The organism is Kitasatospora sp. NPDC004723 (assembly GCF_040609255.1).
Lineage (GTDB): Bacteria > Actinomycetota > Actinomycetes > Streptomycetales > Streptomycetaceae > Kitasatospora.
On the sequence record NZ_JBEXJT010000063.1, the window covers coordinates 1 to 40,756 of the forward strand.

Sequence of the window (40,756 nt, forward strand, 5' to 3'; positions counted from 1 at the left end):
GGGCTTGTTGTGGGGGGTGGGGGGGGGGGGTTCGTGGTGGGGGGGGGGGTGGGGGTGGGGGGGGGGGGGGGGGGCCCGCGGCGGGCCCCCCCCCCCCCCCCCCCCCCCCCGCCGGGTCCTGTGCGCCCGCTGCGGGTTCGGGGGCCGCTCTGATGTCGTGACTGTTGGGGGTTGGCCCGGGGGTGGGAGGTCGGCGGGGTGGGTCGACCTTTCGTTTCGGTGGCCGGAGGGTGAAACCTTTCTGCGGGTGGCTGCTTGACGGTGTGCTTGGTGTTCAGGACCTGGGAGTGGGAAGTCGGCGTGGCCGGCTTCCTGCTCCGGGGGGAGGGGTGGGTGGAACGCCGACCCGGCCTGGATCGGGTGTGGCGGGATCTCGTAGGGTGGCGCACACGGGTGTGGTGACCGGCACCACGCGGGGTACGAGGCAGCAGAACGCCGCTGGGCGGCGGGGCGGGGCGGTGACCTGGAGATGGCGGAGACGAAGGCGGTCCCCGGAGGTCCGGAGCCCGTACCGGACGCGGGTCCCCGGGACGCCGTACCGCCGCCGTCCGCGCGCAACGCCTACGAGGAGCACCCGCCCGGACCGGCCGCCCTGTACGAACCCCCCGCCCCGCTGCCCGCGCCCGGCCCGGTGCCCGGACCGCCCGCGCCGTCCACCGGATGGACCGTCACCGGCATGCCCGCCATGGGTGGTGCCCCCGGCGGAACGGCCACCCCGCCGCCGTACACGGCTCCCGGCACCACCCCCGCGCACGGCCTGCCTGGTCCGGGCGGCCTGGGCGGCGGGCCGCGCGGCCGGATCCTGGTCGTCGAGGGCGGCTACGGCACCTCCGGCCGCCGCACCTGGGGGCGCGGCGGACCGGCCCAGGCGCCGGTGCTGTCCGCGATGCTCGCCGCCGTCTCCCCGCAGGTGCTGCTCGCCGCCGACGCCGTCGACGCCGTCCACCTGCCCGGCGCCAGCGACCCGCACACCGTCCTCGCCCACCTGCGCGCCGCCGCCCGCCACCCCGGACCGCTGCTCGTCCACCTCGGCGGCCACCTGCTCGCCGACAAGCGCGGCGGCCAGCTCCACCTCACCCTGCGGGACTCCAAGCCCGGCAGCATCCGTCAGGACGGCCTCGCCTGGCAGGCGGTCGCCGGTGAGCTGCGGCACCGCCCGGCGGAGTGGCAGACCCTGGTCATCGCCGACCTGAGCGCCGACCAGAACGCCTGGCCGCTGCTCCAGGGCACCGTCTCCTCGCTCGGCGACGGCCTGCCGCTGTGGGCGGTGGTCAGCCCCGACCCGGAGCAGATCGGCACGTTCACCCGCGCGCTGATCGAGGCCCTGCACGGCGGCCGTCCGGGCGCCGAGGCCGTTCTGGCACCCGAACAGCTGCGCCAGCAGGTGTACTCGGTGCTGCGCCCGGACGTGGTCGTGTTCAGCACGCACGCGCCGGACCTCCCGTTCTTCCGCAACACCGCCCGGCGCGGCGAGGGACCGTTCGCCGACGCCGTCCCGTACGAGGGGCCGAGCCCGGCCGCCGTGCTGCCCCGCCCGGCCGCCGCCCACGAGGAGGCGGCGTGGACGGACGAGCGGCCGTGGGGCGAAGCGCCGCGCGACGCGGTGCCGCGTCCGGCCGTCGTCCTGGACAAGCCGGCCGCCGTCGTCGCCGCCCCGGTGCCCGATCGACCGCTGCCCGAGGGGCCGGTGAACCTGCTCAAGCCCGGCGTGCCGCCCACACCGCCGCTCCCGCCGCAGCCGGTCGACCTCGTGAAGCCCGGCGCCTGGCAGCCGCCGGCCCCTGAGCCCGAACCCGAGGCCGAGCCGGTGCCGGTGCCGGTCGACGAGCCCGCTCCCGCGCCCGCCGACGAGCGCGCCGACGAGCCCGAGGTCGAGGCTGCGCCCGAGCCCGAGCCCGAGCCCGAGCCGGTGGCGGTGGCGGTGGCGACCGAGGAGTCCGCCCCCGAGGCGGACCTCTCCCAGCCCCGCGCCGACTACCGCGAGGTGATCGGCCGGATCGTCCGCAGCGCCGACGCCGGCGACCACGGGGCCGCCACCGACCTGGCCTTCGCCCTCGAACTGGAGGCGATGGCCGAGCACGGTCCGGACTCCGCTCCGGTGCTGCAGGTCCGTCAGGTCCGCGCGCACGTCTCCCGCCTCGCGGGGCGGCCCGCCGAGGCAGCCGACATCTACCGCGAGGTCGCCCTCTCCATGCTCCGCAGCCACGGGGTCGAGCACCCGGAGACCCAGCACGCCGCGACCAACGCCGAGGCCTGCTGGCGGGCGATCCCGGACCGCACGGAGGCGCTCCGGATCGCCCCGGAGATCATCGAACTGCGCGCCCACCTCCCGGGCCCCGACGGCCGCAAGCTCCGTGCCGCCGAACGCCACCTCGCGACCCTCGCCGCCGCCCATCCCGGCTCCGCCTGATCCGGGATGGGCGCCCTGTCGGCGATCACGAACGCCTTGGCCCGGTGGCAGGAGAACCGCCGCCACGCCGAACGCTCCCTGCGGACCGGCGAGCCCTGGCCGTCGGTGGACGTGGCGGAGTTCGTCGCGGAGGTCGAGGCGTCGGGCCTCTTCGAGGAGGTGGAGGTGGTGCCGGTCGCGCCGCCGCGATCCTTCGACCTCCGTCTGGGGGCCTCGGAGGACCACTTCTTCATCGTCATGCTGGTGGACGGCAGCGACTCCTGCCGGATCGTGTTCGACGACTACGTCTTCGACTGGGTGCCGACGTGCCTCGCGCTCGACTTCCTTCGGGCCGTCATCGCCGGTGAGGTCGAGGTGACCCAGTCGGGCCGCCACCTGTTGGTGGGCGTCCCGCTGGCCGGGGAGGGGACCTGGCGGGATTCCCGGGTTTTCCGGGGCGGGCTCGAACCCTGGGAGGCCCGGGCGATGGCCCGGGACCGGGCACCGGAAGACTGAGCGACCGGGAAACCCGGGCGACCGCACCCCGGCGGCCGCCTATGCTCACCGCCGTGGACGATGCGCTGTCGAAGATCCTGACGAAGCCGCTGACCAGCCGGAACGCTCGGAAAATGGAGAGGCTGGCGGGCCGTGGCCTCAAGTACGGCGAGGCGGCCTTCGTGGCGGACCTCGGCATCGGGCTGGCGCGGCACCATCGCTCGGCGGCGGAGTTCGACGGGCTCTTCGACCGGCTGGTGCGGCTGCTCGCGGTGACGCCCGGCGCCGGGCACGTCGGGCAGCTGCTGCGGATGCTCGCCGCGGCCGGGCCGGACGATCCGGAGCGTGACCGCTACCTGGCGTCGGTGCTGGCCGCGTGCCGGCGGCCGGCCGATCTGGCCGTGGTGTTCGACGACGGGGACACGGCCGCGGTGGTCTCGGAGGAGCTGCGGGTCTGTCTGCTGCACGAACTCGTGCTCAGGGGCGTCCCGGTGGAGGAGATACCGGGCATCGCCGGGTGGGTGACCTCGCCGCACTGGAACGGTCACCCCCTGGGCGGCCTGCCGCTGACGCTGATGGTGGCGGAGTCCGAGCCCGATCTCCCGTACTACTCGGTCGACGGCAGCAGCTGCGGGCTGCCGTACGGCGATCCGGAGGACCGCCACCCGGCGCCCCGGCAGGCCGACAGGGTGCCGGCGGCGGTGGAGACGACAACCGCCGCGATCGCCGAGGCCCTGGCGGCACCGGTGGCCAACTGGGTGGACGAGGGTGAGCAGTCGGAGGCCCGCGTCGAGGCGCGGACCTTCGCGTTCGCGGAGCCCTTGGAGCCGGGAGCGGTGCCGTACGCCTTCGTCGGGCTGAGTCCGGACTGCCTGGCCGACCTGGGGGAACTGCCACCGCCGGGAAGGGCGACCGCGTTCGGTGTGGTCGCCGTCGAGCCCGCCGAGGTCTGGCGGGTACTGTTCGCCGCGGCGTCCACCGGCGGCCCGTACGAGTCAGGCTGTTACGGCGCGTACGGCCGGCTTCACGCCTGGCGCGCGCTGGCCGCGCTCGCCGGGGCACGGGCGGACGCGTCGCCGGGCGAGGTCGAGGAGCACGTCCGCCGCTGTGCCTGGTACCGGTTCGGTGCGGACACCCCGTGGTTCCACCGGGTGGTGTGGGACCTGGGGGTGCTGGCCGTCGGCCCGGACCGCCGCAGGCTGGCCTTTCTCGCCGCGACGGCGACCGACTGACGGAGTGGGACGTCGGCCGGTCCGACTTCCCACTCCGGCATGTCCGCCAACGGTCGCGAGCAGGTGCGGAGCGCGGTGGTGCACGCCCGGCGCGTGGAGGTGAGCGCGAGGTGCGACGCGCACCCGCGCCCCGGTGTGTGCCGTTGGCGGCCGGCTCCGCGAGTGTGACCCAGTGCGGGTGGAAGCGCCTCCGGTGCAGGGGAGTTGAGCATCGGGACGGTCGCCTGTGGTCCGGCGGGACGACTCTCGGAGGTGGAGGGCGGCCCCGGGGGTGCCGAGGGGGACTGCGGATCCTGGGGGAACGGGCTTTCTCCCGGACTACGCTGACGATGCATTCGGTGGGCACGGTGCGTGCTTGCACGTGTGCGGACAGTGCGGCGTGGTGGAGATCAGGGGAGGCCGAGATGGCTGAGGTTCGGGGCGGCGGCGAGAGCGGCGATGCGCGGCCGCAGTTGGACGAGGACCTGTCGGAGGTGTCGGACTTCCTCAGGGCGGTCGGGCGGCAGATCAAGATCCTGCGTGAGCTGGCGGGAATGACGCAGAAGGAGTTCGCCAAGGAGGTCGGCTACACCGAGAGCCTGATCGGCGCGGTGGAGCAGGGGAAGCGGACCCCGCAGCGGGAACTCCTGGAGGCGTCCGAGCGGGTGTTGGACGCGAGAGGGCTGCTGATCGCCATGGCGGGTGACATCGAGCGGGCGAAGGCCAAGGCGCGAGTGCGGCATCCCGAGTGGTTCCGGAACTATGCCGGTCTGGAGGCCGAAGCCCTCGAACTTCACGACTGGAGCGCCTATCTGGCGCCGGGGCTCCTCCAGACGGAGGACTACGCCCGGGCGCTGTTCCGGATGCGACAGCCGGTACTGGCGGAGGAGATGGTCGAGATCCGGGTGGCGGCTCGGATGGCGAGGCAGGAGATCCTCGCCCGGTGGCCCCGCGCGGTCTTCAGCTGGGTGATCGACGAGGGCGTCCTGCACCGGCGGCTCGGCGGGCCGGAGGTGCACAGGGGGCAGCTCGAACGATTCCTGGAGATCGGCAACACCCGCGGCATGACGCTTCAGATCATGCCGATGGACCGCTCCGAGAACGCGAGCGTCGCAGGTTCGTTCAAGCTGTTCACTCCCAAGGGGCGTCCGCAGACCGGCTACATCGAGGTCCAGACGAGCGGTAGGCTCATCACGGATGCGGAGGAGGTCCGCCTCCTGAATGCGCGATACGGCACCCTCAGGGCACAGGCGCACTCTCCGCAGGATTCCCTGTCGTTGATCGAGAAGATGCTGGGAGAGCGATGAGCGGCGATCTGGTGTGGTTCAAGAGCAGCTACAGCAGCAATGAGGGCGGCGACTGCGTCGAGGTTGCCGAGACCACCGAGTCCATGTTGGTGCGTGATTCCAAGGACAAGTCGGGTCCGCAGCTCGCCTTTTCTCCGGCGGCTTGGCAGTCCTTCGTCGAGTTCGCACGGTCGGTTTGATGAGCGGCGATCTGGTGTGGTTCAAGAGCAGCTACAGCGGTGGCGAGGGCGGAGACTGCGTCGAGGTCGCCGAGACGGCGGGGTCGGTGCTGGTGCGTGATTCCAAGGACAAGTCCGGTCCTCGGCTCGGCTTTTCCCCGGCTGCTTGGAAGTCCTTCGTCGAGTTCGCGCAGGCGATCTGACGAACAGCGCCGAAAGCGGCCGTCTCCCGGTGGGGACGGCCGCTTCCTGCTCTACCGTCCGGCGAGGGCGTGGACGAAGCGGGCGGCGTCGATGGTGCCGAGGCCGCTGGCGAGGTCGTAGCCCTTGGTGGCCTGGTAGCCGGTGACGCTGTCCCAGGAGTTGTCGCCGGTGGTCACGTCGACCAGGCCGCTGCGCTGCCCGGGGAGCAGATCGAGGCCGTAGAGGCGCCAGTTGAGCTGGCCGAGGCGGCGGCCGGCGAGCTGGTCGGCGAGGGCGACCACGCCGGAGAAGATCGGTGCCGCCTCGCTGGTGCCGCCGGTGAGGTGCCAGCCGGTCCGGGTGGGGTCGTAGGACTCGTACGTCCACGCGCCGCCGTCGACGGCCGCGCTCATGCTGATGTCCGGGGTGCCGCGGTGGTCGCCGGTGACCTTGGCGACGCCCGCCTGGTACAGCGGTCGCCCGAACACACCGGAGACCCCGCCGCCGCCCGCGCCGTAGGCGTCGTGCCAGACCTTGTCGGGTGCGGTGCGCCTGCCGGCGTCGTCGAGGGTGAGCTGGGTGCCGCCGATCGAGGTGACCAGCGGGTCGGAGGAGGGCCAGGAGTTGACCCGGTAGGGGTAGAGGTCGGTGCCGTTCTCCTTGGCGTCGGTGGCACCGTTGTCGCCGGAGGAGGCGAGCACGGTGACGTCGTGGGCGGCGGCCTCCTTGAAGGCGTAGCGCAGGTCGGTCAGCGAGCGGAAGTCGCCCTTGTCGAAGCCGGGGAAGGTGTTCTCGGTGGCGCCGAAGCTCTGCGAGATGACGTCGGCCCGGCCGGAGCGGATCAGGGCCTGCTCGGCGTCCATCATCTCGGGCAGGCCGGTGGTGCCCTCGGTCTCGGCGACCCCGGTCTCGACCAGGATGATGTGGGCGTCCGGGGCGACGGCGTGCGCGTACTCGACGTCGAGGGTGGCCTCGCCGGCCCAGCCGGTGTGGTCGGGGTTGGTGGGGTCGAACGGCGGGACGTTGCCCCACTTGACCACCTCGACCTGGGTGTCCGGCAGGCCCCACTGCTTGTCGAAGACCTCCAGGTCGTGCTGGATGGTGGGCGAGCCGAAGGAGTCGACGATGACGATGGTGCGGCCCTTGCCGGTGACGCCCTCCCGGTAGAGGGCGTTCAGGTTGTAGGCCTCGCGGTACTGGAGCGGGGAGTAGCAGTGGATGCCGAGTTCGCTGACGCACTGCGAGGTGGTCAGCGGCTCCGTGCGGCCGGCGGCGTTCACATGGCCGGCCGAGGCGGGGCGGACGTGGACGCCCGCGGCGCGGTGGGTGACCGGTGCGCTCGCGTCGGCGGATGTGGTGGTGCCGGCGGAGACGGTGCCGGCCGCCAGGGCGGTGGCCCCGACGGCGAGCAGGGCCAGGGCGCGGCGGAGGGAGTGGGAGCTGCCCATGGGACTCCTCGGGACGCTGGGCCCGACCGGGATCGGTCGGGGTGGTCCGGCCATCCCATCGAGAGCCTCATGATCATGCCATAGTCATTTCATGCTGTCGGCATGGTCGCCTTCGGCCACCGGAAAAGGTCAAGGCCGTCCCAGGCGAAGGTAACCCAACACCGGGGACGGCCTGCTGACTGACCGTCAGACGTTTTCACCGTGTCAGTGCCCGGGTCAGCGGGCTCCGCCGTTGACGTACAGGGTCTGGCCGCTGACGTACGAGGCGTCCTCGCTCGCCAGGAAGACGACCACCGAGGCGATCTCCTCCGGCTGCCCGACCCGCCGCAGCGGTGTGCGGGCGGCCACCTCGGACTGGTGGTCCTCGGCCGTGGCGCCGACCCGGGCGGCGGTCGCGGCGGTCATCGGGGTGGCGATGTAGCCGGGGGCCACCGCGTTCACGTTGATGTTGAACGGGCCCAGCTCGATGGCGAGGGTCGCGGTCAGGCCCTGGATGCCGGCCTTGGCGGCGGCGTAGTTCGCCTGGCCGCGGTTGCCGAGCGCCGAGCGCGAGCTGAGCGAGACGATCTTGCCCCACTTCTGCGCCACCATGTACTTCTGCGCCACGTGGCTGCAGTTGTAGGCGCTGGTCAGGTTGACCGTCAGCACCGCGTCCCAGTCGGCCTTGGGCATCTTGAAGAACAGGTTGTCCCGGGTGATCCCGGCGTTGTTGACCAGGATGTGGAGGCCGCCGAGGTCCTCGGCGATCCGGGCGAACACCTCCTCCACGGCGTCGTAGTCGGCCACGTCGCAGCCGTACGCCCGGGCCGTGCCGCCCTTGGCGACGATCTCCTCGGCCGTCCCGGCGGCCCGCTCGGCCGAGAGGTCGACGACGGCCACCGTCGCGCCCTCCTCGGCCAGCCGGCGCGCGGTGGCCGCGCCGATGCCCTGCGCCCCGCCGGTGACGACGGCGACCTTGCCTGCGAAACGAGTCATGCTGCGTGCTCCTCGGGGGATGGAGGTCCGGCTGACAGCTGACAGAATCTGTTATCTGAAATCTGTCATCTGTTCGCTGTCATCTGTCAGCTGAAATCTGTCAGTTGTCAGTTGTCAGTCGTCGAAAGCCGGTCGCCCGCCGTCAGGCGGACTCCACCAGCACCGCCGTGCCCTGCCCGACGCCCACGCACATGGTGGCCAGGCCCCGGCGCCCGCCGGTGCGGCGCATCCGGTGCAGCAGGGTGGTGAGGATCCGGGCGCCGGAGCCGCCGAGCGGGTGGCCGAGGGCGATCGCGCCGCCGGTCGGGTTGACCAGCTCCGGGTCGATCCCCAACTGGTCGACGGAGGCCAGCACCTGGGCCGCGAAGGCCTCGTTCAGCTCGGCCTCCTCGACCTCGTCCAGCGCCCAGTCGGCCCGGGCGAGCGCCTTGCGGGTGGCCGGCACCGGCCCGATGCCCATCACGTCCGGGTGCACGCCCGCCGAGGCGCCGGCCACGTACCGGCCGAGCGGCTCCAGGCCGAACTCGTGCAACGCCTCCTCGCTGACCAGGACGAGCCCGGCTGCGCCGTCGTTCATCGGCGAGGCGTTGCCCGCCGTCACCGTGCCGCCGGGGCGGAAGGCGGGCTTGAGGCGGGCCAGCTTCTCCGGGCTGGTGTCCTCGCGGATCGACTCGTCCTCGGTGACGCTCACCCCGTCGGCCCGCTCGACCGCGATCAGCTCGGCGTCGAAGCGGCCGTCCTTGCGGGCGGCGGCGGCCCGCTGGTGGCTGCGCAGCGCGAAGGCGTCCTGGCGCTCCCGGGTGATGCCGTACCGGCCGGCCACCTCCTCGGCGGTCTCGCCCATCGAGAGCACGCCGTGCAGCTCGGCCATCCGCGGGTTGGTGAGCCGCCAGCCGAGCCGGGTGTCGTGGGTCTCGATCCGGTGCGGCAGCGCCTCGTCGGGCCGGGGCAGGACAAAGGGGGCGCGGGTCATCGACTCGCAGCCGCCGGCGAGCACGACGTCCGCCTCGCCCGAGCCGATCGCCCGGGCGGCCATGGTGACCGCCTCCAGGCCGGAGGCGCAGAGCCGGTTGACGGTGGCGCCGGGGACGCTGTCGGGCAGGCCGGCGAGCAGGACGGCCATCCGGGCGGCGTTGCGGTTGTCCTCGCCGGCCTGGTTCGCGGCGCCCCAGTAGACGTCGTCGATCCGGGCCGGGTCGAGGGCGGGCAGGTCGGCGAGCAGGGCGCGCAGCACGGTGGCCGAGAGGTCGTCCGGGCGGACCGTGGCGAGCGCTCCGCGCAGCCGGCCGATGGGTGTGCGGCGGGCGGCGGCGAAGTAGACAGGACGCACGACGTCGGGCTCCTTGTCGGGAAGGGGGACGGTGGGTCGGAAGCCGGTGGGTCAGAAGGCGTTGACGCCGGTGAGCGCGCGCCCGATGAGCAGCTGGTGGATCTGGCTGGTGCCCTCGTAGAGGGTCATCACCCGGGCGTCGCGCAGGTACTTGCCGACGGGGTACTCGTCGATGAAGCCGTAGCCGCCGAACACCTGGAGGGCGTTGTTGGCGGCCCGCACCGCGGCTTCGGAGGCGAACAGCTTGGCCACCGAGGACTCGGTGGCGAAGGGCAGGCCGCGTTCGATGTGGTCGGCGACCTTCCAGGTGAGCAGCCGGGCGGCCTCGACGTCCACCGCGATCCCGGCGAGCAGCTGCTGCACCAGCTGGCGCGAGGCGATCGGCGCGCCGAACTGCTCGCGCTCGCCCGCGTACCGGACGGCGGCGTCCAGGCAGGCCCGGGCGATGCCGACGCAGCCGGCGGCGACCGACATCCGGCCCTTGGCGAGCGCCGCCATGGCGACGGTGAAGCCCTTGCCGAGCTCGCCGAGCCGGGCGTCGTCGGGGACGCGGACGGCGTCGAGGGCGAGCTCGGCGGTCGCCTGGCCGCGCAGGCCGAGCTTGCCGTGGATCTCGGTGCGGGTGAAGCCGGGCAGGTCGGTGGGGACCAGGAAGGCGGTGATGCCGCGGTGGCCGGGTCCGCCGGTGCGGGCGAAGACGAGGGCGACGTCGGCCCAGGTGCCGTTGGTGATGAAGGTCTTGCCGCCGCTGAGCAGCCAGTCGTCGCCGTCGCGCACGGCCCGGGTGGTGAGGTTGGCGGCGTCGGAGCCGGTGCCGGGTTCGGTGAGGGCGAAGCAGCCGAGCGCCTCGCCGGAGGTGAGCCGGGGCAGCCAGTGCCGCTTCTGCTCCTCGGTGCCGAAGGCGTTGACGGACTTGGCGACCAGGCCGAGGGAGACCGAGACGATGCCGCGCACGGCGGAGTCGCCCCGGCCCAGTTCCTCCAGGACCAGGCAGTAGGCGAGGTGGTCGCCGCCGCTGCCGCCGTACTCCTCGGGGATGGTCAGGCCGAGGAAGCCGACCTCGCCCAGCCTGCCGACGATCGCGCGGTCGACCGACTCGGCGCGGTCCCAGGCGGCGGCGTGCGGCACGATCTCCCGGTCGGTGAAGGAGGCCGCGAGTGCGCGGACGGCGGCCTGTTCCTCGGAGAGTTCCAGGTCCATCGGGGCGCCCCCAGTTAAACTAGCGCTGCAAGTTTTATGAGGGGACTGTAGTCCCGACCGGCCGCGCTGGGAAGGGGCACCTGCCAGAATCGGTCCACCCCCACCCGACCGGAGGAACCGAGCCGATGCCCCGCCCGCGCACCCCCCTGCTCAGCCGCGAGCGCATCGTCGCCGCCGCCCTGCGGCTGGTCGACGAGGAGGGGCTGGCCGCGCTCTCCACCCGCCGCCTCGCCGGTGAGCTCTCGGTGAGCGGGCCCTCGCTCTACAACCACTTCGCGACCAAGGACGAGCTGCTGGACGCGGTGGTGGACGGCGTGATGGGCGAGGTCGACCTGTCGATGTTCGCCCCCGGCGCGCCCTGGCCGCGGGCGCTGCGCGACTGGGCCCGCTCCTACCGCGCCGCGCTCGCCGCCCATCCCCACATCGTCCCGGTGCTCGCCCAGGGCCCCGGGCGCCGGCCGAACGCGCTGCGGCTGGCCGACGCCGTCTTCGGCCACCTGGTCGAGGCCGGCTGGCCGCGCGGGCAGGCGACCAGGATCGGCGCGCTGATGCGCTACTTCGTCACCGGCTCGGCGCTGGCCTCCTTCGCGGCCGGCTTCCCGGAGGACGCCGGGGTGTACGACGCGGCCGACTACCCGCACCTCGGCGAGGCGCACCGGCTGGCCGAGCACCGGGCGGCCGTCGACGAGGGCGCCTTCGAGACGGGGCTGGAGGCGCTGCTCGACGGGCTGGAGCTGCGCTTCGAACGGCTGCGGCGGCCGACGGAGCAGGATCACCAGGGCTCGCGGGCCACGAACGCCGGGCGCAGCGCGGGGTCCACCGGGTCGTAGTACCGGTGGTAGACGGGGGTCAGCCCGCCGGAGACCGGTGGCACGATCCAGCTCCAGTCGGCGGGCGTCGGACGCCCGGCCCGCTTCTCCCGCGCGATGTGCCGCAGGAACCGCTCGGACTCGCCGTGGTGGTCGGCCATGGTCACCCCGGCCCGCTGGAAGGAGTGCAGCACCGCGACGTTCAGCTCCACCAGCGCGCGGTCCCGCCAGAGCGTGCGGTCGCTGGAGGTGTCCAGGCCGAGCCGTCCGGCGACGGTGGCCAGCATGTCGTAGCGGTCGGCGTCGGCCAGGTTGCGGGCGCCGATCTCGGTGCCCATGTACCAGCCGTTGAACGGTGCGGTGGGGTAGCGCACGCCGCCGATCTCCAGCGTCAGGTCGCTGATCGCCGGGACCGCGTACCAGCGCAGGCCCAGCTCGGCGAACCACGGGTGCTCGGGGTGGGAGAGCCGGACCTCCAGCGTGGTGTCCTCGGGCAGCTCGTACCACGCGGGCCGCTCGCCGGGCCGTTCCTGGACGAGCAGCGGCAGCACCTCGAACCGCTCCTCGCCGCCCTTCCAGCCGAGGTCCCGGGCCCGGGCGGTGAGCTGGCCGCCGGCCGGGTCGCCGGTCCACCGGCCGTCCGGACCGAGGTGGCCGGCGTAGCGGACGAGCTGCTGGTTGAGGATCCGGGCGGCCGGACGGCCGGGCCGGTCGGGGGCGAACACCGAGACCACCGGGCGGATCCGGCCGCCGTTGGTGGCGGCGCGCAGGTGGGCGAAGCACTCGGTGGCGATGTCGTCGGCGGCGGACAGGTGGCGCAGGTCGCGCACCACCAGGCTGCGCCAGTAGAGCCGGCCGATGCAGCGGGCGGCGTTGCGCCAGGCGAGCCTGGCGCCGTGGGCGAGCTCGTCGGGGGTGTGCTCGTAGGTGCCGGTGCGGTCGATCTCGTCGAGGACGGCGCGTATCCGTGCCTCCGGGTCGCCGGCGGCGGGCTGCTCGGTGTGGAACTGCCGGACGAAGTCGGCGGCCTGCCGGGGGTCGGTGAACGACCGGTCGGGTTCCGCCGTCGGAGCGGGCGCTCCGGGGGGCTCCTCCGGTACCAGGTGGCCGTGGACGTGGGCGTGCGAGTAGGGGCAGGCGCCGCCGGGCGCGGTGGCGGCGGATCGGCGCGTGCTGCGGGTGCGAAGCCGGTCGAAGATCAAGGACATCCCTCCTGCCGGACAGGGATACCGGAGGTGTCCGGGGCACCGCAGGGAGTGAACGATTCGGCCCCCGCCCCCGGCGTCTTCGCGCTAGGGTGCGGGGGCCGACGGGTACGCCCGGCCTATCCCATGTCCTCCAGGCGCACGCCCTTGGTCTCCTTGAGGAAGCGCGCCACGAAGGCGATGGACAGCGCCGCGAACACCGCGTAGGCGAGGTAGGTGGCGGCGAGGTTCCAGCGCGAGAGGGCCGGGAACGACACGGTGATCGCCCAGTTGGCGAGCCACTGCGCGGAGGCGGCCAGCGAGAGCGCGGCGGCGCGGATCCGGTTGGGGAACATCTCGCCGAGCATCACCCAGACCACCACGCCCCAGGAGAGCGCGAAGAACAGCACGAAGGCGTTGGCGGCGATCAGCGCCACGGTGCCCTGGAGGTCGGGCAGCACGACGTCGTCGCCGCTGCCGGTGGCGGAGGAGAACGCCCAGGCGCAGGCGCCGAGGGCGACGGCCATGCCGGCCGAGCCGATCAGGGCGAGCGGCTTGCGGCCGATCCGGTCGACCAGCAGGATCGCGATCACGGTGCCGAGGATGTTGATGACCGAGCCGACGAAGCTGATCAGCAGCGAGTTCGACTGGTCGATGCCCACCGACTGCCAGAGGATCGACGAGTAGTAGAAGATCACATTGATGCCGACCAGCTGCTGGAAGACCGACAGGCCGATGCCGGCCCAGACGATCGGCAGCAGCCCGAAGCGCCCGCCGAGCAGGTCGCGCAGGCGCGGGCGGTGGTCGGAGTCGATCAGGCCGCGGATCTCCTCGATCCGGGCGTCGGCGTCGGTGTGCGCGCCCTCGACGTCGGCGAGGACGGCGCGGGCCTCGTCCAGGCGGCCGGCCGCGACGAGGAAGCGCGGCGACTCGGGGATGGTCGAGGCGAGCACGAAGTAGACGGCGGCCGGCACCACGCAGATGCCGAGCATCCACTGCCAGGCCTCCAGGCCGAGCAGGTGGCCGCGGGTCTCGCCGCCGGCGGCGTTCGCCAGCAGCCAGTTGACCAGCTGCGAGATCGCGATGCCGAGCACGATGGCGGCCTGCTGGAAGGAGGCCAGCCGGCCGCGGTACTGGGCCGGTGCCACCTCGGCGATGTAGGTCGGGGCGATCACCGAGGCGATGCCGATGGCCGCTCCGCCGAGCACCCGCCACAGGGCGAGGTCCCAGGCGGCGAAGGGCAGCATCGAGCCGACCGCGCTCACGGCGAAGAGCAGCGCGCCGGCCTTCATCACGGTGGTCCGGCCGTAGCGGTCGGCGAACCGGCCGGCCAGCGCCGCGCCGACCGCCGAGCCCAGCAGCGCGGAGGAGACGATCAGACCGGTCACGCCGTCGCCGACACCGAACTTGTCCTGGATGCCGGAGACCGCGCCGTTGATGACGGAGCTGTCGTAGCCGAACAGGAAACCGCCGAGGGCCGCGGCGGCGGTGATGAAGACGACGAAGCCGAGCCGGCCGGACGGGGCCGGCCCGGTCTCCGCCTCCGAAGGCTCCGCGGGGCCCGAGGGCCCCGCGGACTGCTGGGTGACGCTCACGATCTTGACTCCTGGTACTCAACGCTGAGTGCGGTAGCCGAGAGATCGTAACCCGTCAATGTTCAAGTCTTGTACATCAGATGACGATCAAGCCCCTTTTGCTATTAGTAAAGTGAACGATCAAATAGCCGGCCGGGCCAGCGACAGCCCGAACCGTCCCGGCTCGTCCGTCCACCAGGCGGCGAGCTCCAGCCCGGCCGCCGACAGCTCCTCGGCGACCCGCTCCCGGCGGAACTTCGCCGACACCTCGGTGCGCACCTCCTCGCCCTCGGCGAAGTGCACCGGCAGGTCCAGCGCCGGGATCTTCACGGTCTGCGAGACCAGCGACCGCAGCCGCATCTCGATCCACTCCTGCTCGGCGTCCCAGCGCGCCACGTGCGCGAAGGCCTCCGGCTCGAAGTCGGCGCCCAGCTCCCGGTTCAGCACGGCGAGCACATTGCGGTTGAACTCCGCGGTCACCCCGGCCGCGTCGTCGTAGGCGGCGACCAGCACCGCCGGGTCCTTCACCAGGTCGGTGCCGAGCAGCAGGAAGTCGCCGGGGTCGAGCGCGGCGCGCAGCCCGCGCAGGAAGACGGCCCGCTCGGGCGGCAGCAGGTTGCCGAGGGTGCCGCCGAGGAAGGCGACCAGCCGGGGACCGCCGACCGGCGGCAGGCCGAGCCGGGCGGTGAAGTCGGCCAGCACGCCGTGCACCGCGAGGTCCGGGTACTCGGTGGCCAGCGCCTCGCCGGCGGCGGTCAGCGCGCTCTCGCTGACGTCCACCGGCACGTACGCCTCCAGCGTGCCGAGGTCGCGCAGCGCGTCCAGCAGCAGCCGGGTCTTCTCGGAGGAGCCGGAGCCCAGCTCCACCAGGGTGCGGGCCCGGGTGGCGGCGGCGATCTCGCCGGCCCGGGCGGTGAGGATGGCCCGCTCGGCCCGGGTCGGGTAGTACTCGGGCAGCCGGGTGATCTCCTCGAACAGCTCGCTGCCGCGCGCGTCGTAGAACCACTTGGGCGGCAGCGTCTTGGGCTCGGCGGTGAGGCCGGTCCGGACGTCGTGCCGCAGGGCCGTGCTGAAGTGGTCGGCGGGCAGCAGCCGGGTGAGATCGAAGGTGCTCATGACAGGTTGATCCTCTGTTCAGGAAGTGAAGAATTGAAGACGTGACGACGTGAAGACGTGACGTCGGGCGAACCGGGCGCCGGCTCCGGGCCGCCGCGCTCAGAGCGGCTTGACGGTCACCCCGTCCGGCCCGGCCAGCAGCAGCGACCGGTCCGGCACGGTCGTCCAGTCGGGGTGGTCGTCGGAGGGCTCGGAGGCGACCAGCACGCCGAGCCCGGGCACCGTCCGGTGGTGCAGGGTGTCGCCCCAGGCGGTGGCGGCGATCTCCCGGCCGTCGGTGAGCAGCAGGTTGATCCGCCCGGCGGTGTGCGCGACGGTCCGGGCGACGGTGTCGGCCAACGCGTCGCCGAGCCCGGCGCCCGCGCGCAGCCGGTGCAGCGCGAGTGCCCACAGCAGCGCCGAGTCGGTGCGGGCCACCAGGCCGAGCAGTTCCTGCGGCGGCAGCAGCGCGGCCAGCGCGCCGGTCCGCTCCGGCCAGCCGGCCAGCGCCCCGTTGTGGCTGAACAGCCAGCGCCCGGCGGCGAACGGCGCCGCCGCCTCCTCGCCCGCCGCGCAGCCCTCGGTGGCCGAGCGGACCGCCGCCAGCAGCGCCCGGGTGCGCAGCACCCGGGCGAGGTCGGCGAACGACTCGTCCGCCCAGACCGGCCCGGCCCGGCGGTAGCGGGCCGGCACCTCGTCGCCGTCCGCGTACCAGCCCAGGCCGAAGCCGTCCGCGTTGACCGTGCCGTACTGCTGCAGGCGCGGCGCCCAGGACTGCCGGTAGAGCCCGGACGGCGGCTCCACCAGCAGGGTCCGGGGCGCCACCGGCTCGCCCAGGTAGGCGAGGTGGCGGCACATCAGCCGGCCCCCGCGCCGGACCGGCCGCGGCCGGAGCCGCCCGTGCCACCCGCACCGGGCCGCCCGCCGTCGCCGGCGTCGACATCGGCGGCGGTGCGGAACCCGGCGAAGATCTGCCGGCGCACCGGGTAGTCCCAGTTGCGGAAGGTGCCCCGGCAGGCGACCGGCGCCACCGCGAAGCAGCCGCCGCGCAGCACCTTGTACTCCGGCCCGAAGAAGACCTCCGAGTACTCCCGGTACGGCCAGGCCCGGAAGCCCGGGTAGGGCCGCAGGTCGCTGGCCGTCCACTCCCACACGTCGCCCATCAACTGCCGCACCCCGTACGGCGACCGGCCGTCGGGGTAGCTGCCGGCCGGGGCCGGGCGCAGGTGCCGCTGCCCCAGGTTGGCGTGCTCGGGGCCGGGGGCGCCGTCGCCCCACGGGTAGCGCCGGGAGCGGCCGGTGGCCGGGTCGTGCCGGGCGGCCTTCTCCCACTCGGCCTCGGTCGGCAGCCGGCGCCCGGCCCAGCGGGCGTAGGCGTCCGCCTCGTACCAGCTGACGTGCAGCACCGGCTCGTCGAGCGGTACGGGCTCCAGCACGCCGAAGCGGCGGCGCAGCCACTGGCCGTCCTCGTGCTGCCAGAACAGCGGTGCGCTCAGCCGGGCGCTCTGCCGGTGCGCCCACCCCTCGGGCGTCCACCAGTGCGGTTCGTCGTAGCCGCCGTCGGCGAGGAACCGCAGATAGGCGGCGTTGGTGACCGGGGTGGTGTCCAGCCGGTAGGCGGGCAGGTCGACGCGGTGGGCGGGGCGTTCGTTGTCCAGGGCCCACGGCTCGGTGTCGGTGCCCATGGTGAACGGGCCGGCCGGGATCAGCACCTCGGCGGGCAGCGTGGCGGCGTCCGCCGGGGCGGGCGGCGGCGGGGGAGCGGCCAGCGCGGGCTCGCCCCTGCGCAGCTGGTGGGTGATCAGCATGGTCTCGTCGTGCTGCTGCTCGTGCTGGGCGATCATGCCGAAGGCGAAGCCGGCATCCAGCAGCGGGGCGCCCTCCAGCGGGCTGGCGGCGAGCAGGTCGAGCACCCGGCCGCGGACCTCGCCCGCGTACGCCCGGGCCTCGGCGGGCGGCAGCAGCGGGAGGGCCGGCCGTTCGGCGCGCGGGTGCTGGAAGGCGTCGTAGAGCGGGTCGATCTCCGGGTGCATCGGGTCCCGGCCGCCGACGTTGCGCAGCAGCCAGAGCTCCTCCTGGTTGCCGATGTGCGCGAGGTCCCAGACCAGCGGGGACATCAGCGGGGAGTGCTGGGCGGTGAGGTCGTGGTCCTCGACGCAGTCGGTGAGCGCGGCGGTGCGGGCGCGGGCGGCCAGCAGCTCGACGGCGATGGTCTCGCGCAGGACCTCGGGCGACACGCTGTCCGGTGACACGCTGTCCGGCGACACGGTCTCCGGAGGGGGCGCGCCCCCGGCGTCGTGGGCGGTCCCGGCCTCGCGGGCGTCGTCGATCATGGTGCGGCCTCCTCCGGGGGAGTGCGTCGGGTGCCGGAGCGCAGGGCGTCCAGCTGGTCGTCGGCCGGGCAGCGGCCGCGCGCGGGGTAGCGCTCGGCGAAGGCGGCGACGGTGGCGCGCAGCCGTTCGGCACCGGGCAGCCGGCCCAGCGCGGCGTCGGCGGCGGCGAAGCAGGCGAGGGCGGCCCGGCGCAGCGCGGGGTCGGCGGTGGCCAGCACGGCGGCCCGGCACCACAGGTCGCTGCGCGGCGGGCGCGGGTCGTCCGCGCCGTGCGGCGGCTGCAGCGGTTCCAGGGCGGCGAGCGCGGCGTCCGCGGCGAGCGGGTCGTCCAGCAGCGCGGTGACCAGGGCGGTCGGCACGATCCAGCCGTCGCCGGGCTGGGCGTCGATCATCCGCAGCTCCAGGTGGCCGCGGGGGCGCACCGGGGGGAAGAGCGTGGTGCGGTGGTAGTCGAGGTCGTCCAGGGTGGGCGGGTGCTCGCCGGCGCCGCGCAGCCAGTCGCGGAAGGTCATTCCGGCGGGCGCGGTCCACGGCCGGTCGTCCTGGCGGCGTACGCAGAGCACCTCGGCGTCCAGCACGTACCCCGCCCAGGACTCGCGCGGGTCGCCGTGGTCGGGCGCCGGGGCGAGGGTGCGGGTGGGGTCCATCCGGGACCAGACGGTCTGCCGGGTGGACCGGTGCCCGGTGGGGCGGCCGTCCAGCAGCGGCGAGTTGGCGAAGGCGGCGACCAGGACCGGACCGAGCCGGTGGGCGAGCAGCCAGCGGCGCCGGTAGCCGTGCGGGCCGTCCTCCGTCCCGGAGTCCAGGCAGACCTGGAGGGAGGCGGTGCCCGTCATCATGATCCGGCCCCAGGGGCCCGCCGCGTCGAAGTGGCGCTCCATCGCGAGGTAGCGCGGATGGTCCAGCACCATCGTGCGGGGGCGGTCGAGCGGGTCGGTGCCGGTGCCGGTGAGGCGAAGGCCCTGGGCGGCGAAGGCGGCCCGCAGGGCTCCGAGATCGCGCCGGGTGTCGGCGACGCAGGTGGTGAGGCTGTCGGCGGGCGGGGAGCTGAGCTCGACCTGACCGCCCGGTTCGAGGGTGAGGCGGGATCCGGAGGGGAGCGAGGTCCCGTCGGGGCCGCCTAAGGGCAGTGCTTCCAGTGCTGCGTGCAGCCGTTCCGGGGGGACCGGCCGGTCGGGACATCGGTCGTCGTGGACGAACCACTCGGCCTCGACGCCGACCAGCCGGGGCGGGCCGATCTTGAAGCAGACGCCCGACATGTGGCTGCGGGCGGCCGACTCGGTGAGCGGGGTCACCGCGTCGGCGCGCGGTGCGGTGCTCTGCCGGTCGGTGGGGTTGGGCGGTCGAAGGGGTATCACCGGACTCACCATCCTTCTGGACACGGGTGCGGCCCGGTCTACCCTGCCCAGTCTGCCCCGGACCATGCGGGGTCGCCGCGCAAACATCGGGCGAAGGCGCATCGCCGCAGGCCGGGGCGATGCGAAAGGGTGAACAGTGGGTGAACCCGGGTGGGTCGGGGTGCGCGAAGGCCTGTGCGGGTGCGCGGAGGTGTGCGGGGAGGCGCGCGCGGGCGTGCGCCTCAGCCGCCCGGCGCGCGGCGGGCGGCCAGGTGCGCCGCCAGGCCGCGCCGGCCGCGTCGCATCATCACCGCGTGGTTGGCGCGGAAGAGCGGCCGGGCGGGCAGCGCGAGCCGGCGCAGCAGCGGCCTGGCCGGGCGGGTGTCCTCCTGGAACAGGGCCAGGGTGCCGCCCGCGCCGTCCTCGGTGACCGTCCAGCGCGACCAGCCGGTGAGGTCCCCGTGCATGGCCGCCTCCAGCACCCCGGCGCCGGGGTCCCGCCGCACGGCGGTGAGCCCGATGACCAGCCGGTAGGGGAGCAGCGCGCGCACCAGTACCTCGCCGCGCTCCGGCCCGGTCTCCCGGACGGCCCGGATCTCCGGCCACCAGCGCGGGTACCCGGCGACGTCGGCGAGCGCCTCGAACACGTCCCGCGGCGGCGCGGCCAGCCGCCACACTCCGTGGAACCGGTAGTGGTTGGGGTCCACGGGACGCACTGTAGCGGCGCGGGCCGGGTGGAGTGGGTCACTCCGCTTGCATGCGTTCGGCGTGCAGAGGAGGATCTTTTGTGCTTGTAGTCTCATCAGTCACAGCTGCCACATTCGGCGGCTGGTCCACCAGATCCACCGGATCCGGAGCGAAGGAGTCCCGAGGATGCGGCGACCGAACTGGGTACCGGAAGGCACGGACCTGGACAAACCGAACGCCGCACGCGTCTACGACTACTACCTCGGGGGCTCGCACAACTTCGAGGTCGACCGGGAGATGGCCCGCAAGGCCATCGCGCTGTGGCCGGAACTGCCGCAGATCATGCGCTCCAACCGGGCCTTCCTGCGCCGCGCCGTCCAGTTCGCCGCCGAGCGCGGCATCGGCCGCTTCCTGGACATCGGCTCCGGCATCCCCACCTTCAACTCCGTGCACGAGATCGCCCGCGCCATCCGCCCGGAGGCGCAGGTCGTCTACGTGGACCGCGACCCGGTCGCCGTCGCGCACAGCCGCCTGCTGCTGGAGGACGACCCGGGCAGCTCCGTCGTCCAGGCCGACCTGCGGGACGTCGAGGACCTGATGTCCCGCCCCGAGGTGACCGCCCTGCTCGCCGCCGGCGAGCCGGTGGCCGTCCTGCTGGTCGCCGTCATGCACTTCGTCGAGGACGCCGAGGACCCGTGGAAGCTGGTCGCGGTGATCCGCGACGCCCTCCCGCCGGGCAGCGCCCTCGTGCTCTCCCACGCCTCCCTGGAGAGCCGCCCCGACCAGGCCGAGGACCACCAGCGGCTGTACCGGATGACGCCCACCCCGCTGACCATGCGCACCCGCGAGCAGATCGCCGCGATGTTCGAGGGCTTCGAGCTGGTCGAGCCCGGCATCGTCCACCTGCCGCAGTGGCGGCCGGAGCAGCCCGGGACGGTCGGCGAGCACCCCGAGCGGATCGCCGGCGTGGCGGGCGTGGGGCTCCGTCCGTGACGGAGGCACCGGACCCGGGCAGCAGCGCCGAACGGTTCCACGAGGACTGGGCGCGGCTGCTCTCCGGTGACCACGGCACGGCGGTCCACCCCGGCCTGCTCGGCCGGCTCGTCTCGCGGACCGCGGGCCTGCTCCACCGCGCCCAGCTCGACCACCCCTTCGAACCCCACCTGGCCTCCACGGCCGGGGCCGAACTGGTCGACGCCCACTTCACCGACCCGGTGGTGCTCGCCCGGGCGGTCGAGCTGCTCCAGCGCCAACCCGCCGCCGACGGCCGCGGCCCCGCCCTGAGCGGCGCCTTCGCGGCCGGCTGGGCGGCCGCGCTGCGTGAGCGCACCCTGCGCGAGCAGGAGGCCATCCGCACCGCCGCCGACCTCGCCCGCAAGGAGGCCGAGCGGGCGCTGCGCGCCTCCGAGGCCCGCTTCCGCGCGCTGTTCGAGAGCGCCGCCATCGGCATCGGCATCGGGGACACCGGCGGCAACATCCTGGCCGCCAACAAGGCCCTCCAGGACCTCTTCGGCGCCGGCCCCGAGGACATGATCGGCCGCCGGGTCGGCGACCTCGTGCACCCCGAGGACACCGACGGTGTCTGGGAGGCCTACGAGGAGCTGATCAGCGGCAAGCGCGACTACTTCCAGTTCGACAAGCCGTACTACCGCCAGGACGGCGAGATCATCTGGACCCATCTGACGGTCTCGCTGATCCGCGACGACGACGGCGTGCCGCAGTACCAGGTCGCCATGCTGGAGGACGTCACCGACCGCTACCGGCTCCAGGACCGGCTGCGCCACCAGGCCACCCACGACCCGCTGACCGGCCTGCCCAACCGGGCCGCGTTCTTCGAACGGCTGGAGAAGCTCTTCGAGGACCCGGACCCGGGCGCCCGGTTCGGCCTCTGCTACGTCGACCTCGACGGCTTCAAGGTGGTCAACGACAGCCTCGGCCACGACACCGGCGACGAGCTGCTGTGCGCCGTCGCCGCCCGGCTGAAGGCCGCGCTCGGCCCGCTCGGACACCTGGTCGCCCGGCTCGGCGGCGACGAGTTCGTCGTCCTGCTGGAGAACAGCCGCGGCGAGCAGGAGGCGGTCGCCGCCGCCAAGACCGTGCTGAAGGCGCTCTCCGGCCCGGTGCTGATCGGCGACCACAAGCTGGCCGTCGGCGCCAGCGTCGGCGTCCTGGAGCGCCGGGTCTCCACCACCAGCCCCGGCGCCGCCGTCCGCGCCGCCGACCTGACGCTCTACCGCGCCAAGGAGGCCGGCCGGGGCCGCTGGATCCTCTTCGACCCCAAGGAGAACGCCCGCGCGGTCTCCCGCTACGCGGTCTCGGTGCGGATGCCCGCCGCCCTCGACCGCGGCGAGTTCTTCATCGACTACCAGCCGCTCTACGCGCTCGCCGACGGCCGGCTCACCGCCGTCGAGGCGCTGGTGCGCTGGCGCCACCCGCAGCTCGGCGTGCTCGGCCCGGACGAGTTCGTCACCACCGCCGAGGAGACCGGGCTGATCATGCCGCTCGGCCGCTGGGTGCTGGAGCAGGCCTGCGGCCAGGCCGCCGAGTGGATCAAGCGGTTCGGGGACGCCGCGCCCCAGCTCAACGTCAACCTGGCGGTCCGGCAGGCCCGCAGCGCCGCCCTGGTCGGCGACCTGGGCCGGATCCTGGACACCACCGGCCTCGACCCGGCCCGGCTCCAGCTGGAGATCACCGAGTCCACCGTGGTCGGCCCGGAGGACGAGGCGCTGCGCACCCTGCACGGCCTGGTCGGCCTCGGCGTCTCGCTCGCCGTGGACGACTTCGGCACCGGCTGGTCCAACCTCGCCTACCTGCGCGACCTGCCGGTCTCCGGTCTGAAGATCGCCGGCTCCTTCGTCGGCGACCTGCACGACCCGGCCAAGGACGAGGAGACCGGCTGGCGGATCGTCAGCGGGCTGGTGTCGATGGCGCACGCCCTCGGACTGACCGTCACCGCGGAGGGCGTGGAGACCGGCCGGGACGCCGAGCGGCTGCGCGTCATCGGCTGCGACTGGGCGCAGGGCTGGCACTTCGGCCGCCCGGTGCGCCCGGCCGAGATCGCCCGCCGGATCACCGAGGAGCCGTCCGGCCGCCCGGTCGGCGGCTGAGCGCCCGCCCGCCCGGCCGGGATCGCCCGCGGGGCCGAGGGGCCGCTCAGCCCACCAGCCGGGACAGCTCGATCGAGTGCCCGGTCCGCTCCGCCTTGGCGCGCAGGTAGTGGACGTTGCTCTCCGACACGTGCACGCCGGTCGGCACCCGGAGTTCGACGGTGACGCCGAGGGCGGCCAGCTGGGCGGCCTTGTCGGGGTTGTTGCTCAGCAGCTCGACCCCGCCGACGCCGAGCGCGCCGAGCATCTGGGCGGCGGCGGTGTAGTCGCGCCCGTCCTCCGGCAGGCCGAGCGCGGTGTTGGCGTCGTAGGTGTCGAGGCCGGAGTCCTGCAGGGCGTAGGCGTCCAGCTTGTTGTACAGGCCGATGCCGCGCCCCTCCTGACGCAGGTACAGCAGGTACCCGCCGGCGGTGGCGATCCGCTCGACGGCCTCGCGCAGCTGCGGGCCGCAGTCGCACCGGGCGGAGCCGAAGACGTCGCCGGTCAGGCACTCCGAGTGCAGCCGCACCAGCGGCGTCGCGCCCTCGGGCACCGTGCCGAGCGCCAGCGCCAGGTGCTCGGCCCCGTCGGCCAGCCCGTGGAAGGTGAAGACCTCCGCCTCCGTGCGGTACCCGTCCGGGAAGGCGAGCGGTATCCGCACCCGGGCCCGCACCCGTACGGCGCCGGCGGCCTGGGAGGAGTCGTTCTGCTGCAGCTGCGGCATGGCCGGGCCTTTCGTGACGGACGGTTCGGGTGGGGCTCGACTGTCGACGGTACTAGGTAGTTCCAATTTGAACAACATCCGGAAGGGGGTCCACGCGGGGTCGGCGCAGCTCACGAACGGGTTGCGGGCGGAGGTCCGCAGGGGCAGGGGCGGACAAACAGGGGGTTGCAATGAGAGACTGTGCCCGCGCGAGCGGTCCAGGAGTTGCCGCGCTGGTGTTTTTTGCGCCGTGACGCCCTCAATGGCGAGGGGACCGCCGGTGCCTTTTCCCCCGGGACTACGGGGGAGGCGCCCTGTCTGTCGATTCAGACCATGGAAGGTCCTCAGAGATGTCGGCTACCCCCGTGCCCGTTGCGTCCCACGACGCCGGGAACCCCGCCATTGAGTCGCTGTACGCCGAGGTGCTCCGCCGCAACCCCGGTGAGCCCGAGTTCCACCAGGCCGTGCACGAGGTCGTGGAGACCCTCGGCCCCGTCCTGGAGCGCCGCCCCGAGCTGGCGGACGCCCGGATCGTCGAGCGGATCGTCGAGCCCGAGCGCCAGGTGATCTTCCGCGTGCCGTGGACCGACGACCAGGGCCGGATCCACGTCAACCGCGGCTTCCGGGTGGAGTTCAACAGCGCACTCGGCCCCTACAAGGGCGGCCTGCGCTTCCACCCCTCGGTGAACCTCGGAATCGTGAAGTTCCTGGGCTTCGAGCAGATCTTCAAGAACGCCCTGACCGGCCTCGCCATCGGCGGCGGCAAGGGCGGCTCCGACTTCGACCCCAAGGGCCGCTCGGACGCCGAGGTCATGCGCTTCTGTCAGTCCTTCATGACCGAGCTGTACCGCCACCTGGGCGAGCACACCGACGTCCCGGCCGGGGACATCGGCGTCGGCGGCCGGGAGATCGGCTACCTGTTCGGCCAGTACAAGCGGATCACCAACCGCTACGAGTCGGGCGTGCTGACCGGCAAGGGCATCGGCTGGGGCGGCTCGCAGGCCCGCACCGAGGCCACCGGCTACGGCTGCGTGATCTTCACCCAGGAGATGCTGCGCGCCCGCGGCGAGGAGCTGGACGGCCTGCGGGTCTCCGTCTCCGGCTCCGGCAACGTCGCCCTGTACGCGATCGAGAAGGCCCAGCAGCTCGGCGCGACCGTGGTGACGGCCTCCGACTCCACCGGCTTCGTGGTGGACGAGAAGGGCATCGACCTCGACCTGCTGAAGGAGATCAAGGAGGTCCGGCGCGGCCGGCTCACCGAGTACGCCCGGCTGCGCGGCGGCCACGTCCGCTACCAGGAGGGCACCGGCGTCTGGAGCGTCCCGGTGGACGTGGCGCTGCCCTGCGCGACCCAGAACGAGCTGGACGAGGCGGACGCGCTGGCGCTGGTCCGCGGCGGCGTGCGCGCCGTCGCCGAGGGCGCCAACATGCCGACCACGCCGGAGGCGGTCCGGGTGTTCCTGGAGGCCGGCGTGGCCTTCGGGCCGGGCAAGGCGGCCAACGCGGGCGGCGTCGCCACCAGCGCGCTGGAGATGCAGCAGAACGCCTCGCGCGACGAGTGGTCCTTCGAGCGGACCGAGGAGCGGCTGGCCGAGATCATGCGGAACATCCACACCGCCTGCTACACCACGGCGGAGAAGTACGGCCGCCCCGGTGACTACGTGCTGGGCGCCAACATCGCCGGCTTCGAGCTGGTGGCGGACGCCATGCTGGCGCAGGGCCTGATCTGACCCCCCGGCCGCGAGGCCGCCGCACCACCGCACGACCACCCGCCTCCCCGACCGGCCCCCGCGGCGCCGGCCGGGGAGGCGGCGCGCTTCCCGGTGGACGGGCCGGGCCACCCGACCGCGGCGGGCACCGGATGTCGGGTCCGGGCGGGTGGCCGCCGCCTACGGTGAGGAGCGTCAGAGGGAAGGACGGGGGCGGGGAACGGTGCTGGACCGGCTCAACGAGGCCATGGAGTACATCGAGGCGCATCTCGACCAGGAGGTCGACACGGCCGAACTCGCCCGGATCGCGGTGACGTCGGAGTACCACTTCCGGCGGCTGTTCTCGGCGCTCGCCGGGATGCCGCTCTCCGAGTACCTGCGCCGGCGCCGGCTCACCCTGGCCGGCGCCGAGGTGCTGGCAGGCGAGCACACGCTGCTCGACGTCGCGGTCCGCCACGGCTACGGCTCGGGCGAGGCGTTCGCCCGGGCGTTCCGGGCGATGCACGGGGTCGGCCCCGGCGAGGCCCGGCGCTCCGGCGCGGTGCTGGTCTCCCAGCCCCGGATGTCCTTCCGCCTCGTCGTCGAAGGGAGTAGCAGCATGGAGTACCGGGTCATCGAGCGGCCGGCCCTGCGGATCGTGGGCCGGCGGGCCCGGGTCCCCCTGGTCCACGAGGGGGTGAACCCGGCGATCGCCGCGTTCGTCCAGGGCCTCGGGCGGGCGGAGATCGACCGGATCACGGCCCTGTCGGAACAGGAGCCGGAGGGCATCGTCGCGGTCACCGAGTTCTTCTCGGACAGCCGGGAGGAGGGCGTACCGCTGGACTACTACCACGCGGTGGTGACCGGGGCGGAGAGCGAGGCGCCGGCGGACCTCGACGTGCGCGAGCTCCCGGCCGGCACCTGGGCGGTGTTCGCGAACAGCGGGCCGTACCCGCGCGCGCTGCAGGAGCTGTGGCGGGACGTCTTCACCCAGTGGTTCCCGTCCAACCCCTACGAGTTCCGGCACGGCCCCGAGATCCTGCGGGTGCGGCCGGACGGCGACCGGGCCGAGGCCGAGCTCTGGATCCCCGTCGTCCGGGTGGCCCAGTAGAACCGCCTCCGGGCGGCCCCCGCCCGCATGCTGGGGCGGGGGCCGTCGAGCGGAGAGTGGGAGCGGGGATGGCCAAGGCGTTCGGGTTCGTCGACTACGGCGGGCCGGAGAAGCAGGAGTTCCTGGACCGGCCGGTGCTGGAGCCCGGGCTGGGCCAGCTGGCGATCACCGTCCGGGCGGCCGGGGTGAACCCGGTCGACTGGAAGGTCCGCCGGGGCTGGCTCGGCCAGGTGCGCGAACTGCCCGCCGTGATGGGCACCGAGGCGGCCGGCGTGGTCGAGCGCGTCGGCCCCGGCGTCACCGGGTTCACCCCGGGCGACGAGGTGTTCGGGATCGCGGCGGCCGGCGCGTTCGCCGAACAGACGCTGCTGGCCGCCGCGTCCAGCGCGGTGAAGCCGGCCAAGGTCGGCTTCGACCAGGCCGCCACCCTGCCGGTGGCGGCGGCGACCGCCGACGACGCGGTCCGCGACGTCGGCGTGGGCGCCGGGCGGACCCTGCTGATCCTCGGCATCGCCGGCGGCGTCGGCAGCATGGCCGCCCAGATCGCCCGCAGCCGCGGCGTGCGCGTCATCGGCACCGCGGGCGACGCCAACCGGGAGTACGTCGCCTCACTGGGCGCGGTGCAGCTGCGCTACGGCGACGGCGTCGCCGACCGGATCCGGGCAGCCGCGCCGGACGGCGTGGACGGCATCCTCGACCTGGTCGGCGGGGACGACGCCCGGGCGGCCGCCGTCACCCTGGACGACCGCTCCCGGCTGGTGTCCACCTCCGACCCGACCACCGCGCAGGAGCTCGGCGGCCGCTACATCACCCGGTCCACCAGCCCGCAGACGCTGGCCGCGCTGGCCGAACTCGTGGCCGCGGGCGAACTGGACCCGCACATCGCCGGCCGCTACCCGCTGTCCCGCGCCGCCGAAGCGGTGGCGCTCGTCGAGTCGGGGCACGCGCGCGGCAAGGTCGTCCTGGACATCGGCTGAGACAGGGCCGCGGGACAGGGGCAGAGGAAGGTCACGATGAAGCAGCAGACGGTGACGACCGGCGGCCCGTGCTGGGTCGAGCACGGCAGTGCCGATCCGGTGGCCGCCCGGCGGTTCTACGGCGAGCTGTTCGGCTGGCAGCCGGAGCCCGACGAGCGCCCCGAGGCCGGTGGCTACACGTTCATGCGGCTGGACGGCGCGGTGGCCGCGTCCGTGGCCCCGCTGTACGGCGAGGGCCAGCCGACCGCCTGGAGCGTCTCCTTCCTGGTCGAGGAGGCCGACGCCACCGCCCGCCGCGTGGTCGCGGCGGGCGGCAGCGTGGTCGTCGAGCCGATGGACGCGCTGGACTACGGCCGGTTCGCGATCGTGGCCGACCCGTCCGGCGCGGTGTTCGGGCTCTGGCAGGCGGGCCGGCTGCGCGGCGCCGAGGTGCTCAACGCGCCCGGCGCGCTCGGCTGGGTGGAACTGCTCACCCGGGATCCGGACGCCGCCCGCGCCTTCTACCCGGCGGTGTTCGGCTGGAAAGCCGGCCCGTCCGCGCAGTACACCCAGTGGGGCCTGGCCGACGGGGACTTCGGCGGCATGCTGACCATGGGCGAGGACTTCCCGCCGCAGGTGCCGCCGCACTGGCTGCCGTACTTCTCGGTCGCCGACGTGGACGTCTCGGCCGCCCGGGCCGGCGGCCTGGGCGCGCGCGTGCTGATGGCGCCGGTCGACGTACCGGGCGGCGGCCTGCGGATCGCCGTGCTGCGCGACCCGCTGGGCGCGGCGTTCGGCCTCTACTACCGCTCGGAGACCAGGGGCGCGGCCGGGGGCGCGACCGGGGGCTGACGCCGGCGCAGCGCGACCGCCGCCGCGCCGGCCGTCACCAGGACGGCCGCCAGCGGCACCGCGTCCCCCACCCGCAGGTACCAGGTGGACGTGGCCGGCGCGGTCAGCGGCACCCGCACGACCAGGGCGCCGGTGTCGTCCGTGCCCAGCCTCGCCAGCTCCCGCCCCTGCGCGTCGAAGGCCGCCGACACCCCGGTGAGCGAGGCCTGCACGGCCGGCCGGCCGGTCTCGGCGGCCCGGATCGCGGCCAGCGAGACGTGCTGCTCGGGCGCCCAGCTCCGCTGGAAGGTCGAGGTCGACGACTGGTAGACCAGCACCCGGGCGCCCTCGCGCGCCGCCGTCCGCGCCATGTCGGGGAACGCCGACTCGAAGCAGACCAGCGCCCCGACCGGCAGCGCCCGCCCCTCCCGGTCCACCGCCGGCAGCAGGTGCTGGTCGCTGCCGGGCGCCCGGTTCTCGCCCGCCGCCCGGCTGACCCCGGCGACCCAGCCGAGCACCGGCCGCAGCGGGATGTACTCGCCGAACGGCACCAGCCGGATCTTGCGGTACCGGTCGACCACGCCCTGCGGCGACACCAGCACGGCGTCCTTGGAGATCCGCCCGTCCGGCTTGCGCGCGTCCTCGCCCGCCAGCAGCTCGGCCCCGGTCGCGGCGGAGAGCGCGCGCAGCCGCCCGAGCGCCGCCGGATCGCGGTCGAGGTCGGCGGTGGTGCTGGACTCGCCCCACACCACCAGGTCCACCGGGTGCTGCCCGACCAGTGCGGCGGTGGCCCGGGCACCGGCCTCGAAACGGGCCTGCGGATCCTCGACGATCCCGGGCTGGACCAGCGCGATCCGCACCTCCTCGGCCCCCTCCGGGGCGGCCGGTGGCGCCGGCCGCAGCGCGAACAGCAGCGGCCCGGCCACCAGCGTCCCGACGGCGAGCAGCGCCGCGGCGGCCCGCGGGCGCGGGTCGACGGCCGTGAGCACCACCAGCACGGCGGTGTTGACCGCCACCACGGCGGCGCTGACCAGCCAGATCCCGCCGGCCGAGGCCAGCGCCAGGACGGCCGGGTGCTGCCACTGGGTGGCGCCGAGCAGCGCCCACGGCCCGCCCAGCGCCGGCAGGGAGCGCGCGTACTCGGTGGTCAGCCAGACCGCCGCGACCACCGGCGGCGCGAGCAGCGCCCGGCGCACCGTCAGCGGCGGGCGCAGCAGCCGCCAGACCGCGAGGCCCACCCCGGCCTGCAGCGACCCGAACACCACGGCGATCAGCGGCAGGGCCGGCCCGACCGAGGACAGCAGCCAGGACATCCCGGTCAGGATGAACCCGGCGCCGAACCACCAGCCCCGCACCGCCGCCTCGCGCGGCCCCGGGGCCCGCTGCATCAGCAGCAGGCCGGGGACCAGCGCGACCCAGGCGAGCGCCGCCACCCCGGGCGCGGGGAAGGCGAGCACCGGCACCGCCCCGGCGGCGAGCGCCGCCAGCCGGGGCCGGTAGCGGGCGGCGGCGGCCCGGCCGGGGCGGGCGGCGCGCCGGGCGCCGGCCGCCGTCGGGGTGACGGGACCGGAGGGGCCGTCGGGGCCGGTGAGCAGGGGAGGGCGCGGCATGATCCGTATTGTCCGCTTGGCGCGGCCCCGTCACCAGCCCCGTGATCACTCGAACGGCCTACGCCTTCGGCACGGGCTACTCGCCGTCGCCCTCCAGGTCGCCCTCGGTCTCCAGGAACGCGGCCTGCAGCTGCTCGATCAGCTCCGGGTCCGGCCGCTCCCACAGCCCCCGGCTCGCCGCCTCCAGCAGCCGCTCGCTGATCCCGTGCAGCGCCCACGGGTTGGCGCCCGCCAGGAACTCCCGGTTCACCGGGTCCAGCACGTACTCCTGGGTGAGCTTCTCGTACATCCAGTCCGCGACCACGCCGGTGGTGGCGTCGTACCCGAAGAGGTAGTCGACGGTCGCGGCCATCTCGAACGCGCCCTTGTAGCCGTGCCGCCGCATCGCCTCGATCCAGCGCGGGTTGACCACCCGGGCGCGGAAGACCCGGGCCGCCTCCTCGGTCAGGGTGCGGGTGCGGACCGTCTCCGGGCGGGTGGAGTCGCCGATGTACGCGGTCGGCGCCTTGCCGGTGAGCGCGCGCACGGTGGCCACCATGCCGCCGTGGTACTGGAAGTAGTCGTCCGAGTCGGCGATGTCGTGCTCGCGGGTGTCGGTGTTCTTCGCGGCGACGGTGATCCGCTTGTACGCGGTCTCCATCTCCTCGCGGGCCGGTCGCCCGTCCAGCCCGCGTCCGTACGCGTAGCCGCCCCAGACCGTGTACACCTCGGCGAGGTCGGCGTCGGTGCGCCAGTCGCGGCTGTCGATCAGCTGCAGCAGGCCCGCGCCGTAGGTGCCGGGGCGGGAGCCGAAGACGCGCACGGTGGCCTTGCGCTCGTCGCCGTGCACGGCGAGGTCGGCCTGGACGTGGGCGCGCACGTAGTTGTCCGCCTCGGGCTCCTCCTGGGCGGCCGCCAGCCGGACGGCGTCGTCCAGCAGCGCCACCACGTGCGGGAAGGCGTCCCGGAAGAAGCCGGAGATGCGCAGCGTGACGTCGATCCGCGGGCGGCCCAGCTCGTCGAGCCCGATCGCCTCCAGGCCGGTGACCCGGCGCGAGGCGTCGTCCCAGACCGGTCGGACGCCGAGCAGCGCGAACGCCTCGGCGATGTCGTCGCCGGCGGTGCGCATCGCGCTGGTGCCCCACAGCGACAGGCCGACCGACGGCGGGTAGGCGCCGTCGTTGTCGGCCCGGTAGCGCTCGACCAGCGAGGCGGCGAGCGCCTGCCCGGTCTCCCAGGCGAGCTTGCTGGGCACCGCCTTGGGGTCGACGGAGTAGAAGTTGCGGCCGGTCGGCAGCACGTTGACCAGCCCGCGCAGCGGCGAGCCGGACGGGCCGGCCGGGACGAAGCCGCCGCGCAGCGCGTGCAGCACGGCGTCCAGCTCGCCGGTGGTCGCGGCCAGTCGCGGCACGACCTGGCCGGCGGCGAAGTCCAGCACCTCGCGGACGGCCTCCGGAAGTCCGGCGGCGACCTTCTCGACCGCCTCCGGCGCCCAGTCGGCGGCCTCCATCGCCTCGACCAGCTCGCGGGCCTTCGCCTCGGCCGCGTCGGTGGCGCCGAGGGTGAGCGCGGCCTCGTCCAGCCCGAGCGCCTCGCGCAGGCCGGGCAGCGCGCTGACGCCGCCCCAGATCTGCCGGGCGCGCAGGATGGCGAGCACGATGTTGACCCGGTCGGTGCCCACCGGGGCCTGGCCGAGGACGTGCAGGCCGTCGCGGATCTGGGCGTCCTTGATCTCGCAGAGCCAGCCGTCGACGTGCAGCAGGAAGTCGTCGAAGCCGTCGTCCTCGGGGCGCTCCTCCAGGCCGAGGTCGTGGTCGAGCCTGGCGGCCTGGATCAGCGTCCAGATCTGGGCGCGGATCGCCGGCAGCTTCGCCGGGTCCATCGCGGCGATGTTGGAGTGCTCGTCGAGCAGCTGCTCCAGGCGGGCGATGTCGCCGTAGGAGTCGGCGCGGGCCATCGGCGGCACCAGGTGGTCGACCAGGGTGGCGTGGGCGCGGCGCTTGGCCTGGGTGCCCTCGCCCGGGTCGTTGACCAGGAACGGGTAGACCAGCGGCAGGTCGCCGAGCACCGCGTCCGGGCCGCACTCGGCGGACAGCGCGGCCGTCTTGCCGGGCAGCCACTCCAGGTTGCCGTGCTTGCCGAGGTGGACCACGGCGTCGGCGCCGAAGCCGCCGTCGGACTGCGCGGCGGCGATCCAGCGGTAGGCGGCCAGGTAGTGGTGGGACGGCGGGAGGTCCGGGTCGTGGTAGATCGCGACCGGGTTCTCGCCGAAGCCGCGCGGCGGCTGGATGAGCACCAGCAGGTTCCCGGAGCGGATCGCGGCGAGCACGATGTCGCCGTCCGGGTTCTGCGAGCGGTCGACGTACAGCTCGCCGGGGGCCGGGCCCCAGTGCTCCTCGACCCGGGTGCGCAGGCCCTCGGGCAGACCGGCGTACCAGCGGCGGTAGTCGGCGGCCGGGATGCGCACCGGGTTGCGGGCGAGCTGGTCCTCGGTGAGCCAGTCCTGGTCGTAGCCGCCGGCCGCGATCAGCGCGTGGATGAGGGCGTCGCCCTCGTGGCCGTCGTCGGTGTCGGTGTCCAGGCCCGGCAGGTCGTCGCCGAGGTCCATGCCCTGCGCGCGCAGCGCGGTCAGCAGCCGGATCGCGCTGGCCGGGGTGTCCAGGCCGACGGCGTTGCCGACCCGGGCGTGCTTGGTCGGGTACGCGGACAGCACCAGCGCGAGGCGGCGCTCGGCGGCCGGGACGTGCCGCAGCCGGGCGTGCGCGACCGCGGTCCCGGCGACCCGGGCGGCGCGCTCCTCGTCGGCGGCGTAGACGGTCAGGCCGTCCTCGTCCAGCTCCTTGAAGGAGAACGGGACGGTGATCAGCCGGCCGTCGAACTCCGGCACCGCGATCTGGGTGGCGGTGTCCAGCGGGGACAGGCCGTCGTCGCTGGCCTCCCACTGGGCGCGCGACCAGGTCAGGCAGAGCGCCTGGAGGATCGGCCGGTCCAGCGCGGCCAGCGCGCCGGCGTCCCAGGCCTCCTCGTCGCCGCCGGCCTGCGCGTCGGCGGGGCGGGTGCCGCCGGCCGCGAGCACGGTGGTGACCAGGGCGTCGGCCTCGCCGAGGGCGGCCAGCAGCTCCGGCTCGGCGCCGCGCAGCGAGGCGCAGTAGTACGCCCGGGCCTGCGCGCCGCGGTCCTCGATCGCCCGGCAGAGGGTCTCCACGAAGGCGGTGTTGCCGCTCATGTGGTGGGCGCGGTAGTAGAGCACCGCGACGGTCGGGCCCCCGGTGGTGCGGGCCTCGCGCTCCAGCGGGCCCCAGGCCGGGGCGGAGGCGGGCGGGGCGAAGCCGTGGCCGGTGAGCAGCACGGTGTCGGAGAGGAAGGCGGCGAGCTCGGCGAGGTTGGTCGCGCCGCCGTGCGCCAGGTAGGCGTGCGCCTCGGCGGCGATGCCGGCCGGGACGGTGGACAGCTCCATCAGCTGGGCGTCGGGGGCCTGTTCGCCGGTCAGCACGACCACCGGGCGGGGGCCGGCGAGCAGCGCGTCCAGGCCCTCCTGCCAGGCGCGCCGGCCGCCGAGCAGCCGGACCACGACCAGGTCGGTGCCCTCCAGCAGGGCGGGCAGGTCCTCGGGCGTCAGCCGCGCCGGGTTGCCGAGCCGGTAGCGGACCGGTCCGTCGGAGGCCCGGGCGCTCAGCAGGTCGGTGTCGGACGTCGACAGCAGCAGGATCATGCGAGGGCCCTCCCGGCCTCTCCGGCGGACATGGGGGCCGGCACGGGGGCGGGTGCGAGGGCAGGCATGGGCATGGGCGACCGCGGGATCGCGGGCATGCGGCGGCGCATGGCATCAAGCCTTCCTCGGGGTCCGCGCCCCGGGCCGGTGGAGGACGGCAGGAGTTCCTGGCTCCCGCGACTCCCCGGACTCCCGGTGAACCGCGGTCACAGTGGCGGGACCGCACCGGGTTCGCACCGGTTTCCTCCCCTGCGCCGTCGCTGGCGTGCGGACGGTCCGCGGGACCGTCCGCGAGCATCGTACGGGGTGCGGCGGGCCTGGGGGAGTGCAGGTCACGGGGCGCCGGGCGGGGCCGGACGTGTGATCGACGGTACGGCGTCAACCCGACGGAGCATCTGTATGCTCGCCGCCATGCCTCCCGAACCCGACGCCGCCGCGCCGGGCGCCGCCGTGCCCGACCGGGCGCTGGCGGACGCCTGCCCCGGGGCCCTTCGTCTGCACCCGGCCGACGACGGCGCCCTGGCCCGGGTGCGGCTGCCCGGCGGCGTGCTGACGGTCCGTCAGGCGCTCGCGCTGGCCGACGCGGCGCGGGAGCTCGGCGACGGCCGGCTGGAGGTCACCTCGCGCGGCAACGTCCAGCTGCGCGGCCTGGCTTCGGACTGCGGCGGCGAACTCGGCGGGCGGCTGCGCGCCGCCGGCCTGCTGCCCTCCGACACCCACGAACGCGTCCGCAACATCGTCGCCTCGCCCGGCCCCGCCCCCGGCCTCGCCGATGTGCACGCCTGGGCGCGCGAGCTCGACCTGGCGCTGTGCGCGGCCCCCTGGGCGACCGGCCTGTCCGGCAAGTTCCTGTTCGCCCTGGACGACGGCAGCGGCGACGTCGCCGCGCTGGACGCCGATGTGACATTGATCGCAGGCCCGGACGGCGCCGCCCTGCTGCGCCTGGGCCGGGCCGCCACCGTGCGGCCGGTGCCCGCCGGGCAGGCGGTCGGCGCGGCGCTGGAGGCGGCCCGCGGGTTCCTGGACGCCCAGCGCGCCGCCGGCGTGCGGGCCTGGCACCTGCGCGAGGTGCCCGAGCTGCTGCCCCCCGGCCCGCTGCCGATGCCCGTACTGCCCGGCACCCGCCCGCCGCTGGGGGCCCTGCCCGGGGGCGGACTGCACGTCGGCCTGCGCTTCGGCCGGGCCTCCACCGGACAGTGGCGCAGCCTGGCGCACGCCGCCGAGGGCGAGATCCGGCTCACCCCGTGGCGCGGCGCGGTGCTGCCCGGCGCCCCCGCCGAGCGGCTCGCCGCCCTGGCTGCGGCCGGGCTGCGGACCCGGTCCGGGACGGCCTGGGACGGCGCGAGCGCCTGCACCGGGCTGCCGGGCTGCGCGAAGTCGCAGGCCGACGTCCGGGCCGACGCGGCCCGGGCGCTGGACGGCGCCCCGGCGGGCCCCGGCGGCCTGCCGGTGCACTGGTCGGGCTGCGAGCGCCGCTGCGGCCACCCCGCAGGCCGCCGGGTGGACGTGCTGGCGACCGGGCGCGGGTACCGGGTGGCGGTGGAAGGTGCGCCGCAGGGGCGGGACACCGCCGTGGAAGTGACGAACGAGGAGATGGCCGCGGCGGTCGCCGCGGCCCGGAGGACCACCACGTGATCGAGTACGAGAAGGACGGCGCGTCCATCTACCGCCAGTCCTTTGCCACCATCCGGGCCGAGGCCGACCTCGCCGCGCTGCCGGCGGACGTCTCCCAGGTCGCGGTGCGGATGATCCACGCCTGCGGCATGGTCGACCTGGTCGAGGACCTGGTGTACTCGCCGGGCGTGGTCGCCTCCGCGCGCGCCGCCCTGCGCGCCGGTGCGCCGATCCTGTGCGACGTCAACATGGTCGCCAGCGGCGTCACCCGCAAGCGGCTGCCGGCCGGCAACGAGGTGATCTGCACCCTCGCCGACCCGTCCGTGCCCGAGCTGGCCCGGGCGATGGGCAACACCCGCAGCGCCGCCGCGATGGAGCTGTGGCTGCCCCGGCTGGAGGGCGCGGTGGTCGCCGTCGGCAACGCGCCGACCTCGCTCTTCCGCCTGCTGGAGCTGATCGAGGCCGGCGCCCCGCGCCCGGCCGCGGTGATCGGCGTACCGGTCGGCTTCATCGGCGCGGCCGAGTCCAAGGAGGCCCTGGCCTCCCACCCGGCCGGCCTGGAGCACCTGGTGGTCCGCGGCCGGCGCGGCGGCAGCGCGATGGCCGCCGCCGCGATCAACGCGATTGCGAGCGAGGAAGAGTGACGGATCGTCAGACGGAGGACCGGAACAGCACCGGCCGGCTCTACGGCGTGGGCCTCGGTCCCGGCGACCCCTCGCTGGTGACCGTCCGCGCCGCCGAACTCATCGGCCGGGCCGACGTGGTGGCGTACCACAGCGCCCGGCACGGCCGGTCCATCGCCCGGTCCATCGCCGAACGCTACCTGACGGACGGTCAGATCGAGGAGCCGCTGGTCTACCCGATCACCGTCGAGACCACCGACCACCCCGGCGGCTACCGGGGCGCGCTGGACGACTTCTACGAGGAGGCCGCCGCCCGGCTGGCAGCCCACCTGGACGCCGGCCGCGACGTCGTGGTGCTCGCCGAGGGGGACCCGTTCTTCTACGGTTCCTACCAGCACATGCACAAGCGCCTGGCGCACCGCTACCCGACCGAGGTGGTGCCCGGCGTGACCTCGGTCAGCGCCGCCGCCGCCCGGCTGGGCCAGCCGCTCACCGAGGCCGAGGAGACGCTCACCGTCATCCCCGGCACCCTGCCGGAGGAGGAGCTGACCGCGCGGCTTGCCGCCGCCGACTCCGCCGTCGTGATGAAGCTCGGCCGCACCTTCCCCACCGTGCGCCGCGCCCTGGAGCGGGCCGGCCGGCTGGCCGACGCCCAGTACGTCGAGCGGGCGTTCATGGCCGGCGAGCGGACGGCGCCGCTGGCCTCGGTCGACCCCGAGGGCGTGCCCTACTTCTCGGTGGCCGTGCTGCCCAGCAGGGTCGCCCCGCTGGAGCCCCCGGCGCCCGACCTGAGCGGACCCGGCAGCGTCACCGTCGTCGGCACCGGCCCGGCCGGCCCGCTCTGGCTCACCCCCGAGGCCCGCGGCGCGCTGTCCGCCGCCACCGACCTGGTCGGCTACACCACCTACCTGGACCGGGTGCCGGTGCGCCCCGGCCAGGCCCGGCACGGCTCCGACAACAAGGTGGAGTCCGAGCGCGCCGAGTTCGCCCTCGACCTGGCCCGCCGCGGCCACCGGGTGGTGGTGGTCTCCTCCGGCGACCCGGGCGTCTTCGCGATGGCCACCGCCGTCCTGGAGGTCGCCTGCGAGGAGGCCTACCGGGACGTCCCGGTGCGGATCGTGCCCGGCATGACCGCCGCCCACGCGGCCGCCTCCCGGGCCGGCGCCCCGCTCGGCCACGACTACGCGGTGGTCTCGCTCTCCGACCGCCTCAAGCCCTGGGACGTCGTCGCCGCCCGGCTGCGCGCCGCGGCCGCGGCGGACCTCGTGCTCGCCCTCTACAACCCCGGCTCGAAGTCCCGCACCACCCAGGTCGGCCTCGCCCGCGACCTCCTCCTGGAGTACCGGGCGCCCGGGACCCCGGTGGTGCTGGCCCGCGACGTCGGCGGCCCCACCGAGCGGGTGCGCACCGTGCGCCTCGCCGACCTCGACCCCGCCGAGGTCGACATGCGCACCATCCTCCTGATCGGCTCCTCCCAGACCCGGCACGTCCCCCGCCCCCCGCACCCGGACGTCACCTGGACCCCCCGCCGCTACCCGGAGGCCTGACGGCCGACCGCGCGGAAGGCCGTCACGCCTTCCGCGCGGGAGTCGTCGTCAGTCGCGGTAGATCCCGGAACGGTGGCCGACCCGCACGACGAGGACCAGCAGTCGGCCGCCGTCGACGGTGTAGATCACCCGGTGGTCCCCCACCCGCAGCCGCCGGTGTTCGGGTGAGCCGACGAGCGCGGTGGTGTGGAAGCCGTACGGGTCCTGCTCCAGCTCGGCGAGCTTCCGCAGGACCAGGACGGCGGTCGCGCGGGGAAGCTTGCGCAGTTCGCCGCGCGCGGACTCGGTGAAGAGGGTGCGGTACTTCACTCGGGCCTGGCCAGCGTCTCGGCCATGACCTCTTCGAGGGAGTACGTGGGCTCGTCGCGGCGCTCCTCGATGAGGCGCACCAGTTCCTGCTCCTCCCAGCGCCGGTACTCGCGCAGGAGCTCTATCGGGACGACCGCGGCGACCTCGCGGCCCCGTCGGGTGATCACGGTCGGCTCGTCCCGTTCGGCGCGGTCCACCACGTCGGCAAGGTGCTCACGGGCCTCGCGAATCGATACGGTCTGGGCAGGCTGCTCGCTCATGCGTCGAGTGTACGAAGCGTGCCAGGTGTACACAATCGCCCCTGGTCCTGCGGTCCCGGAACGGGGCGGAGGCCGGGGCTCAGGTCTCGATCGGTCATCGGAAATCAAGGAACGGTGCGGCATGGGTGAGGTCGGTGGGCGGGCCGGGCAGCTGAGGAGCAGTGGGCTGAGGCACGGCTGGACGACCGGGGCGTGTGCCACGGCGGCGACCAAGGCGGCGTACCGGGCGCTGCTCACCGGGGAGTTCCCGGACCCGGTGGAGATCGTCCTGCCGAAGGGGCAGCGGCCGGCGTTCGCGCTGGCGGCGGAGGGGCTGACCGAGGACGCGGGCGGCCGGCGGGCGATGGCCGGGGTGGTGAAGGACGCCGGGGACGACCCCGATGTGACGCACGGCGCGCTGGTGCGGTCCACGGTGTGGGCCGGGGAGCCGGGCACGGGCGTGGTGTTCCGGGCCGGGCCGGGCGTGGGCACCGTCACCAAGCCCGGGCTGCCGCTGCCGGTCGGCGAGCCGGCCGTCAACCCGGTGCCCCGGCAGCTGATCCGGGAGGCGGTCGCCGAGGTGGCGGCCGAGTGCGGGGGCGGCGGGGACGTGGTGGTGGAGATCTCCGTCGACCACGGCGAGGAGATCGCCCGCTCCACCTGGAACCCCCGGCTGGGCATCCTCGGCGGGCTCTCCATCCTCGGCACCACCGGGATCGTCGTCCCCTACTCCTGCTCCGCCTGGATCGACTCGATCCGGCGCGGGGTGGACGTGGCGCGCGCCGCCGGCCGCACCCATGTGGCCGGGTGCACCGGCTCGACCTCGGAGCGGACGGCCGCCGCCGTGCACGGTCTGCCCGAGGACGCGCTGCTGGACATGGGCGACTTCGCCGGCGCGGTGCTCAAGTACCTCAAGCGCCACCCGGTGCCGCGGCTGACCATCGCCGGCGGCTTCGCCAAGCTCTCCAAGCTCGCCGCCGGCCACCTCGACCTGCACTCGGCGCGCTCCCAGGTGGACAAGGGCTACCTGGCCGCACTCGCCCGCACGGGCGGCGCGGACGAGGAACTGGCGGCGGCGGTCGCGGCGGCCAACACCGGGCTGGAGGCGATCCGGCTCTGCCGGGCGGCCGGGGTGCCGCTGGGCGACCTGGTGGCGGAGGCGGCGCGGGCCACCGCGCTCGGGGTGCTGGTGGGTTCGCCGGTCGTGGTGGACGTCATCTGCATCGACCGGGCCGGGACGATCGTCGGCCGGGCGGAGCCGCTCGGGCCGTGAGCGCTCCGCCTTCGTGTCTCAGGTCTGTCCCAGGAACTTCGCTGTGATGTGAAGATCTGACGCTCATACGGGGTGAGAAACGGACAAAAGTCACGCCACGCCAGGGGTCGGTTCTGTCACTATCTCAGCCATGAGATATGGTCTGGCGAGTGACAGGCGACTACCTCACCCGTATCGGCACCCTCATCCGTACCGCGCGTCAGCACCGCGGCTGGTCCCAGGCTCAGCTCGGCGAGGCCCTCGGCACCAGCCAGAGCGCGGTCAACCGCATCGAGCAGGGCAAGCAGAACGTCAGCCTTGAGATGATCGCTCGCATCGGCGAAGCGCTCGACAGCGAGATCGTCTCCCTCGGCTACGCCGGCCCGATGCACCTGCGGGTCGCCGGCGGCACCACCCTCTCCGGCGCGATCGACGTCCGCAGCAGCAAGAACGCCTGCGTTGCCATCCTCTGCGCCTCGCTGCTGACCACCGGCCGCACCACCCTGCGCAGCGTGGCCCGCATCGAGGAGGTCTACCGGATCCTCGAGGTGCTCACCAGCATCGGCGTCAGGAGCCGCTGGATCAACGACGGCCGCGACCTCGAACTCACCCCGCCCGCCGAGCTCGACCTCGCCGGCATGGACGTCGAGGCCGCCCGCCGCACCCGCAGCGTGCTGATGTTCCTCGGCCCGCTGATGCACCGGGCCGACACCTTCGCCATCCCCTACGCGGGCGGCTGCGACCTCGGCACCCGCACCGTCCAGCCGCACCTCACCGCGCTGCGCCGGTTCGGCCTGGAGGTCGCCACCACCGGCGGCGCCTACCACGCCTCCGTCCAGCCCGGCGCCCCGCTGGACCGCCCGATCGTGCTGACCGAGCGCGGGGACACCGTCACCGAGAACGCCCTGCTCGCCGCCGCCCGCCACGACGGCGTCAGCGTCATCCGCAACGCCTCGCCCAACTACATGGTCCAGGACCTCTGCTTCTTCCTGGAGAAGCTGGGCGTGCGGATCGAGGGCATCGGCACCACCACCCTCACCGTGCACGGCGTCCCGCAGATCACCTGCGACGTCGACTACACGCCGGCCGAGGACCCGGTCGAGGCGATGAGCCTGCTCGCCGCCGCCGTGGTCACCTCCTCCGAGCTGACCGTCCGCCGGGTGCCGATCGAGTTCCTGGAGATCGAGCTCGCGGTGCTGGAGGGCATGGGCCTGGACTACGACCGCACCCCGGAGTACGCCGCGCACAACGGCCGCACCCGGCTGGTCGACCTCACCGTGCGCCCCTCCAAGCTCACCGCGCCGGTCGACACCATCCACCCGATGCCCTTCCCCGGCATCAACATCGACAACGTGCCGTTCTTCGCCGCCATCGCCGCGGCCGCCCACGGCACCACGATGATCCACGACTGGGTCTACGACAACCGCGCCATCTACCTCACCGAACTCACCCGCCTCGGCGCGGACATCAAGCTCCTCGACCCGCACCGCGTCCTGGTCCAGGGCCCGACCCGCTGGCGCGCCGCCGAGATGGTCTGCCCGCCGGCCCTGCGCCCCGCCGTGGTCATCCTCCTCGCGATGCTCGCCGCCAAGGGCACCTCGGTCCTGCGCAACGTCTACGTCATCAACCGCGGCTACGAGGACCTCGCCGAGCGCCTCAACTCCATCGGCGCCCAGATCGAGACCTTCCGCGACATCTGATCCGGATCCGGTCCCCCGGGGCCGTGGGCGCCCCCGGGGGGGCCCCGCCCGGGCGCCGGAAAAGGGGGACCGGCACGGGGA

The 40,756-nt window shown here is 74.5% G+C and carries 34 protein-coding genes and 1 riboswitch; of the genes, 18 read left to right on the forward strand and 16 right to left on the reverse strand.

Annotated elements, in window-relative coordinates; all coding sequences use genetic code 11:
* The first annotated feature begins 469 nt into the window (after positions 1-469).
* The 6 genes from ABZW10_RS35425 to ABZW10_RS35450 all read left to right on the forward strand — a co-directional run bounded on the left by ABZW10_RS35425 (position 470) and on the right by ABZW10_RS35450 (position 5,763).
* A complete protein-coding gene (locus tag ABZW10_RS35425) occupies positions 470-2,410 on the forward strand; it encodes a hypothetical protein (RefSeq protein WP_355374695.1) in 1,941 nt (646 codons plus the stop codon).
* A gap of 36 nt (positions 2,411-2,446) precedes the next feature.
* Complete coding sequence (locus ABZW10_RS35430) at positions 2,447-2,905, forward strand: hypothetical protein (RefSeq protein WP_355374698.1); 459 nt, start codon at positions 2,447-2,449, stop codon at positions 2,903-2,905.
* Positions 2,906-2,958: 53 nt separating this feature from the next.
* A complete protein-coding gene (locus tag ABZW10_RS35435; RefSeq protein ID WP_355374700.1) occupies positions 2,959-4,116 on the forward strand; it encodes a DUF6183 family protein in 1,158 nt (385 codons plus the stop codon).
* Between the two features lie 404 nt (positions 4,117-4,520).
* Positions 4,521-5,402 carry a helix-turn-helix transcriptional regulator gene (locus tag ABZW10_RS35440; protein WP_355374703.1) on the forward strand — a complete coding sequence of 294 codons (882 nt, stop codon included), beginning with the start codon at positions 4,521-4,523 and terminating at the stop codon, positions 5,400-5,402.
* Complete coding sequence (locus ABZW10_RS35445; RefSeq protein ID WP_355374706.1) at positions 5,399-5,581, forward strand: DUF397 domain-containing protein; 183 nt, start codon at positions 5,399-5,401, stop codon at positions 5,579-5,581. Before ABZW10_RS35440 ends, ABZW10_RS35445 begins: the two co-directional genes overlap by 4 nt.
* On the forward strand, positions 5,581-5,763 hold the full coding sequence (locus tag ABZW10_RS35450) for a DUF397 domain-containing protein (RefSeq protein WP_355374709.1): 183 nt from the start codon (positions 5,581-5,583) through the stop codon (positions 5,761-5,763). Before ABZW10_RS35445 ends, ABZW10_RS35450 begins: the two co-directional genes overlap by 1 nt.
* A 51-nt stretch (positions 5,764-5,814) precedes the next feature.
* Here ABZW10_RS35450 and ABZW10_RS35455 read toward each other — a convergent pair whose 3' ends face one another.
* The 4 genes from ABZW10_RS35455 to ABZW10_RS35470 form a co-directional block, all read right to left on the reverse strand.
* A complete protein-coding gene (locus tag ABZW10_RS35455; RefSeq protein ID WP_355374712.1) occupies positions 5,815-7,191 on the reverse strand; it encodes a S53 family peptidase in 1,377 nt (458 codons plus the stop codon).
* A 216-nt stretch (positions 7,192-7,407) separates the two neighbouring features.
* Positions 7,408-8,166 carry a 3-oxoacyl-ACP reductase FabG gene (gene fabG / locus ABZW10_RS35460; protein WP_355374715.1) on the reverse strand — a complete coding sequence of 253 codons (759 nt, stop codon included), beginning with the start codon at positions 8,164-8,166 and terminating at the stop codon, positions 7,408-7,410.
* A gap of 142 nt (positions 8,167-8,308) precedes the next feature.
* The gene (locus ABZW10_RS35465) at positions 8,309-9,496 is read right to left on the reverse strand and encodes an acetyl-CoA C-acyltransferase (protein WP_355374717.1); all 1,188 of its coding nucleotides are present in this window, start codon (positions 9,494-9,496) and stop codon (positions 8,309-8,311) included.
* A 51-nt stretch (positions 9,497-9,547) separates the two neighbouring features.
* Entirely contained in the window at positions 9,548-10,696 is a 1,149-nt protein-coding gene (locus ABZW10_RS35470) for an acyl-CoA dehydrogenase family protein (protein ID WP_355374720.1), read from the reverse strand.
* A 125-nt stretch (positions 10,697-10,821) separates the two neighbouring features.
* On the opposite strand from ABZW10_RS35470, the gene ABZW10_RS35475 reads away from it, so the two are divergent.
* Positions 10,822-11,526 carry a TetR/AcrR family transcriptional regulator C-terminal domain-containing protein gene (locus ABZW10_RS35475; protein ID WP_355374723.1) on the forward strand — a complete coding sequence of 235 codons (705 nt, stop codon included), beginning with the start codon at positions 10,822-10,824 and terminating at the stop codon, positions 11,524-11,526.
* On the opposite strand, the gene ABZW10_RS35480 is transcribed toward ABZW10_RS35475, so the two are convergent.
* From ABZW10_RS35480 to ABZW10_RS35510, 7 genes are all read right to left on the reverse strand, one after another.
* Positions 11,469-12,713, reverse strand: coding sequence for a nitric oxide synthase oxygenase (locus ABZW10_RS35480; RefSeq protein WP_355374725.1), 1,245 nt, complete (start codon positions 12,711-12,713; stop codon positions 11,469-11,471). The genes ABZW10_RS35475 and ABZW10_RS35480 overlap by 58 nt on opposite strands.
* A gap of 116 nt (positions 12,714-12,829) precedes the next feature.
* Entirely contained in the window at positions 12,830-14,284 is a 1,455-nt protein-coding gene (locus ABZW10_RS35485) for a sugar porter family MFS transporter (RefSeq protein ID WP_355374727.1), read from the reverse strand.
* 120 nt (positions 14,285-14,404) lie between these two features.
* Positions 14,405-15,379 (reverse strand): L-histidine N(alpha)-methyltransferase, encoded by a 975-nt coding sequence (gene egtD / locus ABZW10_RS35490; RefSeq protein WP_355374730.1) that lies wholly within the window; start codon positions 15,377-15,379, stop codon positions 14,405-14,407.
* A 99-nt stretch (positions 15,380-15,478) separates the two neighbouring features.
* On the reverse strand, positions 15,479-16,216 hold the full coding sequence (gene egtC / locus ABZW10_RS35495) for an ergothioneine biosynthesis protein EgtC (protein ID WP_355374733.1): 738 nt from the start codon (positions 16,214-16,216) through the stop codon (positions 15,479-15,481).
* Complete coding sequence (gene egtB / locus ABZW10_RS35500; RefSeq protein WP_355374735.1) at positions 16,216-17,691, reverse strand: ergothioneine biosynthesis protein EgtB; 1,476 nt, start codon at positions 17,689-17,691, stop codon at positions 16,216-16,218. The genes egtC and egtB overlap by 1 nt, the downstream gene beginning before the upstream one ends.
* Positions 17,688-19,049, reverse strand: coding sequence for an ergothioneine biosynthesis glutamate--cysteine ligase EgtA (egtA, locus tag ABZW10_RS35505; RefSeq protein WP_355374737.1), 1,362 nt, complete (start codon positions 19,047-19,049; stop codon positions 17,688-17,690). Before egtA ends, egtB begins: the two co-directional genes overlap by 4 nt.
* A 221-nt stretch (positions 19,050-19,270) precedes the next feature.
* Complete coding sequence (locus tag ABZW10_RS35510; protein WP_355374739.1) at positions 19,271-19,735, reverse strand: SRPBCC family protein; 465 nt, start codon at positions 19,733-19,735, stop codon at positions 19,271-19,273.
* A gap of 166 nt (positions 19,736-19,901) precedes the next feature.
* On the opposite strand from ABZW10_RS35510, the gene ABZW10_RS35515 reads away from it, so the two are divergent.
* Positions 19,902-20,708 (forward strand): SAM-dependent methyltransferase, encoded by an 807-nt coding sequence (locus ABZW10_RS35515; RefSeq protein WP_355374742.1) that lies wholly within the window; start codon positions 19,902-19,904, stop codon positions 20,706-20,708.
* A complete protein-coding gene (locus ABZW10_RS35520) occupies positions 20,705-22,822 on the forward strand; it encodes an EAL domain-containing protein (protein ID WP_355374745.1) in 2,118 nt (705 codons plus the stop codon). Before ABZW10_RS35515 ends, ABZW10_RS35520 begins: the two co-directional genes overlap by 4 nt.
* Before the next feature lie 46 nt (positions 22,823-22,868).
* Here the strand turns inward: ABZW10_RS35520 and ribA are convergent, their stop codons facing one another.
* A complete protein-coding gene (gene ribA / locus ABZW10_RS35525) occupies positions 22,869-23,525 on the reverse strand; it encodes a GTP cyclohydrolase II (protein WP_355374748.1) in 657 nt (218 codons plus the stop codon).
* A gap of 329 nt (positions 23,526-23,854) precedes the next feature.
* Here ribA and gdhA point away from each other — a divergent pair, with 329 nt between their 5' ends.
* From gdhA to ABZW10_RS35545, 4 genes are all read left to right on the forward strand, one after another.
* A complete protein-coding gene (gene gdhA, locus ABZW10_RS35530; protein WP_355374751.1) occupies positions 23,855-25,234 on the forward strand; it encodes an NADP-specific glutamate dehydrogenase in 1,380 nt (459 codons plus the stop codon).
* Positions 25,235-25,436: 202 nt separating this feature from the next.
* Entirely contained in the window at positions 25,437-26,303 is an 867-nt protein-coding gene (locus tag ABZW10_RS35535) for an AraC family transcriptional regulator (RefSeq protein WP_355374754.1), read from the forward strand.
* Between the two features lie 68 nt (positions 26,304-26,371).
* Positions 26,372-27,280 carry an NADP-dependent oxidoreductase gene (locus ABZW10_RS35540; RefSeq protein WP_355374756.1) on the forward strand — a complete coding sequence of 303 codons (909 nt, stop codon included), beginning with the start codon at positions 26,372-26,374 and terminating at the stop codon, positions 27,278-27,280.
* Between the two features lie 36 nt (positions 27,281-27,316).
* The gene (locus ABZW10_RS35545; RefSeq protein ID WP_355374758.1) at positions 27,317-28,111 is read left to right on the forward strand and encodes a VOC family protein; all 795 of its coding nucleotides are present in this window, start codon (positions 27,317-27,319) and stop codon (positions 28,109-28,111) included.
* Here ABZW10_RS35545 and lnt read toward each other — a convergent pair.
* Both lnt and cobN read right to left on the reverse strand, forming a co-directional pair.
* Positions 28,063-29,700, reverse strand: a complete 1,638-nt coding sequence (gene lnt / locus ABZW10_RS35550; protein ID WP_355374761.1) for an apolipoprotein N-acyltransferase — start codon at positions 29,698-29,700, stop codon at positions 28,063-28,065. The two genes, ABZW10_RS35545 and lnt, sit on opposite strands and share 49 nt — an antisense overlap.
* A 76-nt stretch (positions 29,701-29,776) precedes the next feature.
* A complete protein-coding gene (cobN, locus tag ABZW10_RS35555; protein WP_355374764.1) occupies positions 29,777-33,391 on the reverse strand; it encodes a cobaltochelatase subunit CobN in 3,615 nt (1,204 codons plus the stop codon).
* Between the two features lie 161 nt (positions 33,392-33,552).
* Positions 33,553-33,638: riboswitch (cobalamin riboswitch) on the reverse strand.
* A gap of 164 nt (positions 33,639-33,802) precedes the next feature.
* Between cobN and ABZW10_RS35560 the strand changes: the two genes are divergently transcribed.
* Genes ABZW10_RS35560 through ABZW10_RS35570 form a run of 3 tightly spaced genes read left to right on the forward strand, consistent with a single transcriptional unit; the run spans position 33,803 to position 37,175 of the window.
* Positions 33,803-35,026 (forward strand): cobalamin biosynthesis protein CobG, encoded by a 1,224-nt coding sequence (locus tag ABZW10_RS35560; protein WP_355374767.1) that lies wholly within the window; start codon positions 33,803-33,805, stop codon positions 35,024-35,026.
* Entirely contained in the window at positions 35,023-35,649 is a 627-nt protein-coding gene (locus ABZW10_RS35565) for a precorrin-8X methylmutase (protein ID WP_355374770.1), read from the forward strand. Before ABZW10_RS35560 ends, ABZW10_RS35565 begins: the two co-directional genes overlap by 4 nt.
* Entirely contained in the window at positions 35,646-37,175 is a 1,530-nt protein-coding gene (locus ABZW10_RS35570; RefSeq protein ID WP_355374773.1) for a precorrin-2 C(20)-methyltransferase, read from the forward strand. The genes ABZW10_RS35565 and ABZW10_RS35570 overlap by 4 nt, the downstream gene beginning before the upstream one ends.
* 48 nt (positions 37,176-37,223) lie before the next feature.
* Here the strand turns inward: ABZW10_RS35570 and ABZW10_RS35575 are convergent, their stop codons facing one another.
* Both ABZW10_RS35575 and ABZW10_RS35580 read right to left on the reverse strand, forming a co-directional pair.
* Positions 37,224-37,484: a type II toxin-antitoxin system RelE/ParE family toxin gene (locus tag ABZW10_RS35575; protein ID WP_355374775.1), complete on the reverse strand. Its 261-nt coding sequence runs from the start codon at positions 37,482-37,484 to the stop codon at positions 37,224-37,226.
* The gene (locus tag ABZW10_RS35580) at positions 37,481-37,744 is read right to left on the reverse strand and encodes a type II toxin-antitoxin system prevent-host-death family antitoxin (RefSeq protein WP_355374778.1); all 264 of its coding nucleotides are present in this window, start codon (positions 37,742-37,744) and stop codon (positions 37,481-37,483) included. The genes ABZW10_RS35575 and ABZW10_RS35580 overlap by 4 nt, the downstream gene beginning before the upstream one ends.
* A gap of 121 nt (positions 37,745-37,865) precedes the next feature.
* On the opposite strand from ABZW10_RS35580, the gene ABZW10_RS35585 reads away from it, so the two are divergent.
* Positions 37,866-38,996, forward strand: a complete 1,131-nt coding sequence (locus tag ABZW10_RS35585; protein ID WP_355374780.1) for a cobalt-precorrin-5B (C(1))-methyltransferase — start codon at positions 37,866-37,868, stop codon at positions 38,994-38,996.
* 149 nt (positions 38,997-39,145) lie between these two features.
* A complete protein-coding gene (locus tag ABZW10_RS35590; RefSeq protein WP_355374783.1) occupies positions 39,146-40,675 on the forward strand; it encodes a UDP-N-acetylglucosamine 1-carboxyvinyltransferase in 1,530 nt (509 codons plus the stop codon).
* The last annotated feature ends 81 nt before the right edge of the window (positions 40,676-40,756 follow it).

Coding starts and splice junctions, on each gene's coding strand:
- ABZW10_RS35470 (WP_355374720.1), bottom strand. CDS start 10,696: ATGGACCTGGAACTCTCCGAGGAACAGGCCGCCGTCCGCGCACTCGCG.
- ABZW10_RS35450 (WP_355374709.1), top strand. CDS start 5,581: ATGAGCGGCGATCTGGTGTGGTTCAAGAGCAGCTACAGCGGTGGCGAG.
- ABZW10_RS35580 (WP_355374778.1), bottom strand. CDS start 37,744: ATGAGCGAGCAGCCTGCCCAGACCGTATCGATTCGCGAGGCCCGTGAG.
- ABZW10_RS35545 (WP_355374758.1), top strand. CDS start 27,317: ATGAAGCAGCAGACGGTGACGACCGGCGGCCCGTGCTGGGTCGAGCAC.
- ABZW10_RS35455 (WP_355374712.1), bottom strand. CDS start 7,191: ATGGGCAGCTCCCACTCCCTCCGCCGCGCCCTGGCCCTGCTCGCCGTC.
- ABZW10_RS35585 (WP_355374780.1), top strand. CDS start 37,866: ATGGGTGAGGTCGGTGGGCGGGCCGGGCAGCTGAGGAGCAGTGGGCTG.
- ABZW10_RS35560 (WP_355374767.1), top strand. CDS start 33,803: ATGCCTCCCGAACCCGACGCCGCCGCGCCGGGCGCCGCCGTGCCCGAC.
- ABZW10_RS35445 (WP_355374706.1), top strand. CDS start 5,399: ATGAGCGGCGATCTGGTGTGGTTCAAGAGCAGCTACAGCAGCAATGAG.
- ABZW10_RS35425 (WP_355374695.1), top strand. CDS start 470: ATGGCGGAGACGAAGGCGGTCCCCGGAGGTCCGGAGCCCGTACCGGAC.
- egtC (WP_355374733.1), bottom strand. CDS start 16,216: ATGTGCCGCCACCTCGCCTACCTGGGCGAGCCGGTGGCGCCCCGGACC.
- ABZW10_RS35480 (WP_355374725.1), bottom strand. CDS start 12,713: ATGTCCTTGATCTTCGACCGGCTTCGCACCCGCAGCACGCGCCGATCC.
- ABZW10_RS35440 (WP_355374703.1), top strand. CDS start 4,521: ATGGCTGAGGTTCGGGGCGGCGGCGAGAGCGGCGATGCGCGGCCGCAG.
- ABZW10_RS35515 (WP_355374742.1), top strand. CDS start 19,902: ATGCGGCGACCGAACTGGGTACCGGAAGGCACGGACCTGGACAAACCG.
- egtD (WP_355374730.1), bottom strand. CDS start 15,379: ATGAGCACCTTCGATCTCACCCGGCTGCTGCCCGCCGACCACTTCAGC.
- gdhA (WP_355374751.1), top strand. CDS start 23,855: ATGTCGGCTACCCCCGTGCCCGTTGCGTCCCACGACGCCGGGAACCCC.
- fabG (WP_355374715.1), bottom strand. CDS start 8,166: ATGACTCGTTTCGCAGGCAAGGTCGCCGTCGTCACCGGCGGGGCGCAG.
- ribA (WP_355374748.1), bottom strand. CDS start 23,525: ATGCCGCAGCTGCAGCAGAACGACTCCTCCCAGGCCGCCGGCGCCGTA.
- ABZW10_RS35540 (WP_355374756.1), top strand. CDS start 26,372: ATGGCCAAGGCGTTCGGGTTCGTCGACTACGGCGGGCCGGAGAAGCAG.
- lnt (WP_355374761.1), bottom strand. CDS start 29,700: ATGCCGCGCCCTCCCCTGCTCACCGGCCCCGACGGCCCCTCCGGTCCC.
- cobN (WP_355374764.1), bottom strand. CDS start 33,391: ATGATCCTGCTGCTGTCGACGTCCGACACCGACCTGCTGAGCGCCCGG.
- ABZW10_RS35475 (WP_355374723.1), top strand. CDS start 10,822: ATGCCCCGCCCGCGCACCCCCCTGCTCAGCCGCGAGCGCATCGTCGCC.
- egtB (WP_355374735.1), bottom strand. CDS start 17,691: ATGATCGACGACGCCCGCGAGGCCGGGACCGCCCACGACGCCGGGGGC.